The 54,715-nt window shown below is 68.6% G+C and carries 56 protein-coding genes and 4 pseudogenes (2 of these 60 running past the window's edge); 31 read left to right on the top strand and 29 right to left on the bottom strand.

The features are described from left to right. Positions 1–48, top strand: the 3' end of a protein-coding gene (locus tag ABZ532_RS22215) for a phospholipase D-like domain-containing protein (protein WP_361286243.1). 1,149 nt of this gene lie to the left of the window's left edge; only the last 48 of its 1,197 coding nucleotides appear in the window; its start codon lies beyond the left edge, outside the window; it ends in the stop codon at positions 46–48. 73 nt (positions 49–121) lie between these two features. On the opposite strand, the gene ABZ532_RS22210 is transcribed toward ABZ532_RS22215, so the two are convergent. Next, complete coding sequence (locus tag ABZ532_RS22210) at positions 122–1,246, bottom strand: helix-turn-helix domain-containing protein (protein WP_361286240.1); 1,125 nt, start codon at positions 1,244–1,246, stop codon at positions 122–124. 209 nt (positions 1,247–1,455) lie between these two features. On the opposite strand from ABZ532_RS22210, the gene ABZ532_RS22205 reads away from it, so the two are divergent. After that, positions 1,456–2,055 carry a L,D-transpeptidase family protein gene (locus ABZ532_RS22205; protein WP_361286238.1) on the top strand — a complete coding sequence of 200 codons (600 nt, stop codon included), beginning with the start codon at positions 1,456–1,458 and terminating at the stop codon, positions 2,053–2,055. A gap of 360 nt (positions 2,056–2,415) precedes the next feature. Here ABZ532_RS22205 and ABZ532_RS22200 read toward each other — a convergent pair whose 3' ends face one another. Beyond that, positions 2,416–3,312, bottom strand: a complete 897-nt coding sequence (locus tag ABZ532_RS22200; protein WP_361286235.1) for an NAD(P)-dependent oxidoreductase — start codon at positions 3,310–3,312, stop codon at positions 2,416–2,418. A 142-nt stretch (positions 3,313–3,454) separates the two neighbouring features. Between ABZ532_RS22200 and ABZ532_RS22195 the strand changes: the two genes are divergently transcribed. The 3 genes and pseudogenes from ABZ532_RS22195 to ABZ532_RS22185 all read left to right on the top strand — a co-directional run bounded on the left by ABZ532_RS22195 (position 3,455) and on the right by ABZ532_RS22185 (position 4,841). Further along, positions 3,455–4,060, top strand: coding sequence for a TetR/AcrR family transcriptional regulator (locus ABZ532_RS22195; protein WP_361286232.1), 606 nt, complete (start codon positions 3,455–3,457; stop codon positions 4,058–4,060). 53 nt (positions 4,061–4,113) lie between these two features. After that, positions 4,114–4,377, top strand: a pseudogene (locus ABZ532_RS22190) (IS256 family transposase); the annotation flags it as partial. Continuing rightward, positions 4,374–4,841 (top strand): hypothetical protein, encoded by a 468-nt coding sequence (locus ABZ532_RS22185; protein WP_361286229.1) that lies wholly within the window; start codon positions 4,374–4,376, stop codon positions 4,839–4,841. The pseudogene ABZ532_RS22190 and the gene ABZ532_RS22185, both read left to right, overlap by 4 nt. A 54-nt stretch (positions 4,842–4,895) precedes the next feature. Here the strand turns inward: ABZ532_RS22185 and ABZ532_RS22180 are convergent, their stop codons facing one another. Then, a complete protein-coding gene (locus ABZ532_RS22180; RefSeq protein ID WP_361286226.1) occupies positions 4,896–5,363 on the bottom strand; it encodes a hypothetical protein in 468 nt (155 codons plus the stop codon). Positions 5,364–5,543: 180 nt separating this feature from the next. On the opposite strand from ABZ532_RS22180, the gene ABZ532_RS22175 reads away from it, so the two are divergent. The 5 genes from ABZ532_RS22175 to ABZ532_RS22155 all read left to right on the top strand — a co-directional run bounded on the left by ABZ532_RS22175 (position 5,544) and on the right by ABZ532_RS22155 (position 9,953). Beyond that, a complete protein-coding gene (locus ABZ532_RS22175) occupies positions 5,544–6,029 on the top strand; it encodes a hypothetical protein (RefSeq protein WP_361286223.1) in 486 nt (161 codons plus the stop codon). A 431-nt stretch (positions 6,030–6,460) separates the two neighbouring features. Further along, on the top strand, positions 6,461–8,005 hold the full coding sequence (locus ABZ532_RS22170) for a peptidoglycan-binding domain-containing protein (protein ID WP_361286221.1): 1,545 nt from the start codon (positions 6,461–6,463) through the stop codon (positions 8,003–8,005). Between the two features lie 58 nt (positions 8,006–8,063). Continuing rightward, on the top strand, positions 8,064–8,609 hold the full coding sequence (locus ABZ532_RS22165) for an ATP-binding protein (RefSeq protein ID WP_361286218.1): 546 nt from the start codon (positions 8,064–8,066) through the stop codon (positions 8,607–8,609). A 324-nt stretch (positions 8,610–8,933) separates the two neighbouring features. Beyond that, entirely contained in the window at positions 8,934–9,248 is a 315-nt protein-coding gene (locus tag ABZ532_RS22160) for an STAS domain-containing protein (RefSeq protein WP_361286215.1), read from the top strand. A 342-nt stretch (positions 9,249–9,590) separates the two neighbouring features. Further along, entirely contained in the window at positions 9,591–9,953 is a 363-nt protein-coding gene (locus tag ABZ532_RS22155) for a DUF6479 family protein (RefSeq protein WP_361286212.1), read from the top strand. Positions 9,954–10,251: 298 nt separating this feature from the next. On the opposite strand, the gene ABZ532_RS22150 is transcribed toward ABZ532_RS22155, so the two are convergent. From ABZ532_RS22150 to ABZ532_RS22140, 3 genes are all read right to left on the bottom strand, one after another. Beyond that, complete coding sequence (locus ABZ532_RS22150; RefSeq protein WP_361286386.1) at positions 10,252–11,349, bottom strand: glutamate--cysteine ligase; 1,098 nt, start codon at positions 11,347–11,349, stop codon at positions 10,252–10,254. Positions 11,350–11,992: 643 nt separating this feature from the next. Continuing rightward, entirely contained in the window at positions 11,993–12,514 is a 522-nt protein-coding gene (locus tag ABZ532_RS22145; RefSeq protein ID WP_361286209.1) for a hypothetical protein, read from the bottom strand. 160 nt (positions 12,515–12,674) lie between these two features. Continuing rightward, the gene (locus ABZ532_RS22140; protein WP_361286207.1) at positions 12,675–13,235 is read right to left on the bottom strand and encodes a hemerythrin domain-containing protein; all 561 of its coding nucleotides are present in this window, start codon (positions 13,233–13,235) and stop codon (positions 12,675–12,677) included. A 360-nt stretch (positions 13,236–13,595) separates the two neighbouring features. On the opposite strand from ABZ532_RS22140, the gene ABZ532_RS22135 reads away from it, so the two are divergent. From ABZ532_RS22135 to ABZ532_RS22105, 7 genes are all read left to right on the top strand, one after another. After that, complete coding sequence (locus ABZ532_RS22135; RefSeq protein ID WP_361286204.1) at positions 13,596–13,922, top strand: plasmid stabilization protein; 327 nt, start codon at positions 13,596–13,598, stop codon at positions 13,920–13,922. A gap of 84 nt (positions 13,923–14,006) precedes the next feature. Then, entirely contained in the window at positions 14,007–14,357 is a 351-nt protein-coding gene (locus ABZ532_RS22130; protein WP_361286201.1) for a PRC-barrel domain-containing protein, read from the top strand. A gap of 672 nt (positions 14,358–15,029) precedes the next feature. Beyond that, positions 15,030–15,557 (top strand): CinA family protein, encoded by a 528-nt coding sequence (locus tag ABZ532_RS22125; RefSeq protein ID WP_361286383.1) that lies wholly within the window; start codon positions 15,030–15,032, stop codon positions 15,555–15,557. Positions 15,558–15,635: 78 nt separating this feature from the next. Then, the gene (locus ABZ532_RS22120) at positions 15,636–16,676 is read left to right on the top strand and encodes an NAD-dependent epimerase/dehydratase family protein (RefSeq protein WP_361286198.1); all 1,041 of its coding nucleotides are present in this window, start codon (positions 15,636–15,638) and stop codon (positions 16,674–16,676) included. 184 nt (positions 16,677–16,860) lie between these two features. Beyond that, a complete protein-coding gene (locus tag ABZ532_RS22115; protein WP_361286195.1) occupies positions 16,861–17,826 on the top strand; it encodes an LLM class F420-dependent oxidoreductase in 966 nt (321 codons plus the stop codon). A 330-nt stretch (positions 17,827–18,156) separates the two neighbouring features. Beyond that, positions 18,157–18,816, top strand: a complete 660-nt coding sequence (locus ABZ532_RS22110) for an HAD family hydrolase (protein WP_361286192.1) — start codon at positions 18,157–18,159, stop codon at positions 18,814–18,816. A gap of 576 nt (positions 18,817–19,392) precedes the next feature. Continuing rightward, positions 19,393–19,581, top strand: coding sequence for a DUF6381 family protein (locus tag ABZ532_RS22105; RefSeq protein WP_361286189.1), 189 nt, complete (start codon positions 19,393–19,395; stop codon positions 19,579–19,581). Positions 19,582–20,195: 614 nt separating this feature from the next. Here ABZ532_RS22105 and ABZ532_RS22100 read toward each other — a convergent pair. Continuing rightward, positions 20,196–21,239 (bottom strand): YhjD/YihY/BrkB family envelope integrity protein, encoded by a 1,044-nt coding sequence (locus ABZ532_RS22100; protein WP_361286186.1) that lies wholly within the window; start codon positions 21,237–21,239, stop codon positions 20,196–20,198. A gap of 157 nt (positions 21,240–21,396) precedes the next feature. Further along, positions 21,397–21,553: pseudogene (locus tag ABZ532_RS22095) on the bottom strand (IS5/IS1182 family transposase); the annotation flags it as partial. Positions 21,554–21,716: 163 nt separating this feature from the next. Here ABZ532_RS22095 and ABZ532_RS22090 point away from each other — a divergent pair. Continuing rightward, positions 21,717–22,928 (top strand): PP2C family protein-serine/threonine phosphatase, encoded by a 1,212-nt coding sequence (locus tag ABZ532_RS22090; RefSeq protein ID WP_361286183.1) that lies wholly within the window; start codon positions 21,717–21,719, stop codon positions 22,926–22,928. A 378-nt stretch (positions 22,929–23,306) separates the two neighbouring features. Here the strand turns inward: ABZ532_RS22090 and ABZ532_RS22085 are convergent, their stop codons facing one another. After that, a complete protein-coding gene (locus tag ABZ532_RS22085; protein WP_361286180.1) occupies positions 23,307–24,527 on the bottom strand; it encodes an alpha/beta fold hydrolase in 1,221 nt (406 codons plus the stop codon). 91 nt (positions 24,528–24,618) lie between these two features. Here ABZ532_RS22085 and ABZ532_RS22080 point away from each other — a divergent pair, with 91 nt between their 5' ends. Next, positions 24,619–25,212, top strand: coding sequence for a TetR/AcrR family transcriptional regulator C-terminal ligand-binding domain-containing protein (locus ABZ532_RS22080; protein WP_361286177.1), 594 nt, complete (start codon positions 24,619–24,621; stop codon positions 25,210–25,212). 234 nt (positions 25,213–25,446) lie between these two features. Here the strand turns inward: ABZ532_RS22080 and ABZ532_RS22075 are convergent, their stop codons facing one another. Next, on the bottom strand, positions 25,447–26,355 hold the full coding sequence (locus tag ABZ532_RS22075) for a helix-turn-helix domain-containing protein (protein ID WP_361286380.1): 909 nt from the start codon (positions 26,353–26,355) through the stop codon (positions 25,447–25,449). A 130-nt stretch (positions 26,356–26,485) separates the two neighbouring features. Between ABZ532_RS22075 and ABZ532_RS22070 the strand changes: the two genes are divergently transcribed. Beyond that, the gene (locus ABZ532_RS22070) at positions 26,486–27,079 is read left to right on the top strand and encodes an MBL fold metallo-hydrolase (RefSeq protein WP_361286174.1); all 594 of its coding nucleotides are present in this window, start codon (positions 26,486–26,488) and stop codon (positions 27,077–27,079) included. Between the two features lie 34 nt (positions 27,080–27,113). Here the strand turns inward: ABZ532_RS22070 and ABZ532_RS22065 are convergent, their stop codons facing one another. The 13 genes from ABZ532_RS22065 to ABZ532_RS22005 form a co-directional block, all read right to left on the bottom strand. After that, positions 27,114–27,965: a hypothetical protein gene (locus ABZ532_RS22065; protein WP_361286171.1), complete on the bottom strand. Its 852-nt coding sequence runs from the start codon at positions 27,963–27,965 to the stop codon at positions 27,114–27,116. A 147-nt stretch (positions 27,966–28,112) separates the two neighbouring features. After that, positions 28,113–28,577: a hypothetical protein gene (locus tag ABZ532_RS22060; RefSeq protein ID WP_361286377.1), complete on the bottom strand. Its 465-nt coding sequence runs from the start codon at positions 28,575–28,577 to the stop codon at positions 28,113–28,115. An 83-nt stretch (positions 28,578–28,660) separates the two neighbouring features. Further along, positions 28,661–29,938 carry an MlaD family protein gene (locus ABZ532_RS22055; protein WP_361286168.1) on the bottom strand — a complete coding sequence of 426 codons (1,278 nt, stop codon included), beginning with the start codon at positions 29,936–29,938 and terminating at the stop codon, positions 28,661–28,663. Next, entirely contained in the window at positions 29,935–31,227 is a 1,293-nt protein-coding gene (locus ABZ532_RS22050; protein ID WP_361286165.1) for an MCE family protein, read from the bottom strand. The genes ABZ532_RS22055 and ABZ532_RS22050 overlap by 4 nt, the downstream gene beginning before the upstream one ends. After that, positions 31,224–32,396: an MCE family protein gene (locus tag ABZ532_RS22045; protein WP_361286374.1), complete on the bottom strand. Its 1,173-nt coding sequence runs from the start codon at positions 32,394–32,396 to the stop codon at positions 31,224–31,226. The genes ABZ532_RS22050 and ABZ532_RS22045 overlap by 4 nt, the downstream gene beginning before the upstream one ends. 32 nt (positions 32,397–32,428) lie before the next feature. Then, positions 32,429–33,409, bottom strand: coding sequence for an MCE family protein (locus ABZ532_RS22040; protein WP_361286371.1), 981 nt, complete (start codon positions 33,407–33,409; stop codon positions 32,429–32,431). Further along, the gene (locus ABZ532_RS22035) at positions 33,409–34,452 is read right to left on the bottom strand and encodes an MlaD family protein (protein ID WP_361286162.1); all 1,044 of its coding nucleotides are present in this window, start codon (positions 34,450–34,452) and stop codon (positions 33,409–33,411) included. The genes ABZ532_RS22040 and ABZ532_RS22035 overlap by 1 nt, the downstream gene beginning before the upstream one ends. Next, entirely contained in the window at positions 34,449–35,639 is a 1,191-nt protein-coding gene (locus ABZ532_RS22030) for an MCE family protein (protein ID WP_361286368.1), read from the bottom strand. Before ABZ532_RS22030 ends, ABZ532_RS22035 begins: the two co-directional genes overlap by 4 nt. Before the next feature lie 35 nt (positions 35,640–35,674). Next, positions 35,675–36,493, bottom strand: coding sequence for an ABC transporter permease (locus ABZ532_RS22025; RefSeq protein WP_361286365.1), 819 nt, complete (start codon positions 36,491–36,493; stop codon positions 35,675–35,677). 12 nt (positions 36,494–36,505) lie between these two features. Continuing rightward, positions 36,506–37,276: an ABC transporter permease gene (locus ABZ532_RS22020; RefSeq protein WP_361286159.1), complete on the bottom strand. Its 771-nt coding sequence runs from the start codon at positions 37,274–37,276 to the stop codon at positions 36,506–36,508. Then, entirely contained in the window at positions 37,273–38,232 is a 960-nt protein-coding gene (locus tag ABZ532_RS22015) for an ABC transporter ATP-binding protein (protein ID WP_361286156.1), read from the bottom strand. The genes ABZ532_RS22020 and ABZ532_RS22015 overlap by 4 nt, the downstream gene beginning before the upstream one ends. 163 nt (positions 38,233–38,395) lie before the next feature. Beyond that, complete coding sequence (locus ABZ532_RS22010; protein ID WP_361286153.1) at positions 38,396–39,394, bottom strand: sigma-70 family RNA polymerase sigma factor; 999 nt, start codon at positions 39,392–39,394, stop codon at positions 38,396–38,398. A gap of 372 nt (positions 39,395–39,766) precedes the next feature. Then, positions 39,767–40,576, bottom strand: coding sequence for a crotonase/enoyl-CoA hydratase family protein (locus ABZ532_RS22005; protein ID WP_361286150.1), 810 nt, complete (start codon positions 40,574–40,576; stop codon positions 39,767–39,769). A gap of 272 nt (positions 40,577–40,848) precedes the next feature. Between ABZ532_RS22005 and ABZ532_RS22000 the strand changes: the two genes are divergently transcribed. From ABZ532_RS22000 to ABZ532_RS21985, 4 genes and pseudogenes are all read left to right on the top strand, one after another. Continuing rightward, positions 40,849–41,190 (top strand): hypothetical protein, encoded by a 342-nt coding sequence (locus ABZ532_RS22000; protein ID WP_361286148.1) that lies wholly within the window; start codon positions 40,849–40,851, stop codon positions 41,188–41,190. 452 nt (positions 41,191–41,642) lie between these two features. Next, a complete protein-coding gene (locus ABZ532_RS21995) occupies positions 41,643–42,710 on the top strand; it encodes a pentapeptide repeat-containing protein (RefSeq protein ID WP_361286361.1) in 1,068 nt (355 codons plus the stop codon). 264 nt (positions 42,711–42,974) lie between these two features. Continuing rightward, positions 42,975–45,496: pseudogene (locus ABZ532_RS21990) on the top strand (GH92 family glycosyl hydrolase). An 83-nt stretch (positions 45,497–45,579) separates the two neighbouring features. Further along, entirely contained in the window at positions 45,580–45,738 is a 159-nt protein-coding gene (locus tag ABZ532_RS21985; RefSeq protein WP_361286145.1) for a hypothetical protein, read from the top strand. Between the two features lie 8 nt (positions 45,739–45,746). On the opposite strand, the gene ABZ532_RS21980 is transcribed toward ABZ532_RS21985, so the two are convergent. From ABZ532_RS21980 to ABZ532_RS21960, 5 genes are all read right to left on the bottom strand, one after another. Beyond that, the gene (locus ABZ532_RS21980) at positions 45,747–46,352 is read right to left on the bottom strand and encodes an alkaline shock response membrane anchor protein AmaP (protein ID WP_361286142.1); all 606 of its coding nucleotides are present in this window, start codon (positions 46,350–46,352) and stop codon (positions 45,747–45,749) included. A gap of 47 nt (positions 46,353–46,399) precedes the next feature. Next, positions 46,400–46,891 (bottom strand): DUF6286 domain-containing protein, encoded by a 492-nt coding sequence (locus ABZ532_RS21975; RefSeq protein ID WP_361286139.1) that lies wholly within the window; start codon positions 46,889–46,891, stop codon positions 46,400–46,402. Between the two features lie 203 nt (positions 46,892–47,094). Further along, positions 47,095–47,496, bottom strand: coding sequence for an Asp23/Gls24 family envelope stress response protein (locus ABZ532_RS21970; protein WP_361286136.1), 402 nt, complete (start codon positions 47,494–47,496; stop codon positions 47,095–47,097). After that, entirely contained in the window at positions 47,493–47,774 is a 282-nt protein-coding gene (locus ABZ532_RS21965; protein ID WP_361286133.1) for a hypothetical protein, read from the bottom strand. The genes ABZ532_RS21970 and ABZ532_RS21965 overlap by 4 nt, the downstream gene beginning before the upstream one ends. Positions 47,775–47,848: 74 nt before the next feature. Beyond that, positions 47,849–48,325 carry an Asp23/Gls24 family envelope stress response protein gene (locus tag ABZ532_RS21960; protein ID WP_361286358.1) on the bottom strand — a complete coding sequence of 159 codons (477 nt, stop codon included), beginning with the start codon at positions 48,323–48,325 and terminating at the stop codon, positions 47,849–47,851. 214 nt (positions 48,326–48,539) lie between these two features. On the opposite strand from ABZ532_RS21960, the gene ABZ532_RS21955 reads away from it, so the two are divergent. The 3 genes from ABZ532_RS21955 to ABZ532_RS21945 are packed head-to-tail and all read left to right on the top strand — an operon-like array spanning position 48,540 to position 50,196. Further along, entirely contained in the window at positions 48,540–49,133 is a 594-nt protein-coding gene (locus ABZ532_RS21955) for a sigma-70 family RNA polymerase sigma factor (RefSeq protein ID WP_361286130.1), read from the top strand. Next, positions 49,124–49,813, top strand: a complete 690-nt coding sequence (locus tag ABZ532_RS21950; RefSeq protein WP_361286127.1) for a hypothetical protein — start codon at positions 49,124–49,126, stop codon at positions 49,811–49,813. The genes ABZ532_RS21955 and ABZ532_RS21950 overlap by 10 nt, the downstream gene beginning before the upstream one ends. After that, on the top strand, positions 49,810–50,196 hold the full coding sequence (locus ABZ532_RS21945; protein WP_361286124.1) for a hypothetical protein: 387 nt from the start codon (positions 49,810–49,812) through the stop codon (positions 50,194–50,196). Before ABZ532_RS21950 ends, ABZ532_RS21945 begins: the two co-directional genes overlap by 4 nt. A gap of 303 nt (positions 50,197–50,499) precedes the next feature. Here ABZ532_RS21945 and ABZ532_RS21940 read toward each other — a convergent pair whose 3' ends face one another. Further along, on the bottom strand, positions 50,500–51,504 hold the full coding sequence (locus ABZ532_RS21940; RefSeq protein ID WP_361286121.1) for a hypothetical protein: 1,005 nt from the start codon (positions 51,502–51,504) through the stop codon (positions 50,500–50,502). 207 nt (positions 51,505–51,711) lie between these two features. Here ABZ532_RS21940 and mihF point away from each other — a divergent pair. The 4 genes and pseudogenes from mihF to ABZ532_RS21920 all read left to right on the top strand — a co-directional run. Further along, a pseudogene (mihF, locus tag ABZ532_RS21935) lies at positions 51,712–51,942 on the top strand (integration host factor, actinobacterial type); the annotation flags it as partial. A gap of 657 nt (positions 51,943–52,599) precedes the next feature. Then, the gene (locus ABZ532_RS21930; RefSeq protein ID WP_361286119.1) at positions 52,600–53,847 is read left to right on the top strand and encodes an NAD(P)/FAD-dependent oxidoreductase; all 1,248 of its coding nucleotides are present in this window, start codon (positions 52,600–52,602) and stop codon (positions 53,845–53,847) included. 106 nt (positions 53,848–53,953) lie between these two features. Continuing rightward, on the top strand, positions 53,954–54,220 hold the full coding sequence (locus ABZ532_RS21925; protein ID WP_361286118.1) for a hypothetical protein: 267 nt from the start codon (positions 53,954–53,956) through the stop codon (positions 54,218–54,220). Positions 54,221–54,237: 17 nt separating this feature from the next. After that, positions 54,238–54,715 carry the beginning of a lycopene cyclase family protein gene (locus ABZ532_RS21920; protein WP_361286115.1) on the top strand. 716 nt of this gene lie beyond the right edge of the window, so the window shows 478 of its 1,194 coding nt (coding positions 1–478); the start codon lies at positions 54,238–54,240; the stop codon falls past the right edge of the window.

The following is a 54,715-nucleotide window of genomic DNA, read 5'->3' as shown; positions in this document are numbered from 1 at the left end:
CAGCGCCTCAAGGAGGCGTCGGTCGTCCCGATCAGACGGTTCCTGTAGAGGTGGAACCACCCGGAGGGAAAGCGGGCCGCTGAGGACGACGGCAGCGTGGGAACGGGAACGCGTGCGGCCGTCAGCCGGTGGCCGAGGGCAGCGCGCTCGCCGGCGGTTCGGCCTCAGGAACCAGGAGAAGCAACTGGCCGGCGCTGTCCGCGCAGGGCTCGGCGACCGCCGCCGCTGTCACTGCGCCGGGATCCGCTCCCGGGATTCCCATGCACTGACCGTCCCCGGACCGTATCCGGTACGCCTTGGCCCGCACCGTACCCGAGGCTCGTGTGTCAGCCGAGTCGACCCGTTCGAACGTGAACACCTGGGTGGTTCTGCTGCTGCGGCAGTCATCCCAGGGTTCGAGCAGCCCACCGGGGAGAACCGTGAGACACCCCCACCCGTGCACGGGATGCGCCCACTTGACGAAGAAGCGGCCCCCACCGACGGGATCGAGTCTGGTGTGCGGCGGTGTGGACTGACCGCACGGGCGCTGCACGGCGACCGGCCGCTCGCTGTCGCCGCCGAACGGTGCACGGCCCTCTGTCACGCACAGGCCGGTGGCGCGGACCGGCCGGATGCTGTACCAGCCCCCGGAGGGCTCCTTGGGCGACGGCGCAGTGACGGCGGAATCGTCGGGCAGAACCAGCCAGGACACGGTGCCGGCCAGGAGCACGGCAGCCAGTGACACCAACAGAGCGACCAGCACTCCACGGTGCCGATGCCACATTCGGCTCGGCACTGGCGCCGGATCCGACGAGGTCGCGGAGAGGCCCGGGTTCTCCCGCACGCCATCGGCTGCTCCGGAAAGGCCGCAGCCGTCATCGTCGGCGCCGTCGTCCGGGACCGGCGAGGAGCGGACGGGGCTGTCGCCGACGAGGGCAGTCCCTTCCGGCGCTTCTGCCTCCTCTGACGAACCGGCCACTGAACCGTCCACCAGCCCGAGACGGGTACGGGCCTTCAGCCAGGCGTCGGCATGCTCGCCCGCTCCACACGCATGGACGAAGGCATTCAGAATCTGCGGCCGTGGCAACGCGCGTCTGCGCAGCACATCGGCGATCGTGCTGCGCGGAAGCACTCGCCCGTTACGTTCGGCACGCTCTTCGAGTTGCCGATACGTCAGCCCCGACGCTTCCTTGAGCCGCTTCATCATCTCGACGAACTGCGCCACGTCATAAGCACGTTCGGGATCCATACCCCCCGTGGCATCCATGGCGCCATCCTTGGCCGTCCGCCCGACGGTCAGCAAGCAGTCCCCGGCGCGTCGCGGACCTTTGTCCGGAAAGCGGTGGTGACCAGCCAGGACGGCGACGGGCTGTCCGGGACAGCGAACATCTCTTGCCGGACTGCCCCCCCGGCCAGCAGGGTCGGTACCGCCGGCGCAACAGTCACGTACCGCACACGTCACTCAGGAGTTTCCTCATGCGCAACAACGCACGGTCCGCACGCGTCGTCCCCCTCGCGCTCGCCACCCTGCTCGTCGGCGGCCTGAGCGCCACCACAGCCACCCCGGCGCAGGCGCGCACCGAGACTCAGGTATCGGCCCAGGCGACGGACGCCTACTACCTTCGCTTCGACAAGAACTCGGTCACGAACTCCCGGCTCGAGCTGGTCAAGCGCACTCCCGGCAAGGACAAGGTGCTCAAGACGTACAAAGCGGGCTCGGGCCAGGTGAAGGACACCTGCGCCGTCGGCAAGGGCTGGCTGCCCAACGCCGGCGCGAGCAAGCCGTACGCCATCGAGTGGCACCGCAAGAACTTCGACGGCATCATCAACGGCTTCGTGATCAAGATCGCTGACCGCAAGTGCCACAACGGCACGAAGCGCACCGAACTGTTCATCCACAGTGAGATGAAGCCGAACGGCAATCAGGGCACCATCGAGTCCGAGCGGTGGACCAACGGCAACCCCAACGACTACTACTCCAACGGCTGCATCAAGCTCAACCCGACTGACATCAAGGACCTGTTCAAGCGCTTGGACAGCATCGGCTGGCCGAAGAAGCTGTACGTCGTGGACTGATCCGCGCGGCCGGGCGGGCCGCAGTGGCGGCACGTCAGGCAGGTGTTCCCACGGGGGTGCACGGGTAAGGACACCGCCTCGGAGCGATGGGATATGAACGACGAAGGCCCGCACGGACTCTGTGCGGGCCTTCGTCGTCCAGGCCATCGCTCGCGCACGCAGGCTTCCAGCGGCCACGCTCCGACGCGCGGCAGCGACCCACTCTCACAGGCCCGCAGCCGTTGGCGGCCGGGATCGTTGTGAACGCCGCCGATGGCTCCAGGCGGGCTTCTGTCCCCAAGAAGACCGAACGGCTTGTCACCTTCGCCCGTACGCCGTCCGCCGCGACAGTCCCGGGCCCGTCGACGGAGGTTTGTTCGGTCACGTGCTTGGGAGGTCGCTGCGGGTGGTGTCGGTTCGGGCTTCGATGGCATGCAGAACGGCCACCATGTCCTCGCCGCTGTGTCCCTGAGCCACGGTCTCGCCGAAAAGGGCGTGGCAGATGTCGAGGAGAGGGGTCGCCAGGCCGGCTTTCCGCGCTGCCTGTGCGATGAGCCGGTTGTTGTTCAGGACGTCCCTGGCGCCCGCCTGGACCGTGAAGTCACCGGTGAGCAGTTTGGCGGCCTTCATGCGGGACACGGCGCTGGCCATCGGGCTTGCTTCCAGGATGTCCAGGAACCGGCGCCGGTCGAGCCCCTGCCGCTCCGCGAAGTGGAAGGCCTCGGTCAGGCCGGTGACCTGAGTGATCAGGAAGAGGTTCACGGCGAGCTTCATCAGAAGGGCGCCTGGCACGGGGCCGCAGTCGAACACTTCTCGGCACATGGGGGCGACCAGACTCCGCACGGCAGCCACGGTGTTGTCCTGCCCCGCGAGCATCGCCACCAGCTGCCCTTGCTCAGCGGGGATGCGGGATCCGGACACGGGAGCTTCGACGTACTGCCCCCCTGCGGCTCGGACGTCGTCCCGGAGCCCGCGCGAGTACTCCGGCGACGTCGTGCCCATGGGAACCACCGTGCGTCCGGCGACGAGAGCGGCGAAGCGGGGAGTCCCACGCGTTAGGACGGCGTCGATGGCCGTGCCGTCGGCCAGCATGATGATCACGACGTCTGCCCGGTCGAAGACCTCGGCTGCGTTCGCCGCCACCTCGGCTCCGGCGCCGCGGAGTGCGTCGCACCTGGCCGGGGTGCGGTTCCACACGACGAGTGGGGTACCCGCGTGTGCGAGGTTGAGCGCCATGGGCTGTCCCATGACTCCGAGGCCGACGAAACCCACTTTCACGATGCACCGCCGTATCCCTGCAATCTCAGGGGCGGCTTACGCCCCGGACGCTATGACGGTCGTCATAGTAGCGGGGTATCATGACCACTGTCATAGGATGGACCGGAAAACGGAAGGCACAGTCCTGTGACGGGAGGGCGAAATGGCGGTCCCGGAGGAGTCCGGACACGGGCCGCGCGAGCGGATGGTCTTCAGCGCCGCCCAGCTCATCCGGCGTGACGGCGTCGGTTCCACCGGAATGCGTGAGGTCGCCGCCCACGCACAGGCGCCACGTGGCTCGCTCCAGCACTACTTCCCCGGCGGCAAAGAGCAACTGGTCAACGAGGCCGTTGCCTGGGCGGGCCGGTACGCGGCCAACCGCGTCGCCCGCTTCCTCGCCGCACTGCCCGAGCCCACGCCCAGCGGCCTGTTCGCCGAGATGGTGCGCCAATGGACGGACGAGTTCCAGGTCTCGGTCGTCACGGGAGGCTGTCCCGTCGCGGCCGCCACGATGGACTGCGCGGCTTCGACCCCCTCCACACAAGAGGCCGCAGCCGCCGCCTTCGGCAACTGGAACGGTGCGGTGGCGGCGGCACTGTCGGGCATGGGTGTTCCCGAGGCTCGAGCCGAGGCGTTGGCCACGCTCATGCTCAGCTCTCTGGAAGGAGCCCTCATCCTCGCCCGGGCAGAACGGGACGACCGCGCCCTGACGACGGTGTGCCGCGAACTCGCGCCCCTCCTCGACGCCGCGGCGCCCGGGGCCGACTGACTCATCGGGAACACCTCGGCGAGCGCCCGCCCCAGGGTCATGGCACCATCGCCTTCTACGATTTCCCCGCCGAGCAATGGATTCACTTGCGGACCACCCACCCCATCGAGTCGACCTTCTCCACGGTCAAACCCCGCACCAAGGTCACCCGCGGCGCGGGCAGCCCGGCGGACGCCCTCGCGATGGTGTTCAAGCTGGTCGAGTCCGCTCAGGCGCGATGGTGCGCGATCACCGGAGCCCACCTGGTGTCCCTGGTCCGCGCCGGTGCACGATTCGAGAACGGCGTCCTGGTCGAGCGGGAGGAGCAGGCCGCATGAACGTCCACGACATCCCGCAGAACCCGGACGAGCACGTCCGCTTCGCGGCCTACCTCGACAAGCTGGGGCATGTTGCCGACGCGAACGAGCTCGACCTGGTCAGCCGCGTGCTCACTGACCCGGACCAGACGATGGCCCAGTCCGCTGTGCTGCGGCACCTGGACCGTCGAGCCGCCGGCCTCTACCCCGGTCCCGCCTACGAGGGGTGGGCGCAGGCGATGACCCAAACCACAATCGGCCACCCCTTCCTGGCTCAGCGCCTGCGGGAGTGGTCACTCTTCCGAGCCATCACGCTCAAGCTGCCCTGGCAGCCGGAGGACCTACTCGCGTCAACCAACTGGCTCCAGCTCAAGACCGCCGCCGGGACGAACACCGAGGCCATGGAGATCCTCGCTCAAGCCGGCCGCACCAAGCGGATCCGCAACACTGCCAGGACCGGCCTCAACCCCCGCAGCGAGAGCTGAAACCAGCCCACCCCCAACTCTTGACCATTGCTCCCTCGACGGCGGCCTGAGCGACTACACCTGCCCCTGGTACACACGGATCTCGGCCGGCCGGAACGCAGTGATCACCGTCCAGGCTGCGCGCCCGGTCAGCGCCTGGACCCATTCTTCGAGACAGTCTCCGGCATCGCGGAAGAACCACGAGTCGAAGCTCCCCAGGACCTCCAGGGCGGGAGCGAGTCCGTATCGAAGCTCGCAGTGCACCTGCACGTAATGGTTGTGATCACCGTTGCTGCCGCAGATCTCGAACTGCCGCGTGAGGTCCAGGGTGAACGTCGGAGGGCCGTCGAACGCGTGGGCCCCGTACTGGAACAGCAGGCCATCAGCATCGGGTGTGTCCGGGACGTCGAACAGCCGCCGGGCGAAGCGGAGGAAGGCAAGCCAGGCGTCCTGTGTATCCAGATCGGCAACCGCCCGTGGCCCGGACCCGAGGTCGTACTCAAGCAGCCCTGCGGCCTCGTCCACCGACGGTCTCCCTGTCATGCCCCCTCCTCCGCCACGGCAGGGCCAGCGTACCCAGCCCGAGCAGCGGCGAGTCGTACGCCGGCCTGTGCGCACCCCTGTCCCGCGCCGCACACCGCCGACCTTGCGCACAGGGCTGGTCAGTACCCGCTTGCTGCCGCATTCGCTGGAGTGTGTCTTCACCCCGCTACTGTGAAGCACATGCGTTCGATCGAGTTTCGTGTGGCTTCTCATGAGTGCGGCTGGCTGCGCGAGGGCGAGACCGTATCCGTGCTGGAGTTCCTTGTGGACGGGGTTCCATTCCTGGAACTGGTGCGCCAGGCCGAACTTCCCGACGCGCTCGCAGAGCAGGCCGAACGTGCCGCGGAGTTCACACCGGAGTCCGCGCCGTTGCTCGCTGGTGACTACATGTATCCGAGGCGCCTGTCCTGTGCGCACCTACTCGGAGGGAAGCCGGACCGTGTCCCGCACGGTGCCGAAGAGGGCGAGAGTGTGCTGCTGGGGTGCACGTGCGGCATCGACGACTGCTGGGCATTGACGGCAAAGATCACTGTCAATGACACCACCGTGACATGGTCGGATTTCCGCAACACCCACCGAGACTGGAACTACGACACCATAGGCGTCCTGACCTTCTCACGGCAGCACTACGAGGGGTCGCTCCGCACGGCCCTCGCGGACTGCTGATCCGCGCGAGGGAAGGTGCCTCCCTCGCGGCTTGGTTCAGGCTCAAGAGGAAAGGTTCGGCTAGGACAAGTATGACGGTGCTCAGTGCACTGCTGGCGGGTGCGCGATACGACAGGCCACCTCGCGACCAGTGCGTGGGTGGTGAAACGACCTTCCGTGCCTGATACAGGGCACAGCCGGATGCCCTCGCGGGCACCCTCGGGGTAGCGACTCCTGTGTCATGCCGCCACGCCCTGGATGCCCAGGGATGAAGCAGTCGCCGGCCATCGGCTCGGCGCGTGCCGCCCGGAGAGCTTCCTGGCTGGTCCGAAGCCCTCCCGGCCCGGAGGGCGGCCATTCGGGCCGGGAGGGCAGCAGAAGGGGACGATCGGGCAGCGCTGATGCCCGGCAGCCTGGTGTCCTGGCGGTGTCTCAACTCGTACGGTCCCCTTGTGAGCCTTTGGACTTCCCTGGAACCCGCTTCCACCACCGTGGACCCGGGCAGCACCGCCACCGTGCGGTTGCGGCTGCGCAATACCGGCGATGTCGTCGACGAGTACCGGTTCTCGCCGGTCGGTGACATCGCGCCGTACGTCTCGGTGTCACCGCCGACGCTCCGCATCTATCCAGGCACCACAGGCTCCGTGGAACTCACCTTCGCGCCCCCTCGTACCCCCGACGCCACTGCGGGGCCCAACCCCTACGGCATCCAGATCATCCCCAGCGAGCACCCGGAGGCGACCACGGTCTCCGAGGGCAACCTCACCGTCACGCCCTTCACCGAGGTACGGGCGGAACTGGTCCCGCGTACCGTCAAGGGGCGCTTCCGTGGCCGCCCGAAGCTCGCCATCGACAACATCGGCAACACCAAGCTGACCGCTTCGGTGAACGGCAGCGACAACGGCGACCAGCTCTCGTACGACATACACCCGGCCAATGTGCAGATCGAGCCGGGCCGGGCCGTCTTCATCAAAGCCACCCTCAGACCGCGGCAGATCACCTGGTTCGGCCGCGAGGAGAACCGGCCCTTCAGCCTCGATGTGCAGCGTTCCGGCAAGGAACCCATGGCGGTGGAAGGGACGTATGCGCAGAAGGGAGTCCTGCCCCGCTGGCTGGCGACCTTCCTCACCATCCTCCTCGGCCTGGTCATCGCCTTCGTCGCGCTCTGGTTCGCCTTCAAGCCGCAGGTACGGAGCATGGCGACCGAGCGGCTCAAGGAGGCAAACGCCGCAGCGCTGCCTCCTCCACCGTCCACACCGGTCACGCCCCCGTCCCCGTCGGCGTCACCACCTGCCCCCGATTCCAAGGGCGCCGGGCAGTCCAAGCCCGGGGCCGGGGGCGGTGGGGGCTCCGAGGAGGAATCCGACGGCCCGCACGGCCCGCTTCCCTGGAGGCCGGGCGACGGACCCAATCTCTACGTGCAGTTCGCACAGGCCCGGCTGTCCACCTTCACTGACTCCAACCCCTGCAAGCTCACCGCGCAGTACACGCTGGGAAAAATGGACCAGCCCACCGTGACCGCGCTGAAGTGCTTCCAGAAGGCCAACGACAAGCGTTACGACGGCCTGACCGTCGACAGCGACGGACTGGGCAACCTCGGACGGTCAACGATGACGGCGTTGAAGTTCGCCCACTTCGGTACGGACACCTCCTCCGTCCAGCCGGGGCAGGACAACGCCGACGTGCTCTGGATGACCAGCGCCGTCCTCTGGGCCGACACCGAGGAGTTCAACGACAGCAATGCCTTCGGGGTCGGCCTGTACACCCGGAGTGACAGCATCTACCTGCTCACCCCGAAGTACCGTTCGCACGCCGTCGCCGGCCAGCAACTCGCGGACCTGATCGGCCGCTACCAGCGCGACGTGGGCCTCACGGTCACCGGAAAGGCGAACGCCGAGACCTTCGCGGCGCTGCACGCCGGCCGGGTGAAGAACCAGTACGCCCCGGGGACGGTGACGGCCAAGGACTTCCCGCCGCCGCCCGTTCCAGGAGGCTGACGGGGTCCCGGATCGGGCCGTCGGACGGTCGATCTGCCGCGCACACGGCCCGGGGTCGATGTCATTGGCGCAGGGACGTCAGGCCGCAGGGGGAACTCCCGAATCGGGCTGCCTCGGAGACCGCCCCCGTATGAGGCGGCAGATTGTTGGGAACCCGCAGTGTGAAGCCTTTCGTGACGTGAGCGCCTTCGGGAGGTGTGCCATGGCCAGCGCCAGAACGCGGTCCGTCGACGTGTCCGATGTCGTGCCCCTCGCCGCAGTCCGACGGGACGCTCTCGCGTTCGTCACTGACGCAGCGTGCCTGTTCCGGTGCCGCCTGCGGCCCCAGCTCACAGAGGCTGTCCAGCTTGTCGTGAGCGAACTGGTGAGCAACGCGCGACGTCATACAGCGGGGCCGTGCTGCCTGCGACTGTCGGCAGATGCATCCGAGGTGGGCATCGAAGTCACTGATACGAACCCTCGCTTTCCAGTGGCACGTGCTCCTGATCCGACCGGTGTGCGGGGCGGCTGGGGGTGGACTGTGGTCAGCTCGGTGGCTGAGGAGGTCCGGGTATTGCCCGGCCCCGGGCCGGGAAAGAGGGTGTACGCGCGTCTTCGCCGGTAGGCGGGCACAGAAAGAGCCAGCCGTCTCTTGTTGATACGGCCGGAGCGGCGCCGCCGAGCGGACACCGGCCTCGTCCGGCAGGCCAAACACCCGGGCCGAGGGGGAGGCGGTCTGGCCGGGCAGGGCAGAGGTGTGCCACGCTGCTGGGGTATCCAGCCTGGTCTGGTGGGGTACCCCGCGCTGCCGTGTGGTCACCTTGTGGCCGTCGGACGGTACGGGTGGTCTTGCTCGGCTGTGCGCGGCACCGATGTCCGCGCGCCTGACGGCCCCTTCCCTCCGGGAAGCCGACCGTGATGGGCTCTGTCCCGAACGGCGGTCCCGATCATGCGTGAATTCGACGTGAGCGTCAGCCAGAGTCCCCACCGGATCGTGGTGACTCCCACTGGAGAACTCGACATCGACACCTGCCCGTATGTCACCCAGGCCACCGAAGGCCTGGCTCTGCGCGACACCACCCTCACCGTAGACATGTCCTCCGTGTCCTTCATGGACTCCAGCAGCCTCAACATGCTGCTGCGCCTACGGCTACGCGCCCAGGCCGAGGGTGGAACCCTGGAGTTGTGCGGCCTGCGACAGCAGGCCCAAAGGGTTCTGGAAATCACCGGCGCGAAGGAGCTGTTCCTCGCCGGTCATGCATGAGCCACGACGGACCGTTGTCTGAACCCATCCATATTTTCGCAGGTCAAATGGCTCTTCTGTGAGCTTCCGCGGATGCCTGCACGTGATCCCGAGAGGGACTCTGCACGATGCGTGCCGTCTGAGGTCGGCCAGTCGGTGGGAGCACGCCGACAACGTGAGGGCAGTACGAGAACCGCCCTGCGGGTCTTCAACGAATTCACTTCTCTGCCGTGGACGTGGCATAGCCACGTCCACGCCGCTCGTGTATCCAACAGCCGGCGGGGCAGACGGCCTGTAGGCGTCGCGCGTACCGCGGTGGCCGACCGGCAACCAATCCGCACGAGCTGGAGGATGTGTATCCCGTTGATCGTCAGCCAGGATCCGCTCATCTCCGAAGCCGCCAGTACCCCGGCCCTGGGCGGCATCGGCCCCCTCATCGCGGGAATCGTGATCGTAGCCGTACTCATCGGTGTCATCCCCTGGGCCATCCACCGCCGCAGGACGCAGCCACCACCGCCGAAGCCGTCCGAGCAACCCAAGCGGCCTGAGAGGCGTGCGCACATCGAGGAGAACCGGGAGCCGGATACCCAAGCCTTCCCGGACGACGGCTCTCGGCTGACCCCACATCAGCTCAAGTCACACAGCACCCACCCGAGGATCGGCGACCACCGTGAAAGCGAGGACCGGGACGGCGGATCGCTCCGCGACGACGGCCCTGGGCGGTGACCGTCAGCGGCTGCGACCTCTTCGGGGGCCTCACGTTTCGCGTTTTCAGCGGTGAGTAGGACGCGGTCGCTGTACAGAGCCGTTCTGGCGGTAATTCGCAGCCGATTGTCGAGTCGCGTAGAGGCACGATCCCCCGTACCCATTGCTGTGACACGACGCCCCGGCTGCTCCGGCTGATCCGGGCGTGCGGTGTCGCCGGCGAGTCCTCGCGATGCCCAGTTCTCTCCGTGTGCTCCAGTGCACGCCGTCGCGGCATGTCGTGGCGCTGTGAGACTGTGGTTCCGAACGGCAGGGTCGGTCAGGCCTGGGTGCGGTGAACACATTCCGTGACGACTTCGTGGAGGCTGCCGGTCCGTGCGAGTAGCTCCCGCTGAACACGGGAGCCGGTGCCTTCGGTCAGCAATTTGCTGATCGTTTCCTGGACGAGTTCCAGGTCACCGGCGTCAATGAGGGCGTCACGTGCATGGTCGACGAGTGCCTGGACCACGGTGCGCGCTGGTGCGGGACGCATCGTCGCCGGATGGATCAGTTGCTGTTCCAGCCCGTACCTGCCGGCCTGCCAAGAGGCCATCCGAAGGACCGTCAACGCCCGAGGGGCGGGGGGTTTTCCCTCCCTCCACTCTCGAGCGGCGGTCTCGACGAGTGCTCGCGTCAAGGCGGCGAGCATCACCGGGGCGGCCGGGTCCAGGCATACATCGGCCGCGCGTACTTCCACGGTGGGGTAGCGGTGAGACAGCCTGGCGTCGAAGTAGATCATGCCCTGATCCTTAAGAACCCCCGTCTCCAGCAACTCCTGAACGTGCTGGTGGTACGCGGCTGGAGAACCGAATACTTCCGTGGGCCCTGCTGACGGCCAGCGGCCCCAAACCTGGCTGCGGTAACTCGCATAGCGGCTGTCGTTTCCTTGCCAGAACGGTGAATTCCCACTGAGCGCGAGGAGCACCGCAGTCCAAACGCGGATGCGGTCGAGAACCGCGACACCTTCCTCATCGGAACCCACCGAGACGTGAATGTGGCATCCCCCGGTCAACTGCTCCTGCGCGGTGAGCCCGAACCGGTCACCCATCCACTGGTACCGCTTGCCGAGACCCAATGACGGCCTTACAGGAAGAGGAGACGTGGCCAACGCGGCGACGGCAGCACCCATGCGTTCGGCGTGCTGGGCCGCTTCGCCTCTCCAGCGCCGAATCTCCCGTGCCAACTTCTCCATGCTCGTGTGCGGACGGGTGGCGAACTCCAGTTGCTCGCGCTGAAGCTCCGATTCGAAAACCTCGTCCTTGCCTCTTCGCAGCGCCTCGCGCGAGGCGGCTGCAAGAACTGCTGTCGACAGGTCCCGGGGCTCGCCGCTCTCCGCGTCCACCAAAAGCAGCTCTTCTTCTACACCCACGGTTCGCACGATGACCGCCTCTCTGCTGCCTGGTCGACTGTCACTTCTGTGATGCTGTCGCACATCGTCCACGAGTACGCCGATTGCCTCGGGCATCGCCCAGGTGGCAGCCGGGGCGGCGTACGACCCGCGTCCGCGACACCACTCTCGGCACCTCCAGGCCTGGGGGCCGACTTCAGGAAGCGTGTTCCCGGCCGGATCGGGCCGGGGCTCCGGGGCCAGGCCGCGCCCCGCGGTCCAAACGGTGCAGGGGCTGCGACGGGATCTGGGAGCGCCCAAGGTGCGGGCTGCTGGGTGGTGACTCGATCCCTGATGGTCTTGTCACTGCTGGGCCGCAGAGCCGTCGCGCGGCGCACTGCTTCCGGCAGAGTCTCGCTTCAGCTCCGGGTACAGTCCGCGCTCGGACGCGTCGTCCTCGTGCCGCAGGACCCTCGCGCGCTCTGAGAGACGCTCGACCGGTGCGCCGCACAGCGGGGGCAAAGAGACCGGCCCGTAAAGGAAGGATCTTCGTCTCGAGCTTCATTCTGCTCGTGTGTCCCCCTCCCCGACATGCACACCCTGTCGTTCTCCCGCCGTGAACCTGGCGCAAGTCAGAACGAGGGCTGGAGTTGCGGCCTGGGGTGCTGATCGACACACCTCCCCACCCACTGAGTCAGGCCGCGGCCGTTTCAGCGTCGAGGAGCTCGAGCAGGGCGGCACGGTGAAGTCGGGCGATCGGGCTGAGAAGGTCGGGGTGGCGCAACAGAGGGGCGGCATCGTGATCACGGGGGCTGGGGACGGTCAGTCGGCGCGGGTCCCCCGCGGTGCTGGGGCCGTGTTCGGTGAAGGACAGGGCGGCCTCCGCCCGGATGGCGAGGCGGGGGTCGCCGAGCAGGTTTGCCGCCCAGCTGACGACCGTTTCATCGACCCAGGTGCGCCAGGACTCTTCTGCCCCTTCCCCGTGGCGTTGGTCGGCGCCGGTGAGTGCGTCCAGCCCTCCGGAGCCTCCCGGACCGAGGAGCTTCATCAAGTCGACGTCAAGCGTCGTGGGGTATCGCAGCGCGGCGGCGACGGTGGCCGCTTGCCGTGCCTGGGCTTCGGCCAGCGCGTAGTTCAGGGCGCCGGCTGCTGCCGGGAAAGCGGTCAGGAGCCAGCGCGTGGCAGCGGCTATGACTGGTGAGAGATCACTGGGCATGTGAACCATCCTTCAGGCACGACCGGTGCCTGTCTGTCGCGGGGGAGCCGGCCGCGCCGTCGCGGAGCAGGTCAGCGTAGGCGGCCGACCCTGACCCGCGACAAGGAGCTACGTCACAGTCGCCGCCCCGGAGGAGCGATCACCGCCACTGGTGGCTGAGTCAGGACTTGCCGCGGCCGGTGACGAAGTCGCGCACGCGGTCCACCAGCCCCGCGCCCGGTGCGAGCAGTTTGTTTGCGGGAGGTGTGTCGGGTGCGGAAGGGTGCGGCCTGGTGGGCGCCATGGCCTTGGCCCGGCGGATCTTGTCGCCCAGTTCGTCCAGCGCTTCCGGCGTACAGACCTGGCGCAGCCGGGGAAACAGCTGCCCTTCCTCATCGCGGACGTGCGTATCGACGCCCTCCATCAGCTTCTGCAGGGTGGGATGGAACTGCGCGTCGTCCACCCTCATCTGCTCCAGCTTCTTCATGAGCTTCTCGGCCTCGGCGTGCTCCGCGATCTCCTTGTCCGCAAGCTCATCCCCACCTTCGACGTGCTCGCGAACGGCGGGATAGAGGTACTGCTCCTCTGCGACCGAATGCCGCACGAGTTCGATCGTGACCTGATCCACCAGTCCCCGCAGCCCGATGTCCCCGGTCGGCAGCGCCTCGATCCGGGAGAACAGCTCCTCCACCTCGCGGTGGTCGGCCTCGAGCTCCTCGATCACGTTTCCGCCGTGTCCCATGCCAGCTTCCTCTCAGGTCGACCGCTGCCGGACTGCCCGGCAGCTGGGCGATGAGTTCCCTGCTCGCCGGCCACCGCCTACACCATCGCCGGCACCCCACCCGTTTGGTGGTCGGCGACGCCTCCGCAGGGATGGACTGCAGTATCTGGACTGATGCGGGGCTGGGCAACGGTCGTCGGCGTCGCAACGTCGTGGCTGGACGTGTCGCGAATCGCCCGTCGGTGCATCCGAGGATGGTGGGTGTGCGCCGTCCAGGTGGCGGGTGGGCCCGGTGGGTGCGGAGTATGGGAGGGCTGAAGTCCGCACGCTGGGGAAGGCGATGCGGTGAGTAGCAGGCCTGTACCGGAAGGATGGGGTGTCATGCCGGCAGGATCCAGCAAGAAGCGTGAGCGGCAGTACGAGCACATCAAGGAGAGTGCCGAGAAGCGGGGTGCGTCCGAGGGCCGGGCGAAGGAGATGGCCGCCCGTACGGTCAACAAGGAGCGGGCACGGTCCGGAGAGGCGAAGTCCTCCAGCAAAGCGTCCACGCGCGATCCGAAGTCCGCATCCCAGCGGGGCGGGCAGCGATCCCACTCCGGCTCGCAGGGTCCCACGAAGGACCAGCTCTACGAAGAGGCGAAGAAGAAGAACGTCGAAGGCCGCTCCACCATGAGCAAGCAAGAACTCCGCAACGCTCTCGGCCGCTGACCTCGTCAGACACAGCCCCCGGCCGCTGATCTTCGGCAGTCCAAACGGCGGCCTCCGGGCGTTCGTGCCGGAAATCGAGGTGGCATGAGCTTCGACATGTGGGCTTACCACCCGGAGTCGCATCACACGCCCGGGATGAGCTTGGTCGGCTACACGGTGATGGCGACCGACGGTGAGTTCGGCACGGTCCATGAGGCCACCGAGGAGATCGGCTCCACCTATGTGGTCGTCGACACCGATCCGTGGATCGTCGACAGGCACGTACTGCTGCCTGCCGGCACCATCATGCGCGTGGACCGTCATGAGGAGACGATTCTCGTCAACCGGACCCGGGACGAGATCAGACGTGCCCCCGCCTACGACCCCGAGCAGCACCGCGGCGACAGCCAGTACCGCGAGAGCGTTGCCGACTACTACCGCCCCTTCTACAGCTGACGCACACAGGCAGATCCAGCCGGCCGGTTCGCAAACCGCCCCGGCGATCAGCGGCTGGGCGGTGATGGACGACCCGATCAGGCGCACGGCTCCCCACCGGGCAGACGTGCTCCGGCTGCCGGAGGCCGGATGTCAGTGAGCGCCCCTTCGCCGACTCGAACTCGACCCACTGGCCGTCGCTGTCGGACAGAGCACAGGAATCGCAGGGACCGCCGGCCGGAGATCGCCGCGGCACTGCCTCGCCTCTCCCTCGACAGGAAGCGGCCGCGATGGCGGGCGCACGAAGCTCCTGTCCCTGTTCCATCCGTGCCGCTGGCACTCTCCGGCACGGGCTCGGGGCGTGGCGGCCGCTCGGGCAGGAAACGAGCCGCCCGGCCCGCATGGAGAAGTGGCGGGGCGGAGCCTCTGAAGCGATGGTGGTGGTAATGGGGCATAACGCAGGGATGGCAGCTCGGGCACTTTCGTAGAGCGTGCTGCTCCGCCCCTTCGGCGAAGCAGCGCCCCCGGGTGCCGTGTCATGCTCGCCGGCCGCCGAAGCGGTCAGGCTGCGTGGCGCGTGCGCGCAGCTCGAACACGAAACTGACGTCCCAGCCCTGAGCCGTGCCCAAGCACTGGCTCCGCCGGCGCCTCGGCGGAACGCGGCACGAAGGATTGGACGGAGTCTTGAGCAGTGTGGACTCGGCGGACGTCGGTCGTGGGCTCGACCGGGTGGAGTTCCTTGCACGCCAGTTGCACGCCGCATTGGTCGCCGCAGGGCACACGGTCGCGGTCGCCGAATCCCTCACCGCAGGTCGGCTGGGAGCCGCGCTCGCCGAAGCCCCGGGAGCCTCACGGACGTTCCGCGGTGGGGTGATCGCCTACCAAACCGAGGTCAAGGCGTCCGTGCTCGGCGTCGACCTCTCCTTGCTGAGCGCAGAAGGGGCTGTTCACGCCGATGTGGCGGTGCAGATGGCCGAGGGCGTCAGGCGACTCATGGATGCTTCCTACGGCCTGGCGACCACCGGAGTCGCCGGCCCGGAAACCCAGGACGGGGAGCGGATCGGAACCGTGTTCGTCGCCGTGGACGGGGCGCATGGGAACGTCGTCGTCGAGCCCGGGCCAGGCGAGGCCGGAGACAGGGAGGCGATCCAGCGGAGGGCGGTCGTCGCGGCACTGGAACTGCTACGCGATCACCTTCGCCCACCACAGGAGCAGCGGTAACCACCACACGTGTACCCCCACGGGTCGGGGTGGCCGATGCGTGGGGGAGGAATCCTCTGCGGAAGGCGGCTGGTGTACATGACCGGCAACGCACCCCATGGCATGAAGGGATCCGGCGGACTCCGCGTCGTCGTCATCGGCGCGAGCGGCAACGTCGGGACGAGCGTGGTTCGGGCCTTGGTCACGGACCCCCGTGTGGTGTCGGTCCTCGGCGTCGCCCGGCGGCTGCCCGGCTGGCAACCGAAGGGAACGGAGTGGGTCGCCGCGGACATCGACCCAGGCGGCCCGGGGCTTGCGCCCCTCTTCGCCGGGGCGGACGTCGTCATTCACCTGGCGTGGAAGTTCCAGCCCACGCACGATCCCACGACCACCTGGCGGACGAACGTGCTGGGCAGCATCCGCGTCTTCGAAGCCGCCGCAGAGGCAGGCGTTGGTGCGCTGGTCAATGCCTCATCGGTCGGTGCGTACTCCCCGGGGCCGAAGGACCGCCGGGTGGACGAGAGCTGGCCGACCCATGGCTGGCCGGGCGCAGCCTACTGCCGCGAGAAGTCCTACCTCGAACGTTTCCTGGACGCGTACGAGCAACGCCACACCGCCATGCGGGTGGTCCGCATGCGACCTGGTTTCCTCTTCAAGCGGGAGTCCGCGTCGCAGCAGCGCCGGATCTTCGCGGGACGGCTACTGCCGGCCCGGCTGGTCCGGTCGTCTCTGGTTCCGGCCATCCCCGACCTTCCGGGGCTGGTTTTCCAGGCCCTGCACACCGACGATGCAGCCGCGGCCTACCGCGAGGCAGTCGTCCGCCCGGTACGTGGTGCGTTCAACCTTGCGGCGGACCCGCCGCTGGACGCGGACGTGCTTGCCGGAATCTTCGAAGCGCGCCCCCTGCGGACTCCATTGCCTCCAGTGCGGGCCGCGCTCTCCGCGGCGTGGCGGCTGCGGCTCGTGCCCGCCTCGCCGGATCTCTTCGACGCCGTCCTGCGCCTGCCGTTGCTGGACACCTCTCGAGCCCGCGCGGATCTCGGTTGGGAACCGCGCCGCACGGCGACTGAAGCGGTCCAGGAGTTCCTGTCCGGGCTCCACGCACATGCGGGTATGGACACCGCCCCTCTGGCGTCGTGACCGCTCAGGGAGCTGCATGTGTCACCTGGGCACGTGCCCATGGACAGGGCGGAGCACCAGCCCAGCCGCCCGCGGCGGCGGTGAAGGGATGCACACGCTCACTGTCCGAGGGCCCGGTCGAAGCCCCTGACTACAGCAGTTCGCGGGATGTTTTAGATGCCAAGGCTTCGGCAAACCGTGAAGCATGGTGCAAATCGGCTACACGATGATGACGGAGCAGGCTGGGCCGAGGGCGCTCGTGGATGACGTCGTCGCTGCGGAGCGGGCGGGTTTCGACTTCTCCGTGACCTCGGATCACTACTTCCCCTGGCTCGAGGCGCAGGGTCACTCACCCTACGCGTGGAGTGTGCTTGGTGCCGCAGCCCAGGCGACCGCGCGCATTCCGCTCATGACCTTCGTGACGTGTCCGACGACTCGCTATCACCCGGCCGTGGTGGCCCAGAAGGCGGCCACGATGCAACTGCTCTCCGAGGGCCGCTTCCGTCTCGGTCTCGGGTCGGGCGAGAACCTCAACGAGCACGTGGTCGGCAGGGGCTGGCCCTCGGCCCGGCTCCGCCTCGACATGCTGGAAGAAGCCGTCGAGATCATCCGGAACCTCTTCGCCGGCGGCGAGCTGAACCACCACGGCACCCATTTCGACGTGGTGAACGCGCGGCTGTGGGGCCTCCCGGACGAAGCTCCTCCTATCGGTATCGCGGTCTCCGGGGAGCGCTCCTGTTCACTTGCCGGCCGACTCGCCGACTTGGTCATCGCCACAGAGCCGAAGGCCGAACTGCTGGATGCCTTTGACCGGCACGGAGGGGTGGGCAAGCCGCGGATCGGTCAGCTCCCGGTCTGCTACGACACCGACCGGGACGCCGCCGTGGAGCGTGCCCACGACCAGTTCCGCTGGGCCGTCGGAGGGTGGTCCGTCAACTCGGAGCTGCCCGGGCCGTCCGGCTTCGAAGGCGCGACGAAATACGTCACGCCCGAGGATGTGGCTGAGATGATCCCGTGTGGGGACGACATCGGAGCCTTCGTCGACGCCGTCCGACCGTACGTCGAGGCGGGTTTCACCGAGATCGCACTCGTACAAGTGGGGGGCGACCGGCAACGGCCCTTCATCGACTGGGCGGAGAAACAGCTTCTGCCGGCGCTGCGGGAGCTCTGAGCAGGCCACCTCGCGCCGCCAACGGGCAAGCCCGACCGTGCCTCGCGCTGGTGCTCACGGGCCAAGCACCACCAACGTCCGCACCCAGACCACCGCCGGGATGGATGCATTCACGCCCCCGCACCGCAACTGGACCGCCGCTGGTGCGACCCGCTCGGCGGAACGCACATCAACCGCACGTGAAGCCATCCCGCCCGTCCCCAGCCGGTACGACAGGACAGCCGACACCTATGGAGCAGCCGTGAGTATCAGCTCGGTCCCTGATGCGGGAGCGACACCGTGACGACATCTTCTCGCCGTGAACACCTCTCCAGTCGAAAGGCGACGCCCATGCCACGCGCGGCCCTGTTCGACGTCGACGGCACACTGACCGACACCAACCACCTTCACGTCGTCGCCTGGTGGGAGGCATTCAGGCAGGCCGGGCACGCGGTGGCGATGCGGAAGATCCACCGGGCCATCGGACTCAGCGCGGCCGATCTCGTGGCCCATCTGCTGGGCGACGCCCGCGACAGGGACGAGGACGAAGCCCTCGCAGCCGCCCATGACACGCTGTACGGCACATGGTTCGACCGGCTCCCCGCTCTCGACGGAGCCCAAGACCTCCTGCGGACCCTCGCAGGCCGCGGCTGGCGTATCGTGCTCGCCACCTCGGCCGGGGGAGGGGAGCTCAAGGCGCTACGGCGAGCCATCGACGCGGATGAGGTCATCGCCGGCGTGGCCTCGGCCGATGACGTCGAGGCCGGCAAGCCCGCACCAGAACCGGTACACCAAGCGCTTGAACTCGTCGGCGTGCCCGCTGCGGAGGCCGTCTTCGTAGGGGACACGGTGTGGGACATGAAGGCGGCCTCCGCAGCCGGCGTAAGAGCCGTGGCGCTGCTGTCGGGCGGCATTCCCCGCGCGGATCTCGAAGAAGCCGGAGCAGCTGCCGTCTATGACGACCCGGCAGGCCTTCTGAAGCACCTGGACTCCAGCCTTCTCGCGGCGTAAGAGCTCCGCGCGTGACGCATCGTCTCGGGGTGACGGGCTGCGTACTCCCGGCGAGGGCGGATCCTTCCGCGGGCCGGTCGCAGGGCGCCGCCATACGAGGACATCCGCACACTGATGACGAACCCGCGGCACGGTCGGATGCGGTGGCATCTCGTCGCGAAGGATGAACCTCGACCTACCAGCCCGGCCAACGGGTTGGCTGAAGCACCGGGTCCGCGACACCGCGGGGGATCGTCGCGGCCGTCACCGGCCTCACGGCCCACCCGTGCACGGCCTGCCGGAGGCTGCGCGCCGAGCCGATGACGCCACGCCGTCCGGGGCACCCCGGGTCCGTGCGACATCGCCGCCGACGTCCCGCCGTAGCTGCCATGGCGCACCAGGGAGAGCGCTCTCCCTCACCGCCGGTGTGAGCGGCCATTCACCCGTCCAGCCGCCTGCCACGGATACCGCCGACGCTGGGCTTTTGCTGTCTGGACCCCTGTCGCCCCATAGGTGCGTGTGCTGGCACGGCATGCGAGCGGCCGCGCGGGGTGCTTCGCTGAGGACGCCCGCTCCCCCTATCACGAAGGAGTGATCATGAGCGTTTCAGGTGAGTCTCGCGACCCGAGCCAGCAGATGCGGCAGAAGGTCAAAGAGATGGAGCAAGCCGCCGAACGTGCCCAGGACCCCCAGGAGCGCGAGCGGCTGAAGGACAAGGCCCGTCAGCTTCGCGAGCAGATTCAGCAGCGCGGCAACGCCGGCGGAGACGACCTCGGCCCTCTGTGACCGTAGGTCCTCGAACGCAGCGCAGGGGCTCCTGATCGACGGAGCCCGGCACGTGTGGGCTGGTGCCGCGGCACCAGCCCACACCCCCGCGCTTCGGCGTCGCCGGGCCGGCTGGCAGGTGAAATGAACCGCAACCAAGTCCCACCGCAGCGGTGCGATCAGTGCCACGCCCTCATCGTCGAGGGCGAGGTGCTGTGTACGCACGTCCCGGACTCGTCGTTCATCGATCCCGGCGATCCCAACCGCGATGGAGACAGACCGCTTGTGGCCTGCTCACCCGAGCACCTCGCCGAGCTCATGAAGACGGCAGGTGTCCGCCCCTTCCTGGAGGCGGAGCCTGTGGGCGGGCAAGATCGACCGCGCCCTCGCCGCTCACCCGCAGGCTTGAGTCTGTATGCGCTCGCCCTGCAGACCGGACTCAATCAGGACCAGATCGCGCAAGCGGCGCTCTGGTCCGGCCGTTCCGTGCACTCCCTGGGCAGCCCATCCTGTGATATACCCACGGTGAGCAGCTCCAGGTCCGACGGCCAGGGCCACGCCCGCGAACCATGGCGCAACGCCGTGTCCCGCCGTGCGGAGTTCCTCGACGGACTCCGCTTCCACGCGAGCATCGATCAGGGGCGAAGAGGTGAGTCTTCCTCGTCCCAGGTCCGGGTGTCCCGGGGCTGTGCGTACGGCTCGGCGCCGGGCGGGTGTCCGCCGGCGATGGCCCTTTGCCGTACAGCCTCGGCGTCGAACTCCAGGCCGAGAAGGATGGCCAGATTGCTGATCCACAACCAGATCAGGAAGACGATGATTCCGGCCATAGCGCCGTACAACTTGTTGTAGGAGCCGAAGTTCGCGACGTAGACGGCAAAGGCGGCCGAAGCGATCATCCAGATCATCAGGGCCAGGAAACCGCCCGGGGTGATCCAGCGAATTCCCCTCACCTTGGCATTCGGGCTCGCCCAGTACAGGATTACGATCATGGCGGTCGCCAGTATGAGCAGGACAGGCCATTTCGCGATTGACCACACCATCAGTGCCGTGTTCCCGAAGCCAAGCGCGTTGCCGGCTCCGCGGGCAACGCTGCCGGTGAAGACCACGATCAGCGCGCTGATCACGGCGAGACCCATGAGTGCGACCGTCAGCCCGACTCGCAACGGCAGAAGTTTCCAGACCGGGCGGCCTTCAGGCATGTCGTAGACGGCGTTCGCCGCGCGGATGAACGCCGCGACATAGCCAGAGGCCGCCCATACCGCCAGCACCACACCGAGCACCGCCATCAGAGATCCCATTCCGGCGCTCCCTCGCAGCTGCTCCACGGCCCCGGTGATGACGCCGCGGGCCGTGCCCGGTGCGAGCCGGCTGAGGTTGTTCACCACCTCGTCGGTGGCCGAGCTGCCTGCCATGCCCAGCAAGGAGATCAACACAAGCAAGGCGGGGAAGAGTGACAGCACACCGTAGTACGTCAGAGCCGCCGCCCGGTCAGTCAGCTCGTCGTTCTTGAACTCGCTCAGACTTCCCCGCAGCACTCGCCCCCATGCGCCTTTGGGCAGCTGGGCCGGAGTGTCCGGTGCCGCCCGCTCGACCCGAGGATCTGGACCTGCATGCTTCCGGGCCGGCGCCTGTGTCGTGCCGCTCCGCCGGGTTCGTCGGGGAATATGCAGCTTCGCCATGAAAGGCGGATACCCCGGCTGAGGGATTTACGCGTCGCCGGGAGCTCTTTGTCTTGCCCATGCACCGAACATGCCGGACCGAGCTTGGGTTTTAGAGTCGTCGAAGTTGCTGCTGTGCGGGTGCAGTTGGAGGTGTTCGCGTCCGGGGGCGTGTGCTTCTGCCGCGGCGCCGGCGGTGGGCACGCTGGTCCTTCGGCTCGGGAGTCGTGTGCTTGATCACGACCTCTGCATAGGTAGCAGCGCTTGCGACGGGCGCTGTGCACCTTGTCGGCGCTTGCCTGCTCAGGCCGGATCCGGGGCCGACCGCCGAGCGGCCCGACCAGTTGCGCGGACCGGCGCGGTCGCCCGGGTCGCACCCACGAGTCGTTGTCCGAAGTGCCAAATGGCCGATCGCGAGAAGGGGGATCGGCCGCGCCGCGTTGTGTTCGGCCGTGCCTGCGGGAACCTCGGGAGTGGTGAGACTTCTGGGAGGCTGGTGTGGAGCGAGAGTGGATCGGGCTGGCCGAGGTTCTTTCCGCGGCCGAGGACGCGGCGCCGGTGGAGTCCCTGGATGTGGTCGCGCGCAATCTGCGCCAGCGGTTCGGCGCCAGCTACGTCTCATTCCTGTTCGTCGACATCATCGGCCAGAAGGCAGTGCGGGTCAGTGAGGAAACCGACACGCAGCGAGGCCTCCATGCCGATCAGATCCCCCTGGCCGGGAGCGTCTACGAGGAAGTGCTGCGCAGCCAGCGCTTGGTGCAGGCGACGGACGGACGGCAAGGCCAGCGGGTGGTCGTCCCGGTCACGAACCGGGGCGACACCCTCGGGGTACTGGAGCTGACTCTTCCCCGGGTGAGCGCGGAGGTCCTGGAACAGGTCGAGGAGACCGCGCATGCGCTGGCGTACATCGTCATCGCCGACCGTCGCTTCACCGACCTCTACCATTGGGGCAGGCGTACGACGCCGCTGACTCTGGCGGCCGAGATCCAGAGTCACCTGCTGCCCTCCGCCCCATGCTACGAGGCGGCCCAGTTCACTCTCGCCGGAGCCGTAGTACCGGCCGACTCCAATGCCGGCGACACGTACGACTACACCCTTGACCACGACACTCTGCATTTGTCCATCACTGACGCCATGGGACACGACGTGAATGCCGCGGTCCTGGCCACCCTTCTGGTCAACGCTTCCCGTGGCGCCCGTCGCGACGGATGTGACCTGACGGAACAGGCCCGCCGGATCCACCAAGTTCTTCTCGACCACAGCCACGGCGCCCTGGCCACCGGGCAGCTCCTGCGTATCGCCCTGGACGGCAGTGGGGCGGAACTGATCAACGCCGGCCACATCTGGCCGCTACGTCTGCGCGACGGCAGCGTGGAAGAGGTCCGCCTGGACGTGCACCTGCCTTTCGGAGTCCCCTCCGCCGCGCCATTCCGCGTCCAGCCTCTCGACCTGAGACCGGGGGACCGCCTCGTCCTCTACACCGATGGGATGCAGGAACGCAAAGCGGAAAGCGTCGATCTGCCGGCCCTCATCCGCGACACCGCCACCGAGCACCCGCGGGAGGTCGTGCGGGCCCTTACCGCAGCGGTCACCACCGCATGCGAAAGCCACCTCCAGGACGACGCCAGTGTCCTGTGCCTGGACTGGCACGGAACAGACACAGGCGGCCGTGACACGCACGCCGGAGCCGACGAAACCCATTGCCCGTGAAGGGCTCTGGAGGCGGGGCATGTTCCGTCCGATGACGCCTGGCTGTCCGGAGAGGTGCCGTGCGGGCGAGGGGGCCACCTCTGCGCGGTGGTGTCGTGGCGCAGACCCAGCAACTGCCGTCCGCACCCGGCGCAGAGCGCCGCGTTGGTACTGACGCGACGCTCTGCGCGACGAGTACCCACCGCACCTTGGGCGACGTCCGGGCGAATGACCGTGACCTCGCCGATGAGGAGGGTGCCGTCCACGGCCCGGGAAGCGCGGTGGTCCAGGCTGCGGTGAAGCTTGACGGCGAAGTCCATCGCGGTGAGATCCACAGCCGGGGACCTGACCGGGTCGCTCGCGTCCGTGATCGGAGTTCGCCGGTGATGTCCGGCTTCCTCAGGGAGTGACGGTGAACGTGTCGTCGAGCCAGTCGAAGATGCGGGCCAGCGAGAGGCGCATGGCGCCGGGGTGGCAATGAGCGCCGGCTCCTTCCTCCGCGGTGAACAGCATCAGGGTCTTGGAGCAGGTGAGGTGGTTGTAGAGCCGTTCGGGCTGGCCCTTGAAGAATTCGTCCTCGGCGGCGTCGCAGACGAGGGTGGGGCACTGGATGCGTTCGGCGATGCCGTCCTGGACGGTGTAGTCGAGGTAGGAGGCGCTGAAAGCGCGGGGGGTGTCGACGCCCATGACGTACATGCCGTGATTGATGGCCCACCGTGCGGTCGCGTCCTGGGCCATGATCTGCTCGAAGCGGGCGTCGAGTTCGGGAGCGGAGTCCGCGCGCAGGAGCCGTGCGGCTTCGTCGCGGTCGCCGGGGATGTTCCGGGTGGCTATCGCGCCGAGGTCGTAGACGCCGTCGACGGTCACGAGTGCGGCGAGGCGGTGTTCGAAGGCGGCGGCTCTGGGAGCGAGGACGCCGCCCATGCTGGAGCCGAGCAGGGCGATACGGCTGTTGTCGACCTCAGGCAGGCTTTCCGCGAAGTCGACCACGGGGGTGATGACGTTCTCCCAGTCGGGACGGAAGACCAGGCCCTGATGGTGGCGTGGTCCGGGCTGTCCGGGTCCGTCGAAGGTCAGCACGGTGTAGCCGCGTTCGACGGCCGCCAGGGCGCCGCTGAAGTGGAGCTCTTCGGCGGTGCCGTCGAAGCCGCTGTGCATGATCAGCATCGGCCGGGGTGTGCCGGTGGTGTCGGCCCGGTAGAGGTAGCCGGGCAGTGTGGTGTCCTCGTACGGGATGCGGACCGGTTCGATGCGGGGGGTGTACAGCGCGGCGGCGGCCTGGAAGCAGGCCACGCTGCGGTCGTAAGCGTGGTCGTGGCGGGGGTCGCACGGGTGGCCGTGCAGGAAGAACTCGGCCGACCGGTAGTAGTTGGAGGCGCGCAGGAACCCGTCCCGCGCGCTGACCGTGTGACCGGCGTCCAGGGCCTTCCGGGCCTCGCCGGCCACACGGTCGGCGGTGGCGAGCCACTCGTCGTGCCAGCTGTCGTAGTCGCCCTCGACGATCCGCTCACTCGTGGAGACCACCTCGCCGAAGTCCGCGCCACCGTAGGCGATGTGGCTCATCGAGCGCAGGGTCTCGTACCAGAACTGGGGGTTGTCGGGGAAAAGCAGCTGCCTCATCACACTCTCCTTAAGCACAGATCTGTGCGTATGGATGGACTGTAGACCGCCGGTGCGTCATGAAGCAAATATTTGTGCTTACGATGAGGGCATGAGCCCGAACGAGCCGACCCCACGCACCCGCCGACGCCCCGAAGAGGTCCGCGCGGCCGTCCACCAGGCGGTCATCGACCTGCTGTCCGACCCCGAGGGCGCGGACCTCACCATCCCGGCGATCGCGCAACGCGCCGACGTGAACCACACCAGCGTCTACCGGCGCTGGGGCAGTCGTGAGGCACTCCTGGCCGACGTGGTCATCACCCGACTCGAGCGGGACTGGCCACTGGTGGACACCGGCACCCTGCGCGGCGACCTCACCGCATGGGCGGAAGCCGGGGTCGCGAGCATCCGAAAGCCCGAAGGCCGGCTCCTCGTGAGGGCCATCGCCCTTTCGATGCCGGGGAGCGCCCAGGCTCAGGCGGAGCGTGCTCAGCACTTCGAACGCCGAATCCACGCCATCGAACGCATCCGCGAGCGGGCCGTATCCCGCGGTGAAACCCCCCCGCCCCTGGAACAGATCCTCGACCAGCTCATCGCACCGCTGTATCTACGAGCGATCTTCGGCATCGACCCCCCGGCCACCGGCTACCCGGAACTCCTCGTGGAACGGCTCCTCGGCAACGCGGGCAACGCAGCGACGGCCTGAGCGAGGGGCAACCGAACCCGCGGCTCCCGGACACCCGTGTCTGCAGGTACCAGCAGCCGTGGATCTGCCACGTCCAGGCGCTCGAGGCGCGTCAGTCCTTGCACCGCCGAAGTCGCCCCAAGAGGTCTCGGTCAGGTCGCGAGCACCCCTGAGAAGGGTCCGCAGGCCATGCGAGAGTCAGGTGCCCGGGGGAGTGGGAGGCAGTCTTGCTCGATGCCCGGCTCGTCTGGTTCGTTACGGCGTGTTGGTGAAGGAGCGTCGGTAGGAGCGGGGTGGCACTCCCCGGCGGCGCACGAACTGTTCGCGAAGGACGGCCGCGCTCCCGTATCCGACGCGGTGGGCGATCTCCTCGATGGGCAGGTCCGTGGTCTCCAGGAGTTCTTCGGCGCTGCTCAGACGCAGGCTCCGCAGCCAGGCGTGGGGAGTGGTGCCGGTCGCGGCGGTGAAGCGGCGGGCGAAGGAGCGTTTGCTCATCAGGGCACGCCGGGCCAACTCCGCGACGGGAAGCGGTTCGTGGAGGTTCTCGCGTGCCCACGCGAGTGCCTCGGCGAGACGTCCGTCGGCGCAGTCCTCGGGGGCGGGGGTGGCCAGGTACTGTGCCTGTCCGCCGTCGCGGTGGGAGGGCAGGACCACGTCCCGGGCAACGGCATTGGCCATCGCGGCTCCGTACTCCCGCCTCAGCAGGTGCAGGCAGAGATCGAAGCCCGCGGCGGCTCCCGCGCCCGTGATGATGCGACCTTCGTCGATGTAGAGGGCGTCGGGTTCGACGGTGACCATGGGGTGGCGGCGGGCGAGGAGTTCGGCGAACCGCCAGTGGGTGGTGGCCCGCCGATCGTCGAGTAGTCCGGCGGCGGCGAGCGCGAAAGCACCGACGCAGTGGGCCGCGACCAGTGAACCGCGCTCGTGTGCGGCCGACAGCGCATCGAGCACGGTGGGAGCGGGTGGTGTGCGGAAGCCGGCCCAGGGCAGGGCGATCACCAGATCCGCTGCGGCGAGCCGGTCCAGGCCGTGCGTGATGGTGAGCGGCACGCCGAGGTCGGTGGGCACCGGCCCGGGCCGGTCAGTGCACAGGGCGAAGTCGAAGCCGGGCAGTGCCTCTCCGTGCGAGCCGAAGACCTCGGCGACGATGCCGACGGCGAGCATGCCGACTCCGGGCGGTGCGTACGCGGCGACAGTCACGAAGGAAGGCACACATCCAGTGTGGCACTGATCCTGCGATCAGTGGCATCTGTGCCACTCGTGAACGACCGGCCTGACCGGAAGGATTGAGGCCATGACAGACGCACCGCTCGGCCGCAGCGCCGTGTACACGATCCTGACCACCGGATACGTCGGCTCCACCGGCCCCGGAGTCGCCGCCACCGTGTCCTACATATCCGACGCCGGCCGGCATGTGATCTTCGACCCGGGCATGGTGGCGAGCCGTGACCGTATCCTCGCCCCGCTCGCCGAGTTGGGGCTCGGCCCCGACGACATCACCGATGTCGTGCTCAGCCACCACCACCCGGACAACACCATGAACGTGGGCCTGTTCGGACGGGCCCGGGTGCACGACCACAAGGTGGAGTACCTCGGCGATCAGTGGAGAAACCGCGACGCGGAGGGCTACGAACTCACCCCGTCGCTCAGGCTGATCCGCACCCCGGGCCACAGCGCCGAGGACATCACCCTGCTGGCGGGCACGGATTCGGGCGTGGTCGCTTTCGCCGGTGACCTGTGGTGGCACGCGAACGGTCCGGCGGACGACCCGGTAGCCCCCGACCGTGAGGTGTTGCGCGCCTCCCGGCTCCGGGTGCTGACAGCCGCGCACCTGATCGTGCCCGGCCACGGCGGCCCGTTCAGAGCTGACGACACGACGCCACGCTAAGGGCTGTCCCGCCCCTGGCGCGTCCCGCGGCGGACTACAACGCGTCGACCGCTGACACCTTCCAGCCGTCGGAGGTCCGTGTGAGCGTCATCCGCACCCGGTTCAGGTCGACGCGGGGCCCGTCGACCTGGGTGCTCCGCGTCACCTGGTTCACGAAAAGCAGCACGATCGCCTTGTCGGGCGAGGCCGATACCACCGAAGCCGCGGAGGCATCGCGTCCGGGCGGGGAAGCCACTGTCGCCTTGACCACTCCCTGGTACTTCTTCGCGGTCGGCGCCACCACCGCCTTGGTCGTCCTGCGGTACTCGTCCTGGAAGGATCCGGTCAGATGTCCGCGCGCGGCGGCGAAGTCGCGGTCCAGATGCCGGTAGTCGTACGACAGGACGACGGGAGCCGCCGTCCGCGCGGCCGTGAGTGCCTGCTGCCGCGCCTGCTCCGCCCGCCGACCGTCCGAGTAGTCCTGGGCGAGCAGGACGGTCCCCACCAGGGCGGCCGCCGACAGCACGGCGAGCAGAGCCATGACCAGCCTGCGCCACCCTGCGCCCGAAGGCCCGGCGGTGCCTTCGGCCTCCGGCTCCGCGGAGTCCTGCTCCGGCTCCCGTTCCTTCTCCTGCGCCGTCTCCGTGCCGGGAACACACCGATCGGAGTCCTCCCAGTCCGGCGCCTCCCAGTCCGGTTCGACGCTTTCCGTTTCCGGCTCCTTCGTGCGCAGGGTGCGTCCGCAGACCGATCCGCGCGGGGACGGTCCGGTGGGCCGGTCCCCGGATACTCCCAGGGCGATGCTGTCGTTGCGCGCGGTGCGCTTGGCCGCCGCTCGGACGGCCGCGGTCATCGAGCGGCGAGCGGGGGAGCCGACGCCACGGCCTCGGGTGATCGGGTTCGCCATGGGCTTTCTCCTCACTGGTGGTGCGGGGATGCGGGTGTGCGGAAATGCGGGGATGCGGGCCGGCAGAGGTGCAGGGGTGCCGGGGCGCGGTCGGCATCGGGAGCGTCTGTCGTCGCGGCCCCGTCTTGGTCGGACTCCGGACGCCCGTCAGCCGACGAACTCGACATCGGACGTCAGCCAGCGACCGCCTTCGAGCACGAGGTCGAGCTGCAGCCGGTAGGTGCGCGCCTGGCCCTCGGGGGCGGCCGTATTGGTCACCTTGCTGTCGGCGACCACCAGCACGCGGGCGGACTTCTCCTCGGCCCGGGTGATGCCGGCTTCGAGCACCTGCCCCTGGGAGACCGATCTGTTCGCGGCGACCAGCTTCGTAAGCTCGCCCGTCTGCGCGGCGAACTCCTTCTTGAAATCGCCGGTGGCGCCCCTCAACACGTTCTCGCTGTCCTTCTTGTAGTGCCGGTAATCGAGCGAGGTGAAGTTCATGGCCGATTGGCGGGCCGCCGCCAGGATGTCCTGGCGCCGCTGTTCCTGCGCTCGTTGCTCTTGCACTTGAAAGCCGAGCCAGACGGCGAGGACCGTCGTGACGACGGTCGCCGCCGCCAGGGACACGGGCATCGCCCTGCCACGACGGGCGGCCTCCGCCGTCCTCGACCACAACCGGCGAAGCAGCCGCACCGCGCGCCCCGCGACGTTTACTGTCATGCCATCGGCCCGACGAGCAGCCATTGCCACGAGTCCTTTCCGAATACGCTCTGTTGGCCGCCGGTCGAGCCGATCTCGACTGGCGTTCCGTCCGGGCCCGCGGCCGTGCCGGTCTCGGGGTCGTACGGGGTGACATGGGCGGCCCTGTCCGCGCCGGAACCGCTTCGCCCCGAGGAGCTGGGGGCGTTCTGCGCGCCGCGCACCGAGGTGGGGCCGCCGCGCGGGGCCGAGCAGTGTGCTCCGGTGTTCGCGGGCCGCTCGCTCGTGTCCGACGGGTCGCGCCGCTGCGTCCCGTATCCCTGCCGGCACGACGGCGGCTCGTCCGCGTTGACCACCAACCCGAAGTGGGTGGTGCCGTCGCCCGGGACCACGGTGTAGCTGCCCGCCACCACCACGGGGAAGGTGACCAGGGCCTGCTCCACCCCGGGCAGCCGCGCCACCGTGATCTGGCCGCCGCTGATCAGATTGCCCAGCAGCACCGGCAGATGGGGTCGGGTCGCCGTCAGCAGCGAGTTCACCTCCTGCGCCGCCGGCGTACCGGAGCCGACGAGCTTGCGGATGTCGCCGTCGCTCGACTTCAACTCGGCGGAGAGCGCCGCGAGGTCGCGGGAGAAGGACCTGATGGCGGAACCCTTGTCGGCCTGCGTCTTCAGGACCTTCCGTGAGTCCTCTATCAGCGAGACCGTCTGCGGCAGGGAGCGGGAAGCGGACTCGACCAGGGCGTTGCCCGAATCCACCAGCCGGCTCAGCTCAGGGCCCGTGCCGGCGAACGCCTTGCCCAGTTCGTCCACCGTGATGCGCAAGTCGTCCTTGCCGACGGAGTTCACCAGCCGGTCCAGACTCAGCACGAGGTCCGTGGTGGGCATCGGCACCCTGGTGGAGCGGCGGGCGATGGTGCTGCCGTCGCGCAGATAGGGGCCGCCCCGGCCCCGCGGCTGCAGATCGACGTACTGCTCACCCACCGCCGAACGGTTCGCCACGACGGCCACGGTGTCCGCCGGGATGCCCGGCCCGTCCTCGATGTCCAGTGCTATCGAGACCCCGTCCCGGCCGGTGAGCCGCAGCTCCCCGACACGGCCCACGGGCACACCGCGGTAGGTCACCTCTGCGCCGGGGAAGACGCCTCCCGAATCGGCGAAGTCGGCCCGTACGGTGTACCCGCGGTCGAGGAGGGCGTCGGTCATCCCGGTGTAGCGGGCGCCGACATACGACACGCCGACAGCGGTGACCGTGGCGAAGGCGACCAACTGGATCTTGACCGTACGTGTGATCACGGCTGCATCCCCTTCAGCATCAGTTCCGCCAGGGCGAGATCGACCCCGGGCGGGAAGCGGCCCTCGCTCCGGGTGCCGTACGACACATGACCGCCGGTACAGAGTGGCGGGCACAGCGGGGCGCCGTCCGGGGGCGGCGGGGCAGTGCCGGGCGCGTCAGGCGACGGCAGCGAAGTCGGCCGGGGGACTCCGGGCACCTCGGGAACGCCGGGCACCCCGGGAAGGGGAACGTCAGGAACACCCGGCTTCTTCGGGTCGTCCGGCTGCCCCGGCTTCTCGCCGAGATTGCCGTAGATGCCCGCCAGATCGAGATCGGCGGTGATCCTGAGATTGACGTAGTCGCCCTTGATGGCGTCCGTCGCGTTGCGCGGGAACGGATACGTCGTCATGAGCTCCAAGGCGTTGGGCAGATCACTGCCCGCCTTGTTCAGCTGTTCCAGGATCGGCCGCAGACTGCGCAGATTGGCCACCACGTCGTCGTGCGACGCATTGACCACCTTCGTGCCGGTCTCGCTGAGCTTGGACAGGGACGTGAGCATCGCCGTCAGCTTGATCCGCTGGTCGGCCAGAACCTTCAGCGCGGGCGGGAGGGTGTCGACGGCCTGGGCGATCGTCTCCTTCTCCCGCCTGAGCCGCTTGGCCAGCCGGTCGACGCCGTTGAGCGCGCGGACGATCTCCTTGCGTTGTGCGTCGAGCCCGCCGACGAAGGTGTTCAACTCCGTCAGCAGGGACTTGACCCGGTTCTCCCGCCCCTCCAGGGCCTTGTTGAGCTCCGTGGTGATCGTCTTGAGCTGGGTCACCCCACCGCCGTTGAGCAGGGCGGACAGCGCGGAAAGCACCTCTTCGATCTCGGGATTGCGGCCGCTGCGGGACAGCGGGATCCGGGCGCCGTCGCCGAGTAGCCCGACGGACGCCGCGTCCACGGGTGCCGACAGCGCCACGTACTTCTCGCCGAGCATGCTGGTCTGCCGCAACTCGGCGACCGCGTTGCCGGGCAGCTTCACCGACTTCGAGATGCGCAGACCGACCCGGGCGTGCCAGCCGTTCAGCTCCACTTTCTCGACCGAGCCCACGGTGACGTCGTTGACCTTCACCGCGGACTGCGGCACGAGGTCGAGAACGTCCTTGAACTCGACGGTGACCCGGTAGGCGTCGTCACCGGTGGCCGCTCCGCCGGGCAGCTCGACGTCGTACAGACCGTTGAAGTCGCAGCCCGTAAGAAGCAGCGAGCCTGCCGCCGCCCACACGGCCGCACTCGTACGGATCAGCCTCCGGCGCTCCACGCTCATGCGCCCGCCTCCAGGATTCCGCCAAGGGTCCGGTCGACCGAGCCGGGGCCGGACACCGGCCGGGTGCCGCCCGGTCCGAACTCCGGCAAGGAGTCGAACAGCTTCTCCAGGTCCCGGCAGTCCGCCGCGTTGCCGTCCCCGGTCGTCCGGAGCACCGAGCACAGCAGCGCGGCCGGGTCCTGCGGGTGGTCCGGGTTGTTGCGGGTGTCGAGGGTTCCGGAGGCCGGGTTGTATGCGTTCTGCAGATTCGAAAGCCCCGCGGGCGCCACCTCCAGCAGCTCGGCCAGCGCGGCGCGCTGGGTGACCAGCACCTTGGTGACCTTGCTGAGGCCCTCCACATTCGACGTCAGCGACTTCTTGTTCTTCCTCACGAAGTCGGAGACATCGGCGAGCGCCACGCCCAGGTGCCGCAGCGCGGCCGCGAGGTCCTTGCGCTCCCCGGCGAGCTGGTCGGCCACGTCGGCCAGGCTGTCGTTGAACGACCGGACGTTCTTGTCGTCGGCGCCCAGCGCGGCCGTGAAGACCTGCAGATTGCGGACCGTGCCGAACAGGTCCTGCCTGCCGTCGGACAGCGTGGTCACGGCCAGCGAGAGATCCTCGACGGTCCGGTGCAGGTTCTCGCCCTGCCCCTCGAGGTTGTCCGCGCTCACGCCGAGCAGCCGGGACAGCGAACCGTCCTCGTTGGCTCCCCGCGGGCCCAGTGCCTCGGCTGTCGTGTGCAGACTGTCGAAGATCCGGTCCAGCTCGACGGGTACGGCCGTGCGCTGCTCCGTGACGACATCGCCGCTGCTCATCGCCGGCCCGGACCGGTACACCGGCAGCAGCTGGACGTAACGGTCGCTGACCACCGAGGAGTTGATGATCGCCGCCTTGGCGTCGGCGGGTACCTTCCGCCCGGCCTCGTACTCCAGCTCCACCCGTACCCGTCCGCCTTCCGGAGTGATCGCCTTGACCTCACCGATCCGTACGCCCAGCACCCGCACATCGGAACCGGGATAGATGCCGACCGTGCGCGGGAAATACGCCGTGACCCGGACCGGGTCCGGCTTCGGCCACATGACGACGGCGACCGCGGCGACGACCGCCAGCGCGGTGGCCAGCGCCGCCCGGCGCAACTGGCGCCTGCGCAGCGAACCCGAGCCCGTCAGACGTATGCCTGGCAGACGCATACGGGGCGGATGCACACGGGGCAGACGCGTGCTCATGAGGAACCTCCCGTCCGCGGAACCACCGGAGTGGCGACCATGTTCTGGATGTAGCTGTCGAACCAGCGGCCGTTGCCGAGTGTGTTGGTGAAGACCCGCACATACGGCGCGAGCAGCCTGACGCTGCGGTCGAGACTGGCCTGATTGCGCTCGAGCATCGTGACCACCGAGTTCAGACCTGCGAGCGCCGGTCCGATCTCCCTGCGGTTGTCCTCGACCAGGCCGGACAGCTGGATGCCGAGGGCGGCCGAGCTCTTGAGCAGCGTGTGGATCGCCGCCCTTCGCGCGGAGATCTCCTTGAACAGCGCGTCTCCGTCCTTGACCAGCTTGGAGAACTCGCCCGAACGCTCCGCCAGCACACCACTGACCCCGTTCGCGTGGCCGAGGAGTTCACGCAGCGCCTCGTCGCGGGAAGCGACCGTACGGGAGATCTTCGACAGGCCCTTGACGGACGCCCGCACCTCGGCGGGGGAGTCCTCGAAGGTGGTGGAGATGGTCTCCAGGGCAGTCGCCAGCCGCTCTGTGTCGACCTTCTCCGTCGTCGTGGTCAGATCGCTGAATGCCGACACGACGTCGTATGCGGGAGTCGTCCGGTTCAGCGGGATCTCGCTGCCCGGCTCCAGCTGCCCGGAACCCTTCGGCTCGAGTGCGAGGTACTTGGCCCCCAGGATCGTCTTGACGCGGATTGCAGCGCCCGTCCTGGTACCGAATCCGGGGTCACCCTTGACCCGGAAGGCCACCCTGACATGGTCTCCGTCCAGATCCACCTCGTCGACCTTGCCGACCTTCACCCCGGCGATACGGACCTCGTCACCGGGCTTGAGACCGCCCGCCTCCGAGAAGGCCGCACTGTAGGTCTCCCCGTCGCCGATGAGAGGCAGGCCGTCGGCCCTGAACGCGGCGACGGCGAGGAGCCCCAGCGCGGTGAGGCCGCACGCCCCGATCACCACGGGATTGCGCTCGCGGAACGGCACCATCATGTGCACCTCGCACGGGCGACGTGAAGCTCGGGGGTGAGGACCTCCCGGGTCTTCGGCAGCACGATCCGGCCGTCGAAGTCGCAGAGGTAGAAGTTGAACCAGGAGCCGTACGAGGCCGTCCCCGTCAGCTTGTTGAGCTTGTTCGGCAGCCGCTTCAGCACGCCCTCCACCGTCTTCTCGTTCTTGTTCAGCGTTCCGGTGAGATCGGTCAGCCCGGCGATGTCGTCGCGCAACGGAGGTCGGGCGTCCTCCAGCAGGCCGGATGTGGCCTCCGTCAGCTCGCCGATGTTCACGAGTGAGTCACCGATGGGCTTGCGGTCGGCCGAAAGCCCGGAGATCAGCCGCTGCAACTGCTTGACCAGTCCGGAGAAACGGGCACCGCGCTTGTCCAGCGTTCCGAGCACCGTGTTGAGGTTGTCGATCACCGAGCCGATCAGCTTGTCGCGGTCCGCGAGCGTGGTGGTGAGCGAAGCCGTGTGCGCGAGCAGGCTGTTCACCGTTCCGCCCTCGCCCTGGAGCGTCTTGATGATCTCTGTGGCGAGCTGGTTCACGTCCTTCGGGCTCAGCGCGGCGAAGAGCGGCTTGAATCCGTTCAGCAACGCGTTCAGATCGAGCGCGGGCTGGGTCCGGGACAGCGGAATCCGTCCGCCCGGGGGCAGCCTGGTGGAGTCGCCGGAGCCCTCCGACAGCGCGATGTACCGCTGCCCCACCAGGTTGCGGTAGCGGATGACGGCGCCGGTGTCGGCGAGCAACGGACGGCCCTGGGCGACGGAGAAGGTGACCTCGGCGAGAGTGCGGTCCTTGATGGTGATGTCCTCCACCTCACCCACGCGTACACCGGCCACCCTGATGTCGTCGCCTTCCTCCAGACTGGTGACATCGCTGAACACGGCGCGGTACGTGTCCTCGGGAGTGAAGGAGACGGTGACGATCGTGGCCGCGAGCAGCGTCGTCGCGAGCACGGTCACCACGGCGAACAGACTGAACTTGAGCAGCGGCGACGCGGTCTGCCCCGCGCGCCTGGCTCCTGCGGGCGTCATGCGACACTCACCGCCGTTCCCCGGGCCATCGGCCCGAACAGCAGCGTCGCCACCGCGGGCACCTCATCGGCCGGCACACCCATGACGGGCGACACGAGCGAACCCACGGCACGCTGCTCCGACTCGGTGGCGGACACTCGGGGCGCGCCCGACGTACCGTCGTCGAGCCTGGTGGCGGGTGCCGGGACCCGCGGATGGGGCATCCCGCGGCAGTCGGGCCCGGAACGCTCCGCATAGCGCGGTTCCTCGCCGGGCCGGTACGCCGGCCGGGGCCGGACGACTTCGAGAGTGATGCGCATTTCTCCGCCTCTGAAAGCCTGTTCCGACGCGGCTTCCTGCCTCACCAGGCCTTTGAGGAGACAGGGGTACTCGGGCGCGTAGCGGGCGAACAGCGCCAGTGTGGGACGGGATACCCGGCCCAGCGTGATGAGCCTCCCGGCGTTCTCGTCGAGCACCTCGTCCGTGGTCCTGGCGACGGTCGCCGTGGAGGTGAACAGGTCGGCCAGCTGGTCCCGCTTCTGCACGATCGTGCGGCTCGTGGTGACCGTGTTCCGCAGGATCCTCATCAGATCGGGCGCGGCGTCCCCGTACACCTCGGCCACGTCGGCGAACCGCGAGATGTCCTCCTTGACCGAGGGCATATGGGGGTTGATCCGGTGCAGATAGTCCTCCAGGCGGGTGAGGTTGTCGCCGACGCGGTCGCCGCGGCCGTCGAGCGCCGTGGCGAATGCCGAGAGCGTGGCGTTGAGCTCGGCCGGCCGCACCGTGCGCAGCAGCGGCAGCAGGTCGTTCATCAGCTGCTGTAGCTCGATGCCGACCCTGGTGCGGTCCTGGGTGATGACGTCCCCGGCGCGGATGTGCCGGGCCGAGGACTCCCGGGAGGCCACGAGGTCGACGTACTTCTCGCCGAACAGCGTCTTGGGCAGCAGCCTCGCCCGCACGTCGGACGGGATCCGGGCGATGTGTTCGGGCTTGAGCGCGATGTCGAGCGTCGCCTTCTCACCGTCGGCCCGGACCTCCCGCACCTCGCCGACCAGCAGCCCGCGCAGTTTGACGTCGGCCCGGGGCTCCAGCTGGTTGCCCAGCGTGCCCGCTTCCAGCGTGATGCGTACGACGGAGACGAAGGCCTGTTGGTACACGGCGACGGACAGCGACAGCAGCAGCGCGATGACGGCGATGAACACCATGCCGTACACCCTCAGTCTCACGATCCGCACCGGCCCTACCCCGCAATCCGCACGGTCGTGCTGGCGCCCCAGATCGCCAGGCTGAGGAAGAAGTCCAGGATGTTGATGGCGACGATGGAGGTACGCACCGCCCGGCCGACCGCGACCCCCACGCCGGCCGGTCCGCCGCTCGCGTAGTAGCCGTAGTAGCAGTGCACCAGGATGATCACGACCGCGAAGACGATCACCTTTCCGAAGGACCAGAGCACGTCGACCGGTGGCAGATACTGCTGGAAGTAGTGGTCGTACGTGCCCGCGGACTGCCCGTAGTAGCCGGTGGTGATCGTCCGGGCGGCGAAGTACGAGGACAGCAGCCCCACCACGTACAGCGGGATCACGGCGACGAAACCGGCGATCATCCGGGTGGTCACCAGGAACGGCAGCGAGGGGACACCCATCACCTCCAGCGCGTCCGTCTCCTCGCTGATCCGCATCGCGCCGAGCTGGGCGGTGAATCCCGCCCCGACCGTCGCGGACAGCGCCAGCCCGGCCACCAGCGGCGCGATCTCCCGGGTGTTGAAGTACGCGGACAGGAACGCCACGAAGTTGGAGGTGCCCAGCTGGTTGAGTGCCGCGTAGCCCTGGAGGCCGACCTCCGTACCGGTGAAGAACGACAGGAAGGCGATCACGCCCACGGTCCCGCCGACGACGGCCAGTGCGCCGCGGCCGAAGCTCACCTCGGCCAGCAGCCGAACGACCTCCTTCTTGTAGCGGCGCAGTGTGCGGCCGGTCCAGGCCAGCGAGCGCCCGTAGAAGGTCAGCTGGGCTCCCAGCTCCTCGAGAGAGCGGAGCGGGCGCCCCACGAAACGGTTCATCAGAGCCACGGGTCAGCCCCTCTGCGGAACGACTTGGAAGTACACGGCGGTCATCACGAAATTCGTCACGAACAGCAACATGAAGGTGATCACCACCGACTGGTTCACCGCGTCGCCCACGCCCTTCGGACCGCCCTCGGCGGTCAGCCCCTTGTAGGACGCGACGACGGCCGCGATGGCCCCGAACACCAGGGCCTTCAGCTCGGCCGCCCAGAGATCGGACAGCTGCGCGAGGGTGGTGAACGAGGCCAGATAGGCGCCGGGCGTGCCGTTCTGCAGGATGACGTTGAAGAAGTAGCCGCCGGCCACTCCCACGACCGACACGAGACCGTTGAGGAGCACCGCCACCACCATCGAGGCCAGGACCCGCGGGACGACCAGCCGGTGGATCGGATCGATGCCCAGCACCCGCATCGCGTCGATCTCCTCACGGATCTTGCGCGCCCCGAGGTCCGCGCAGATAGCGGTGCCACCGGCCCCGGCGATCAGCAGCGCGGTGACGATCGGCGAGGCCTCCCTCAGCACCGCGAGCACCGAGGCCGCGCCCGAGAAGGACTGCGCGCCCAGCTGCCGGGTCAGGCTGCCGATCTGGAGGGCGATGACCGCCCCGAAGGGGATGGAGACCAGAGCGGTGGGCAGGATCGTCACACTCGCGATGAACCAGGCCTGCTGGATGAACTCCCGCACCTGGAACGGGCGCCGGGGGAGCGTCCGCAGGACGTCCAAGGCCATCGCGAACAGGTTGCCCGAATGCCGCAGCGCTCCGACCGGATTGAGGCTCATGCGTCCGCCGTCCTTCCGCGGACCGCAGCCCGCACCTGGCGCAGCGACTCCCGGTCGGCGATCGTCTCCCAGCGCGGCGGCCGGTCGAGCCCCGCACTCGGCAGCAGCCGCGGAGTCAGCTCGGGCAGGCCGGGTGGCGCCGGATCCGCTCCCGCACCCAGCTGTGCCAGCTCCTGTTCGACCTGGGCGGCGTCCTTCTCCTCCGCCATGCCGATGGGCCCCTGCATACGGCCGTTCAGGAACTGCCGTACGACCGGTTCGCCGCTGGTCAGCAGCTGCTCGCGGGGGCCGAACATCACCAGCTCCCGGCGGAACAGCAGCCCGATGTTGTCCGGCACCTGCCGTGCCGACGCGATGTCATGGGTGACGATCAGGAACGTCGCGTCGATCTGAGCGTTGAGATCGACGATCAGCTGGTTCAGATAGGCCACGCGGACCGGGTCGAGCCCGGAATCCGGCTCGTCGAAGAGAATGATCTCCGGGTCGAGCACCAGGGCGCGTGCCAGCCCGGCCCGTTTGCGCATACCACCGGATATCTCGCCGGGCAGCTTCTCCTCCGCCCCGATGAGCCCGACCATGTCCATCTTCTCGAGGACGATCCGCCGGACCTCGCTCTCCGGCTTACGGGTGTGCTCGCGCAGCGGGAAGGCGATGTTGTCGTACAGGCTCATCGACCCGAACAGCGCGCCGTCCTGGAAGAGGACACCGAACAGCTTCCGGATCTCGTACAGGTCGTGCTCGCGCAGTCCGGTGACGTCCGTGTCCGCGATCCGGATGGAGCCGCTGTCCGGCTTCAGCAGCCCGACCAGGGTCTTGAGGAACACCGACTTGCCCGTGCCCGAGGGGCCGAGCATGACCGAGATCTCCCCGGCGGGCAGCGTCAGCGAAACGTCCTGCCAGATGACCTGGTGGCCGAAGGACTTGGTCAGTCCTTCCACACAGATCTCGACACCCATCCAGTTCACCCTTCAGCCGTGGAGCTCCGACATCTGCTCTACGGGGAGGGCGGGCCCGTCCGTCGCTGCGGGGAGGAAGTTTTTTTCGGTGCCCCGGAATCGGGACGCGACGAGCGCACGGCCAGGGCGTGATCCGGGTCCAGGAACCCGCCGGCGCACCGGGTCAGCGGCTGCGGAGCACCTGCGGCGGAACAGGCGCGTGCACCCCGGAGGTGCTCGGTCCGGGCACCTCCGGGGTCTCGCCCGGGTCCGGTACGCCGGGCAGGTCTGGCAGGGGCACTTCCGGCAGGGGCACCTCCGGCACCTCCGCCACCTCGGGGACGTCCGGGACGGTGGGCGCGGTCAGGGGCACCGAGGGCAGCCGAGGCAGCGGGGGTACGAGGGCACCGGCGTCTCCGGACCGGCCCGGCCGGCTGGAGGCGGCCGGCTGCCCGGCATCCCCACCCCCGGCAGGCGCGGACGTGGTGGGGCGCGCGCCGGGCATCCCCTTCGAGGACTGTGAGACCGAGGGGGAGGGGGGCCGCGAGGAGGGACCTTCCGCGTCATGGGCGTAGGGCAGGACCAGTCCTGCCACCGCCAGGGTCGCCGCCACCGAGGACACAGCCACTGCCTGCGCGTTCCCGCCCTGACGGCCCCGCCCGATCACCCACAGCGCCACGCCCAGCGTGGCAGCCAGCGAATTGCGCAGTGTCCGGCGAGCCCGCGCCAGAAGGGACTCGACCGTCCGGTAGCTCAGGCCCATCCTCAGCGCGACCTGGCTGACGTCGAGGTCCTCCGACTTCAACCACAGCGCCTCGGCCTGGCGGGCAGGCAGTTCCCCGCTCCGCACTGCCAGCCACTTCGCCTCGGCCCGGTCGCAGACCGCCTCCTCCACCGGCACCGGGACCGGCGCGAGCAGAGTGGGGCTGCTGCGCACCTCGGTCTCACGGTGCACCTGCCTGTAGCGGTCCACACACAACCGCGTTGTCACCGTGGTCAGCCAGGCGCCCAGCCGCTCGTCGTCCAGATGGGGATTCTCGGCGGCGCGGACCATCGCCTCGTGCACCGCGTCCTCGGCGTCCTCCAGGCTCATCGACCTTCGGCGCGCCACCTTCAGCAACTGCTCACGGTGGCTCCATGCGCGCTGCCACCGCTCGCGGGCCGCGTCAGTGTCCGTCGTCATGAGGGCCCCTTCGCTCTCACCAGCCGGGCAGGTGCGAGGCCCGGCACGGGGGAGATTACCTTCGGGTATCCGGGCTTGTAGAGGGGCGGAAGCGCATCGATTCCTTTCCGTTGCCCGGCCGTCCGTCGCTGGTCAGAGCCACGCACGGCAGCGGGAGCGACTCCTCGCCGCAGGCCGGACCGGGTGCGGGCGGACAAGACGCATGAATCCTCTGTATCCGTTCCTAACCGTGCAGAGGCGGCATCAAGGCGACCACCCCCGGTGCCGGCGGACCGGCCCGTCGGCACCGCAACCGCCGTGGCGCCCTGGCTGCGAAATCCGCAGGGCGACGGGTGATCCTTCCGGCGGCGCCTGCGTCGTCCTCGTCTCAGCTCAGTCGGCGAACGCACCGTGCCGCCCTGCCCCGGACGCGAAGCGCGCGGCACCGGAGAAGGTCTCGCCCGCCGACAGCGGCACCAGACCGTGCCGGAGCTCGACCGCCAGCGCCTCGGTCTCGGTCAGTCCGTGCTGCTCCTGTACGGACAGACGGTCGTGGCGCAGGCACAGCTGGGGGAACGCGGAGATCTGCCGGGCGAGTTCCTCGGCCGCTTCTCGCGCTTGCCCTGGTGGGACGAGGCGGTTGGCGAGGCCGATCGCGTACGCCTCGGCGGCCGTGACCGGCCGGCCGGTCAGGATCAGGTCCATCGCACGGCTCTCGCCGATCAGCCGCGGTAGACGGACCGTGCCGCCGTCGATCAGCGGCACACCCCACCGGCGGCAGAACACCCCGAGGACCGCGTCCTCCTCCACTACGCGCAGATCGCACCACAGAGCCAGTTCCAGCCCACCCGCCACGGCATGACCCGCCACGGCCGCGATGACCGGCTTGGTCAGCCGCAGCCGCGTCGGCCCCATCGGCCCGTCGCCATCGGGTTCCACCCGGTTCCCGCGTTCGGTGCCGACGGCTTTGAGGTCGGCACCCGCGCAGAACGTCCCGCCCTCGCCCCAGAGCACCGCGACCGCACTGTCCTCATCGGCCTCGAACGCGCGGAAGGCATCGGCCAGTTGCCGGGCCGTCGGTCCGTCCACGGCGTTCCGGGCGGCCGGACGCGACAGCACCACCGTGGTCACGGGTCCATCCCGCTCGACGCGGACGGCGGGGACGGTGTCGTGGGCTGCCGGAGTCGCTGGGGTATCCGTCATGGCGGCATTCTCACCTGCGCACGGGCCGGGTACCAGAGCGGTCCCGCGTCAGGCGACTCCGTCCGGCGCCCGCCCGAGAACCCCGGATCGCGACCGCACACGAAGCGGAAGAAGCAGAACCGGCAGGTTGGACCCGCGAGATCAGGTCCCCTCCAACGAGACACGGTCTGCTGAGTATGCGCTGCTGCGTTTCTGAGTAGGTGTACTCAAGGCGTGACGATCTACAGCGACCACAGTGGTGCGCAGACGCAGACCGATGACAGGAGAGTGACATGTCCGTATCCCGTAGCAGCATCAGCCGGCTCGCCGGTGCCTCCGGGTGTCGCAGGGGACGGATTGCTGCGGTTGCCGCATGCACGGCCATGGTGGCGGCGGTCGCGCTTCCCGGCTGCTCTATCCAGGACGACATCTGCAGCGACGACGAGTACCCGGTCATGACGGTGGGAGGCACCGGTTCCGCGTGTGTCCCGGACGATGAGCAGCCTCCGAAGGGCTATGCGCGCTACCCGCAGGGCAAGGTGCCGCAGAAGGTCGACGACGAGTGGGACGTCTACTGGCGCACGCACACGCTCGACGAGAGCGGCAAGATCATCGATGCCCCGGACGCTGGATGAGCACCGAGCCTCCCTGCTGACGCTGGAGGGCAGCGAAGGCACCGAAGCGGTGGCCCAGCGGGTGGCCGGGACCGGCCGATGCCGGCCGTCCCACTGCCGGTCAGCGCTTCTCGGGGCGTTCGCCCGCGCCGCTCTCGCAGCGCCGACTCCCGGGCCGCTTCCCACTTGGGGTGAGTTATTCGAGCAACTCGCCGCAGTGTGCACGAGACACCGCGAACAGAGCAGGATGGCTACAGGCCGCACGGGCCCAGGCTTGCGCCGCAACTGGCCTAACTCGTACGGTCGTTCTTATGTCACGGGCGAATCGCCATTAGCCCTCTTGATCGTTTTCTGGACAGCGCTTAGGCTCTCATGCCGATGGAGACGGGGAACCGGACCACGCGCGGCGGGCATGGCGCGACCGGTTTGTCAGGCATCGTGTAGCGGCAGCTCTGCTGGCCGGGGCGGCGGGGCTGATCCTCCTGGGCACGGCGTTCGTTGTACTGCCGAGTGCGGTGGTCGACCACGATCTCGCTGGGGCGAGGGTCGCCGCGCAGGATCGGCTGAAGGCGGTGAACGATGTCCGTACGACGCTTCTGCAGGTGGTCGGCGGCTTGGTCCTGCTCTTCGGCGCGTACGCCACGTGGCGGCAACTGCGGGTGAGTCAGGACGGTTTGCGCGCCACCCAGGAGGGCTACGTCACGGACCGGTTCAGCCGAGCGGTCGACCAACTCGGCAGCGACAAGCTGGATGTGCGCATCGGCGGGTTGCACGCGCTGTGGCGGATCGCGGAGCAATCCACCCGCGACCGGGAGGCCATCATCTCCATTCAGGCCGCGTACCTGCGGTCCCACCTGCCCTGGCCACCCGCCGGGCCGGAATCACCAGCGGCGGACGTGCCCATCAACGACATCGCACCTCTGGAGACTCGCGCTGCCGACGCCCAGGTGGCCCTGACCGCGCTCGGCGCGCTGTGCCAGCACCGAGAACAGTCCTGGGTCAATCTCAGCATTACCGACTTGCGCCGAGCCGACTGCGACGGGCTGTGGTTCCCCGGGGTCAACTTCGACCGCACCTGCATGGAGGCGGCGGGCCTCTACTACGCCAATCTGACCCAGGCATCCCTGGTCTCGGTCAACCTGCGTCACGCCGACCTCGCGACGGCGATTCTTCGCCGGGCTCGCTGCATTCTGGCCGACCTGCGGGGCGCGAAGCTGGTCGAAACCGACTTGCGTGAGGCCGACTTCACCGAGACCGACCTGCGCGAGGCAAACCTGCGCAAGGCCGACGCCCACGGTGCGCTCTTCCACCGTGCCGACCTCCGCATGGCCGATTTGCGCGGCACCGACTTGACCACCGCCAACCTCGTCGAAGCACGCCTGACCGGCGCCCTGGCCAGCGAGCACACCCGCTGGCCCGCCGGCTTCGACCACGCGGCCGCCGGAGTCGTCGACACCGACGATCCCGGCCCGGAGCCCTCGCCCCTGATCCAGCCGCCGGGGATGACGTGGCACGCCCCGCCACTGCGGTCCACATCGTGACCAACACGCCCAGGTCAAGATGGCGACGACCTCGATCCGCCTGACTGGCGTCGATCCTCCTCAGCTGCGTTGTAACGCGCAGGGGCCGCAGGCCGCCGTGCAGGTCCGGGAGCTGATATTGCTCCCAAGGTCGTAAGCGGGTGCCGGAGGCAGCGAAGCAGCTACTGGCGCGGTCAGGTGGAGGTCAAGACAGCCGCCGTTCACCTCAGCGTGGGGTGATTACAGGCACGGAGTTCGGTGTAGATCAGTAGGAAGTCACGTGACATGCCCACTGCGGTGCCCGGTCTCCGCCGGTTCGCCCCACGCTCTGGAGAGTGCGACTTGCGCCATTCACAACGGCGTTTCGCGGCTGTGTTGCTGGTCGGAACGCTGATACCCGGTTCGCTGCTCACCTCGCAGGCCTCGGCCACGAGCGCAAAGGCCGCGTCCCGCCGCGTCCCGCCGCGTCGCTGAAGTGCGTCATCCCGCCGCGTACGTGGACCCCTTCATCGGGACCGCACGCAACGGCACCACCTGGCCGGGCGCCACCCTGCCGTTCGGAATGATCGCCTGGAGCCCCACCAGCACCAAGGGCGATCAGACCAGTACCGGAGCCGCCAACGGATACCAGTACGACGTCACCAGGGTCCGCGGCTTCAGCCTCACCCACCTCAATGGCGCGGGCTGCAACCCCGGGGCCGCCGGGGACATCCCGATCATGCCGTACACAGGGGAGATCACCAGCTCCCCTTCAGCCGACAGCGCGGATCGGATCTACGCCAGCGACTTCTCCCACACCCAGGAAGAAGCCCGCCCAGGCCACTACAAGGTGACCCTCGCCTCCGGAGTGACCACGGACCTCGCCGTCACCCAGCGGGCCGGAGTGGGGGAGTTCACGTTCCCCGAGGGCAGCCCCGCCAAGCTGCTGTTTCGAACGTCCAACTCGCTCAACGGCAGCGAGGACGCCGACATCCGCATCGACCCCGAGCGGCGCGAGGTCACCGGGTCCGTGCTGACCGGAGCCTTCTGCGGGCGCCGTGCCAATGGCGGCGTCGACAACCGCAAGAGCTACTACCGGCTGTACTTCGTGGCCCGCTTCGACCGCGCGTTCAGCGACACCGGCACCTGGCGCGACGCCGAGGTCCGGCACGGCGCCACCGAGGCGTCGGGCGGCGAGGGATACGCGAACGGAGCAGACCGGGCGGGACGCGGCTCCGGCGGCTGGGTCGGGTTCGACACGAGCGGGAACGACGCCGCCAAGCGCACGGTGCGGATGCGTCTGGGCATCTCGTACGTCAGCGGCACGGCGGCAGCCGAGAATCTGAACGCCGAAGTCAGACACTATGACAACGTTGCCTTGGTGGCTAAACGCGGCTATCGCGCCTGGGACGATCAGCTCCGCCGTATCCGGATCAGCGGCGGCACCACGGAGCAGCGCACGGCGTTCTACACAGCCCTGTACCACGCCCTGATGCAGCCCAATGTGATGAACGACGTGAACGGCCGCTACATGGGCATGGACGGGAAGGAACACCGACTGGACAGGGGACAGCGCGCCCAGTACAGCAACTTCTCCGGCTGGGACCAGTACCGCGCCCAGATCCAGCTCCTCGCACTCCTCGAACCCCGCCTCGCGGGGGACTTCGCCCAGTCCCTGTACAACTACGCGCAGCAGAACGACGGAGTGTGGGACCGCTGGGTGCATGTCACCGGTGCCACCCATGTGATGACCGGCGACCCGTCTGCCGCGACCCTGGCGACCTTCTACGCCATGGGTGTGCGGAACTTCGACGCCGAGGGTGCGTTCGCCTCCCTCGCGCGCCAGGCGACCGTGCCCCATCCTGACGGGCTCTCCGACGCGGGCTGCCCCGGCCAGTGCGTCGGCGTCCGGCCCAATCTGGCACAGTACCTCGACTCGCACTACGCCGCTCAGGACGTCTGCCACTGCTGGGGCGGCGCGGCGGAGACGCTGGAGGCGTCCGTCGCGGACTCGGCGCTCGCGCGATGGGCGGGCCTGCTCGGCCAGCAGGAGCTCCACGAGGGTTTCTCCGAGCGCGGGACCTACTGGAAGAACGTGTTCAACCCCTTGGCTACGCCCGGTGAGGGATATATCCAGGCACGCAACCTCGACGGCGGCTGGGTGCCCGGCTTCACCCCGGCCACCGGCACCGGCTTCGCACAAGGCAGCAGTGCCACCTACACATGGATGGTGCCCCAGGACGTGTCGGGGCTGGCCTCGGCGATGGGCGGACGCCAGACCGCGGCGGCGCGCCTCGACGGCTTCTTCCACAAGCCGGACGGCAGCTGGTCGCTCGCCGGCGGGGACCCGCTGAGGTACGACCCGACCAACGAGCCGGGAATCCACGCTCCCTGGCTGTACAACGCGTTCGGCCAGCCGTGGAAGACGCAGGAGACCGTGAGGGAGATCGTGAACACGGTGTACGGGACGGGCCCGAGCGGTCTGCCCGGCAACGATGACCTGGGCACGCTGTCCGCCTGGTACGTCTTCGCCGCCCTCGGCATGTACCCACAGACACCGGGCCGCGCCGAATTGCTGCTGTCCGCGCCACTGTTCCCCCGCGCCGTGCTGCACCGCGACGGCCGCCTGCCGATCCACGTGACCGCCCCCGAAGCCAGCAGCGAACCGATACGTCAACAGCGTCACCATCGACGGCCGGGACCACGACAAGGCCTGGGTGAGCGGCTCGCTGGTCGCTCACGGCGGGCGCGTCGACTTCCGTCTCGGTGCGAGCCCGAACACCCGGTGGGGGACCGAGGAGAAGGGCCTGCCGGAGGACTTCCGCTAGGCGTGTTCGTAAAGTCGCTTTCTGCTTGGTTGGCCGTCCGGGGCAGTCCGGGCGGCCGTCCAGCGGATGCGGTCACTGGCGATGTGACTGATGCGGGATTGAGTGGTGACCTCGCGCTCGCGGCGGGGGGCGTCGCGGAGGGCTGCCTCGTAGCCGCCTTCGAGACGCACGCCTATGTGCTGCTCATCAGCCTCAGGCTGCTTGCCGTTCCGTCCGAGGAGAACCCTTCGTCAGCTGAGTGAACAGTGTCCTACTCAACACGGTGCGGTCGGCGGTGGGCGACCCGCAGACGAGTCTGGGTGGAGAGGTGTTCCCAGCCGGTGGATCGGCGGACTCGTTCCACGGGGCCGTTGTACAGCTTCTCCACCACCTGGCCGGGGGCGCTGCTGGGAGTGAGGGTGAGGGTGATGCGTGCCTCCGGGTGAGCGGTACTGCCTGCCATCCGCGCCTTGGCTTTGTGGACGCCGGGCAGGTGGCCGGCCTCGGTGGCGAGTGCGTCGCTGAGCGCCCGGTCGCGCAGCTCGACGCCGTCGGCGGGGGGCCTTCCGCCGACCGCCATGTGGCGGGGGCGGTGTCGGCGCAGCTGTGCCAGCAGCCACCAGAGGGCGAGCAGTGAGAGCAGGGCCAGGGCGGCGATGATGGCGGCCCACCACCATCCCCGGCCTGACCACGCGATGCGATCGGTGGGGATGATGAGGACCTCGTGCGGGGTGGTCAGTGGCCAGTCGTCGGGTGGGGCGAGGTTCCAACTGCGGTAGATGTCCAGGCCGGCGGCGAGTACGAGGAGGCCTCCCCCCAGCAGCACCACTCCGGCCGCTGCCAGCAGAATCCGGTTGACCTTCGCTTGTGTCTCCATAACCGGGCTCCGTCCGTGTCACGTTCCGTAGGGGGCTGCGCGGCGAATCAGGCTGGGCGCCGTGTGCGGACGGCCAGTTTCGGGAGGTGGGCCAAGGCGAGCTTGTCGCGTTGTTCGTCCCTGATGGCGGTGAGGAGCTCGTCCTTGACCTCGCGTGGGTCACGGAAGCGCACGTCCGCCCGAACCTTGACACGATGCCGGTGCACCCGGACCTTCGCCTGACTCACTCCGGGGACCCGCATGGCGGAGTCGCGCAGCAACTGAGCCGCTCCGTCGCGGTCCAGCACGACACGCGTACGTTCGCCGTCGGCAGCAACCTGCATTGGCAGCCGGCGCCGCATGCCGGGGGTGAGAGCCAGCACGATCAGCCAGAGGCCGAGCGTCGCGGCGACCACTGCGCCGACGAGCATCCATATATCGTCCAGCGGACGGGTCGCCAGTTCGTCGAAGAGGTGCTCGCGCCACGCGGCCGCCGCGTCTCCGCCCTGTACCCGCGAGATGCTGAACAGTGACATCCCGGTGCAGAACAGCACCACCATCGCGACGAGCGCAGCAGGAATACGGCGTGCCGACCACAGTCGTCGCGAGGGTTTCCGGCCGCGAGCGTTCCACTCGAGGCTGTTCGAACGGGGCTCAGGGCGTATGCCGTGCTCTGGTGGCGGGGGACCGGGAACCGCGGTGCCGGGATCCTGTTGGCGGCTCACGGCGCTCCTCGCGTGCGTCGTCCGGGCGCTTCGCCTGGTCATCGGACTCTCCTGCGGCCCGAGCCGTCAGCGGGGACAAGTCGCCGCACGGTCAGCGTGACTTCGCTGACTTTCATGCCGGTCAAGTGTGCAACGCGGGCGGAGATGTCCCGCCGTATCCGGCCTGCGGCGCCTGCGATATCAAGAGGGTAAGGCAGGTCCAGGGACAGGCTCAGCCGTGCCGATCCCTCATGGACCGTGGCCGAGGCGCTCGGGAAAGTCAGCGGCGGCCCCACGTGCCGGGTCAAGGCTTCGCGGGCGGCTCTGGCTGCGATGCGGGCCACGACCTTGTCGGGAATCTCCGTGGCGCCGCGCTCGGCTGGCGGTGGCAGCCGTTGGGCTTCCGTCCCCGTCTGCTGGAAGGTGCCGGCCTCGGCAGCAGGCGTTGGCTGGGCGGTCATAGCACCCGGCTCCGGGGTGGCTCTGACGGCCCGCTTGGGCGCCGGACGTGCTGGCGACTGGCGTCACTCTGGGGATGCAGGCTCTCAGTCCGGGGACTCTGGCCGTCTTCTCGGCGGCGCACGAAGTCGCCGACGACGAGGTCGCCCTGTACGAAGCAGCCGACGACCAGCCCCAGGGCTCCCAGGCCGGCTACGACGAGGAACGCCCCGAATCCGCCGAAGTAGCCGGCGAAGCCCAGGGTCATGCCTGTCACCAGTCCCAGTGTTGCTGCTCTCATCTTTCACTCACCCAGTTCCTGACGCTTGATTCCTCGCACGGCACGAGCGCTTTGTGCCGGGGACGCGGGATCGTTCATGTCACGCGGCCTTCGCTCTCCTGCTCCTCGTCCTGTTCGTCGGGGAGGTGAACGTCGTCGACGGCAATGTTCACCTCGACGACTTCCAGGCCGGTCATGCGCTCCACTGCGGTGATCACGTCGGTACGGACCTCGGCGGCCACATCCGCAATGGAGACGCCGTACTCCACGACGACGTCAAGGTCGACGGCAGCCTGGCGTTCGCCGACCTCGACGCTCACCCCGCGGCTGACCTCGGGGCGTCCGGTCGGGACCCGATCGCGGACAGCTCCCAGGGCTCGGGCCATTCCGGTACCGAGACTGTGAATGCCCGGCACTTCCCGGGCGGCCATTCCCGCGATCTTCTCCACCACGCTGTCGGCGATGGTGGTCCGCCCGCGGCTGCCGGCCGGGACATCGGAGCCTCTGCCGCGCTGCAGCGCCTGTCCGTCCTCGCCCTGCTGATCATCGGGGGCTGCGGGGCGGCTGGTCATGTCCGTCATGGGGATCTCCTCGGTTCCGTGTGGACACTCACGCAATGCCCGTCAACGGATTGGACCCATCTCGGTAAGAATCGTCATGAATAGTGCAAATATACTCCGTTAAAATGAAGCTGCGGCGTTTCCGGGAATCGAAAGCTCACGTTCTCTGCGCTGACCCGTCTGCACTCCGGAGGCCGCAGACGACCAAGGAACAGAGAAGCGGCCGATGCACGAACAGGACGGCTCCTCGTCAGCCCTGCGGGCACCCAACCGTCAGTCGGCTGGACCGGACTGGCTGCTGGCCGTACGAGCGGGTGAAGGCGACGACGAGGCCTTCGCCGTCCTGGTGCGCCGACACAGCCCCCCACTGCTCGCGCTGGCCCATCACCTCCTGGGCAACCCCGCGGACGCCGAGGACGCCGTACAGGAAGCCTTTCTCAGCGCATGGCGCCGACTGCCGGAGTTCCGCGGTGACGCTGCGTTCCGAACCTGGATGTACCGCATCGTCACCAACCGCTGCCTGAAGATCATGCGTCGTCGCATCGTGGCAGTGTCCCTGGACACCGTCCCAGAGCCCGCCAACGGCAATGTGGCGTCCGGACCCGAACGGGCCGCCGAGAGTGGAGCCGCCACCGCAGCCCTGGCCCGTGCGCTGAACAACCTGAGCCCGGACCAGCACGCCTGCTGGGTACTGCGGGAACTGCACGGGCTGCACTACGACGAGATCGCACACATCGTGGGCGCCAGTGAACAGACCGTACGCGGCAGGCTCTTTCGGGCCCGGCGCACTCTGACGAAGGAGATGGCCCCGTGGCGCTAGACGACCAGCACGCGCAATCCCCCGGGCACCAGCAGCCAGAACGCGCAGCCGGCGGCGCCGACCAGAGCTCCTTCGCCGGTGCCGCGCTGCTCACCGGCGATCAGCTGCTGCCCTGCGGGCGTCCCCTCAGCCACGTCTGGGAACGGGCAAGAGACGCCGCCCCCGCCGCAGACCCGCACACGGCCGGCTGTCTGCACTGCCGACAGGCCATCGAGGGCCTCGCTGCACTGGACGTGGCCATCGGTGCCCTTCGCGCCCAGGAACGGCCCGACCCCCAGACCCTTGCGGACAGGGTGATGCGCGTGGTCCGCGCCGAGGTCCGGCTCGGCCGGATGCTTCCCCTGGACGACCCCGCGCGAGACCTGCAGATAGCAGAGACCGCGGCCGCGAAGGTCCTGCGCCGGGCCGCCGATACGGACGCCGGCGCGAGAGTCGCCAGCCTGCGCATGACACCCACCGCGGACGGCCAGGCCGTACACATCGCCCTCACCCTGGCCGCTGCCCCGGACCGCCCACTTCCCGACCGCGCTGAGCAAGTGCGCCGGGCCGTCCTTCGCGCCGCGCACCAAGCGCTCGGAATGGTCATCAGCAGTATCGACGTCAGGATCGTTGATGTCCTGGACCCGACCCGGCCCGCAGCCTTCGACGAGGCCGATTCCCGGGAAGGCAAGCTCTCATGACCCTCTTCGCGGCGGGGGACCTCCACCGAACAGCCGCTCGCGCGGCCCTGGCGGTACGTGGCGTGGCAGGACTCGCGCCCGGCTTCAGCCACCGGCTGGCCCATGCCGCCGCCCGCGCCCAACAGTGCATGGGGATCGCGGTCTGGCCCCCCGAGGCCGGCATCCGAGCCGAACACGCACCTCATGCGGGTGGCTGGCACCTGGAAGTGCGCTGCATCCTCGACGAAGACCGTCGCGCACTGGACACCGCCCGGGACGTACGCCGACAGGTACGCTCCGCAGTCACCGCCCACCTGGTCCGCAGCGGCTCGCCGGAAGCCGTCACCGTTCTGGTGACCATCACCCACACCACCAATCCCGCCCCGTCGCGCAGTGAGCCGTGACCACCGCCTCCCAGGTCCAGTGCCTCGAGGCGGTAACGCCGCCGCCGTGCGTCCACGGGACGCGGGTTCGTGCCGGGAGAACGGCCTCCGCGGACGTCTGCGGCCTCGCGCACCAGCTGCTGACCCGGGGCGCCGGGAACCGAGTGTGCGGGTCTCGCCCAGAGCCGTGACCGGGTCGGGCCTCCGGCTGGAGTGCGCCCCGGGGGCCGAAGGGCGGGCCGGGTATGGAGTAGCCGCCGAGCATGTCGGTGGCCGCGCCAAGGGCCGGCGTCACGAGCGTTCGTTGCTCACGTCACCGGCGTCTCACAGCTGCATTTCCTCAAGGTAGGTGGGTTCGTCCGGCCGCGCCGTTATCACTCGGGAGTAGCGGCCTGAGTTGCGGCACCAGTCGTGGCAGGCTTTCATCTGCGACTGGAGATCATCCACGAACACATAGGCCGTTTCCCGGTCCGAGGATGGGAGGGCGGCAGTATCGAAAAGTGCCGGTAACTGTGATTTTAGGCGCAGGAATTCGTCGGTATGGTCGCGAACTATCGACTTGCTTTTCTCGATGGCTTCCTCTCGGGAGTAGTTCCGGTGATGCTGGAGCACGAGAATCAGGTTGTGACAGTCTCCTCTTGCTTCTTCCTTGGCGACCGAGAAAGCGTCCTGGACAACGTTGACGACCTGGACTGTTGCATTGTGCATCTTCTTGATTGCAGGTAAGGCGAGAACGGCTGCGGATAACTCGTAGCGGCCAATACGTTCTGCGTAGTCGATCAACACATTCTCCAGCCCAGCCTTATGGCGCAGGCTGAGGTATGCGTCGATATCGGGGACGATTCCGTCATGCCGGTAGACGGACTCGCTGGTGTAAGCGTTGAGGAAGTCCTCCCAGTTCCGGGCCGACCGGTGCTGCCACACCGCAGACATCCCGCGAATCTGACGAGACCACAGTGAGGCCAATCCGCTTGCCGCGGAGGTGAGGCTCTCTTTGGCCGTCACCGCGGGAGGTGAGTACACGACGTCGATGAGCTCTTGAATAATTCGTGCGACTCTGTGTGGTTGCACGCCGAGCGGCCCATCGAACTGGTCATCCACCAGTAGGAACCAGCCTGCTATGTCCATGCCCAACTCCAGGTCTGCTCCGCTCGCATGTGGCCAGAAGCGGGCAGCGACTTCCGGTACGTCCCACCTGCTGTATTCCCGGAGGCCTCTTCTGCTGAGAAGTGCATGTTCTTGGACCCACTCGTAGTGATGAGCGGTTGCCGACTTTGCGGCTTGGCTGATCCGGGAGGGAAAGGGAAGGTCGAAAAACAATTGTTGCACGTGTTTCTCCTCGCTGAATTCGAGGCAGCTCAAGGCGGCGTTCGAGCGTGGTATCGGTTTGGGTGGCGGTCCGGCCGTGTCTGATTATCAGAGGAACGTGGTCGACGGGTCCAGGGCGAAGCACGCGCCTCCGAAGCGAGGCAGGCGCCTGAACAACCCTGCCCGCGCCATTGCACCCCGGTCCCGTTCGTCACTCAGGAGCGCAGCAGCCTCCTCGCTCGGCTCAAGGACGGTTCGCTCACGTTGGAAGAGGTGATCGAGCGTGAGGACCCGGTGGTTGTCCGGACCCCGGTACGCAGCCTGCTGCAGGCACTGCCGGGTATAGGCAGGGTGCGAGCTGGAAGGCTCTTGACGGACCTGGGTATCTCGGAGCGCCGCCGTATCGGTGGTCTGGGCAGTCGGCAGAAGGCGCGTCTACTCGAAATCGGTCACGCCTGAAGGCGGGCCCGGTGACGCCGTGGTCCTTGGCAGGACCGATGGGACGTGATGGCGCAGACCAGGGCAACTCCCAGGCTGCCGTGGGTGCGGATCCGGGTCGACAGCTGACCGGACGAAGAGCCTCGTATGCCGAAGTCTCAATCGAGCTGGCCTTCCGAGCACAGGTGGGTAGAAACCGATCAGGGCGGCGTCTCAAAGACCGTGTCGTCCTGGCGGGTACGTTTGACGGCGGTTCAGACGGCCGGCATGGTCTCGACGGCTGGTGCTTCTGTCGATTGCCGTGATGTCGAGGGCCGGTATCGCTGGTCGGGGATCAGTTTGATCTCCTTCACCCCTGCCTGATCCCAAGCTGCCCCGGCTCACCCCTGTTTGCGCCCCGTAGCCGAGGGGGTGTCACCGCAAGCCGGTCGTTCTGAGGCTGGCGCCCGCCCGGCTGGGCCGGTCGGGCGGCAGCCGGCCCGCCGCGGCCGAAGGGGCTTGCCGAGACCGTCGCGCTCATGGAGTGTCGCCATTGATACGCCTGATACGTCATGCTCCGGTCCGTTCCGCCGTGGCGCCTCGCATCGGCCGGAGGAACGTGGTCCGCTGGACGGGCAGGCGAGCCGGGGGTGGCGCCGGCTCTCGCGCGACAGGTGCTGGTGTCAAAAGAGGAGATCCATGCCCGTCCTGCACCAACCAGTACCAGACACCGTCGTCATCGGCGCCGGTCTGGCCGGTCTCGCCTGCGCCTCGGATCTGTGCCGTGCCGGACGGCGGGTCGCTCTGCTGGAGGCCTCCGACGGACCTGGCGGCCGGATGCGTACGGATCGCCGGGACGGGTTCCTGCTGGACCGCGGCTTCCAGGTTTTCAACACCTCCTATCCTCAGGTGAAGAGGCGTGTCGATCTGAGGAGTCTTCGGCTGCGGCCGCTCACTCCGGGCATCGTCGTGCACACCCCGACCGGGCCGGTCCTCCTCGCTGACCCGACCAGACGACCGGGTGCCGCTGGGGCCCTGCTGCCGGGCCGGGTCCTCACGGCCCGCGACCTCGTCGCGCTGTCGGCGCTCACCGCGCGGGATGCCGTGCTGCCGGCGGCGTCACTCAAGGGGCGCCCTGACCGGTCCACCGCGGCTGCCCTGTCCCGAGCGGGGCTGTCCGAGGGGGCGATCGACCGCGTTCTGCGGCCGTTTCTGTCCGGCGTGTTCCTGGAGGACCGGTTGGAAACCTCCGCCCGCTTCTTCCACCTGGTCTGGCGAAGCTTGATCCGAGGGTCCCTCGGCCTTCCGTCTGCCGGCATCAGCGCCGTACCCACCCAGTTGGCCGGCGGTCTGCCGGACGGTGTCCTTCGGCTTGAGACGACCGTCGCCGAGATCACCGACTCGGGAGTGCTGCTCGCGGACGGAAGTGAAGTGCCGGCCACCGTCATCGTGGTCGCCACCGACGCCACCACGGCAGCCCGTCTGCTACCGGGCCTCGCGGTGCCGGACGGACGCACGGTCACCACGTACTATCACGCAGCCGACAGCACCCCGCTGGCGGAACCGACCCTGGTGGTGGACTGCACAGGGGCGGTTCTGAATACTTGCGTGCTCAGCGAGGTCGCCCCCGCCTACGCTCCGCCCGGCACAGTGCTGATCTCCACTTCCGTGCTGGGCGCGGACCGGCCCGGCATGGCTGACGCGGTGCTCGGGCACCTGGCCGAGCTCTACGACACCGACACCAGCGCCTGGCAGCAGGTGGCCGTTTACACGATCGAGGGCGCGCTGCCCGCGATGCTGCCGCCCTGGCCGTTGAGCCGCACCACCCGCTTCGGGCCCGGCAGGTACGTATGCGGAGATCATCGGGCGACCGGATCGGTGCAGGGAGCGCTGGCATCGGGAACACGAGCCGCACGAGAGGTACTCGCGGACCATGCGTCGAGTTGACGCCAAGTCAGCCCCTGTCGACCGCATCCGTTCGGGGTCGACGGTCCGAAGCGGTGATCGAACGGACCAGAGTCGTCGGCCCAATGGCCCGGAGGGAAAGGTGGACATGAACGGCGCGCGTGTCCTGGTGGCCGGTGCCGCCGGCGTTCTCGGTGATGCGACCACCGTCGAGCTGGCCGACCGGGGCGCACGGCCCGCTCTCGTCGGGCGTCGCCCGAGCCGCCTGGCCCGAGCCGCGCCGATCTCCCCGGGCACCTCGACCGCTCCACGCGCTGTCACGGAGGCGCTGACAGCGGACGTGCCGGCAGCGGACGCCGGACTTGGGTGCGCGGCACCAGGGCGTACGCCCGTCATCGAACGGCGGGCCCGGTGAGTCGACGTCCTGCAGACATGTCCGACGTCGTGGTTGTCGGGGGCGGAGCTGCCGGCCTCAGCCTCGCCCACCGGCTGGTCGTGACCGGTGCCGCGACCGTGACCGTCGTGGAGCCACCGGAGGGTCCCCTGCGTCCGCCGCAGCGGACCTGGTGCTACTGGGACCACGGTGCCGGTGACTTCGACGAAGCCGTCGTGGCCTCCTGGCCCCTGCTGCGCGTGCACGGCCCCGACAGCAGTGCGCTCACCTTCGATCCCGCCCCGTTGAGTTACCGCATGGTGCGCTCCGCAGCGTTCGAACGCATGGTGTACGAGCGTCTCGCCCGCACGCCCAACGGGCGGTTCCTCCGTGCCACGGCGGACTCGGTACGCAACGTGCCCGGAGGAGCCGAGGTCCGTTGCACCACACCCGACGGCCGGACGCTGACACTCCGCGCCCGCCACGTGTACGACTCGCGGCCCCTGCGCGCCCTGCCTCCGGCCAGGACTCGGCTGC

It is taken from the genome of Streptomyces sp. NPDC019396, assembly GCF_040632375.1.
GTDB lineage: Bacteria > Actinomycetota > Actinomycetes > Streptomycetales > Streptomycetaceae > Streptomyces.
This window is presented reverse-complemented; position numbering and strand designations above follow the sequence as displayed.

What these genes read in the sequence shown, in the direction of transcription:
- ABZ532_RS22210 (WP_361286240.1), bottom strand. Translation starts at nt 1,246, where the DNA reads ATGGATGCCACGGGGGGTATGGATCCCGAACGTGCTTATGACGTGGCG.
- ABZ532_RS22205 (WP_361286238.1), top strand. Translation starts at nt 1,456, where the DNA reads ATGCGCAACAACGCACGGTCCGCACGCGTCGTCCCCCTCGCGCTCGCC.
- ABZ532_RS22195 (WP_361286232.1), top strand. Translation starts at nt 3,455, where the DNA reads ATGGCGGTCCCGGAGGAGTCCGGACACGGGCCGCGCGAGCGGATGGTC.
- ABZ532_RS22185 (WP_361286229.1), top strand. Translation starts at nt 4,374, where the DNA reads ATGAACGTCCACGACATCCCGCAGAACCCGGACGAGCACGTCCGCTTC.
- ABZ532_RS22180 (WP_361286226.1), bottom strand. Translation starts at nt 5,363, where the DNA reads ATGACAGGGAGACCGTCGGTGGACGAGGCCGCAGGGCTGCTTGAGTAC.
- ABZ532_RS22175 (WP_361286223.1), top strand. Translation starts at nt 5,544, where the DNA reads ATGCGTTCGATCGAGTTTCGTGTGGCTTCTCATGAGTGCGGCTGGCTG.
- ABZ532_RS22165 (WP_361286218.1), top strand. Translation starts at nt 8,064, where the DNA reads ATGTCATTGGCGCAGGGACGTCAGGCCGCAGGGGGAACTCCCGAATCG.
- ABZ532_RS22160 (WP_361286215.1), top strand. Translation starts at nt 8,934, where the DNA reads ATGCGTGAATTCGACGTGAGCGTCAGCCAGAGTCCCCACCGGATCGTG.
- ABZ532_RS22145 (WP_361286209.1), bottom strand. Translation starts at nt 12,514, where the DNA reads ATGCCCAGTGATCTCTCACCAGTCATAGCCGCTGCCACGCGCTGGCTC.
- ABZ532_RS22140 (WP_361286207.1), bottom strand. Translation starts at nt 13,235, where the DNA reads ATGGGACACGGCGGAAACGTGATCGAGGAGCTCGAGGCCGACCACCGC.
- ABZ532_RS22135 (WP_361286204.1), top strand. Translation starts at nt 13,596, where the DNA reads ATGCCGGCAGGATCCAGCAAGAAGCGTGAGCGGCAGTACGAGCACATC.
- ABZ532_RS22130 (WP_361286201.1), top strand. Translation starts at nt 14,007, where the DNA reads ATGAGCTTCGACATGTGGGCTTACCACCCGGAGTCGCATCACACGCCC.
- ABZ532_RS22120 (WP_361286198.1), top strand. Translation starts at nt 15,636, where the DNA reads ATGACCGGCAACGCACCCCATGGCATGAAGGGATCCGGCGGACTCCGC.
- ABZ532_RS22115 (WP_361286195.1), top strand. Translation starts at nt 16,861, where the DNA reads ATGGTGCAAATCGGCTACACGATGATGACGGAGCAGGCTGGGCCGAGG.
- ABZ532_RS22110 (WP_361286192.1), top strand. Translation starts at nt 18,157, where the DNA reads ATGCCACGCGCGGCCCTGTTCGACGTCGACGGCACACTGACCGACACC.
- ABZ532_RS22105 (WP_361286189.1), top strand. Translation starts at nt 19,393, where the DNA reads ATGAGCGTTTCAGGTGAGTCTCGCGACCCGAGCCAGCAGATGCGGCAG.
- ABZ532_RS22100 (WP_361286186.1), bottom strand. Translation starts at nt 21,239, where the DNA reads ATGGCGAAGCTGCATATTCCCCGACGAACCCGGCGGAGCGGCACGACA.
- ABZ532_RS22085 (WP_361286180.1), bottom strand. Translation starts at nt 24,527, where the DNA reads ATGAGGCAGCTGCTTTTCCCCGACAACCCCCAGTTCTGGTACGAGACC.
- ABZ532_RS22080 (WP_361286177.1), top strand. Translation starts at nt 24,619, where the DNA reads ATGAGCCCGAACGAGCCGACCCCACGCACCCGCCGACGCCCCGAAGAG.
- ABZ532_RS22075 (WP_361286380.1), bottom strand. Translation starts at nt 26,355, where the DNA reads ATGCTCGCCGTCGGCATCGTCGCCGAGGTCTTCGGCTCGCACGGAGAG.
- ABZ532_RS22070 (WP_361286174.1), top strand. Translation starts at nt 26,486, where the DNA reads ATGACAGACGCACCGCTCGGCCGCAGCGCCGTGTACACGATCCTGACC.
- ABZ532_RS22065 (WP_361286171.1), bottom strand. Translation starts at nt 27,965, where the DNA reads ATGGCGAACCCGATCACCCGAGGCCGTGGCGTCGGCTCCCCCGCTCGC.
- ABZ532_RS22060 (WP_361286377.1), bottom strand. Translation starts at nt 28,577, where the DNA reads ATGCCCGTGTCCCTGGCGGCGGCGACCGTCGTCACGACGGTCCTCGCC.
- ABZ532_RS22050 (WP_361286165.1), bottom strand. Translation starts at nt 31,227, where the DNA reads ATGAGCGTGGAGCGCCGGAGGCTGATCCGTACGAGTGCGGCCGTGTGG.
- ABZ532_RS22045 (WP_361286374.1), bottom strand. Translation starts at nt 32,396, where the DNA reads ATGCGTCTGCCAGGCATACGTCTGACGGGCTCGGGTTCGCTGCGCAGG.
- ABZ532_RS22040 (WP_361286371.1), bottom strand. Translation starts at nt 33,409, where the DNA reads ATGGTGCCGTTCCGCGAGCGCAATCCCGTGGTGATCGGGGCGTGCGGC.
- ABZ532_RS22035 (WP_361286162.1), bottom strand. Translation starts at nt 34,452, where the DNA reads ATGACGCCCGCAGGAGCCAGGCGCGCGGGGCAGACCGCGTCGCCGCTG.
- ABZ532_RS22030 (WP_361286368.1), bottom strand. Translation starts at nt 35,639, where the DNA reads ATGGTGTTCATCGCCGTCATCGCGCTGCTGCTGTCGCTGTCCGTCGCC.
- ABZ532_RS22025 (WP_361286365.1), bottom strand. Translation starts at nt 36,493, where the DNA reads ATGAACCGTTTCGTGGGGCGCCCGCTCCGCTCTCTCGAGGAGCTGGGA.
- ABZ532_RS22020 (WP_361286159.1), bottom strand. Translation starts at nt 37,276, where the DNA reads ATGAGCCTCAATCCGGTCGGAGCGCTGCGGCATTCGGGCAACCTGTTC.
- ABZ532_RS22015 (WP_361286156.1), bottom strand. Translation starts at nt 38,232, where the DNA reads ATGGGTGTCGAGATCTGTGTGGAAGGACTGACCAAGTCCTTCGGCCAC.
- ABZ532_RS22010 (WP_361286153.1), bottom strand. Translation starts at nt 39,394, where the DNA reads ATGACGACGGACACTGACGCGGCCCGCGAGCGGTGGCAGCGCGCATGG.
- ABZ532_RS22005 (WP_361286150.1), bottom strand. Translation starts at nt 40,576, where the DNA reads ATGACGGATACCCCAGCGACTCCGGCAGCCCACGACACCGTCCCCGCC.
- ABZ532_RS22000 (WP_361286148.1), top strand. Translation starts at nt 40,849, where the DNA reads ATGTCCGTATCCCGTAGCAGCATCAGCCGGCTCGCCGGTGCCTCCGGG.
- ABZ532_RS21980 (WP_361286142.1), bottom strand. Translation starts at nt 46,352, where the DNA reads ATGGAGACACAAGCGAAGGTCAACCGGATTCTGCTGGCAGCGGCCGGA.
- ABZ532_RS21975 (WP_361286139.1), bottom strand. Translation starts at nt 46,891, where the DNA reads ATGGTGGTGCTGTTCTGCACCGGGATGTCACTGTTCAGCATCTCGCGG.
- ABZ532_RS21970 (WP_361286136.1), bottom strand. Translation starts at nt 47,496, where the DNA reads ATGACCGCCCAGCCAACGCCTGCTGCCGAGGCCGGCACCTTCCAGCAG.
- ABZ532_RS21965 (WP_361286133.1), bottom strand. Translation starts at nt 47,774, where the DNA reads ATGAGAGCAGCAACACTGGGACTGGTGACAGGCATGACCCTGGGCTTC.
- ABZ532_RS21960 (WP_361286358.1), bottom strand. Translation starts at nt 48,325, where the DNA reads ATGACCAGCCGCCCCGCAGCCCCCGATGATCAGCAGGGCGAGGACGGA.
- ABZ532_RS21955 (WP_361286130.1), top strand. Translation starts at nt 48,540, where the DNA reads ATGCACGAACAGGACGGCTCCTCGTCAGCCCTGCGGGCACCCAACCGT.
- ABZ532_RS21945 (WP_361286124.1), top strand. Translation starts at nt 49,810, where the DNA reads ATGACCCTCTTCGCGGCGGGGGACCTCCACCGAACAGCCGCTCGCGCG.
- ABZ532_RS21930 (WP_361286119.1), top strand. Translation starts at nt 52,600, where the DNA reads ATGCCCGTCCTGCACCAACCAGTACCAGACACCGTCGTCATCGGCGCC.
- ABZ532_RS21925 (WP_361286118.1), top strand. Translation starts at nt 53,954, where the DNA reads ATGAACGGCGCGCGTGTCCTGGTGGCCGGTGCCGCCGGCGTTCTCGGT.